35 protein-coding genes (1 of these 35 only partly in view) are annotated in these 57,671 nt (G+C 65.1%); 24 read left to right on the forward strand and 11 right to left on the reverse strand.

Translation table 11 applies throughout. From position 1 onward, the window contains the following. The 7 genes from KF886_01355 to KF886_01385 form a co-directional block, all read right to left on the reverse strand. Positions 1-211, reverse strand: the 5' portion of a protein-coding gene (locus tag KF886_01355; GenBank protein MBX3175983.1) for a hypothetical protein. 2,075 nt of this gene lie to the left of the window's left edge; 211 of the gene's 2,286 nt are visible here — the first part of the coding sequence; it begins with the start codon at positions 209-211; its stop codon lies beyond the left edge, outside the window. A 69-nt stretch (positions 212-280) separates the two neighbouring features. Continuing rightward, positions 281-2,737: a hypothetical protein gene (locus KF886_01360; GenBank protein ID MBX3175984.1), complete on the reverse strand. Its 2,457-nt coding sequence runs from the start codon at positions 2,735-2,737 to the stop codon at positions 281-283. A gap of 77 nt (positions 2,738-2,814) precedes the next feature. Next, positions 2,815-4,020 (reverse strand): exo-alpha-sialidase, encoded by a 1,206-nt coding sequence (locus KF886_01365; GenBank protein MBX3175985.1) that lies wholly within the window; start codon positions 4,018-4,020, stop codon positions 2,815-2,817. A gap of 245 nt (positions 4,021-4,265) precedes the next feature. After that, positions 4,266-5,615 carry a cyclic nucleotide-binding domain-containing protein gene (locus KF886_01370; protein ID MBX3175986.1) on the reverse strand — a complete coding sequence of 450 codons (1,350 nt, stop codon included), beginning with the start codon at positions 5,613-5,615 and terminating at the stop codon, positions 4,266-4,268. A gap of 110 nt (positions 5,616-5,725) precedes the next feature. Then, entirely contained in the window at positions 5,726-6,163 is a 438-nt protein-coding gene (locus KF886_01375; GenBank protein ID MBX3175987.1) for a hypothetical protein, read from the reverse strand. Positions 6,164-6,285: 122 nt separating this feature from the next. Beyond that, the gene (locus KF886_01380; protein ID MBX3175988.1) at positions 6,286-8,307 is read right to left on the reverse strand and encodes an SUMF1/EgtB/PvdO family nonheme iron enzyme; all 2,022 of its coding nucleotides are present in this window, start codon (positions 8,305-8,307) and stop codon (positions 6,286-6,288) included. A 245-nt stretch (positions 8,308-8,552) separates the two neighbouring features. Beyond that, complete coding sequence (locus KF886_01385) at positions 8,553-10,124, reverse strand: undecaprenyl/decaprenyl-phosphate alpha-N-acetylglucosaminyl 1-phosphate transferase (protein ID MBX3175989.1); 1,572 nt, start codon at positions 10,122-10,124, stop codon at positions 8,553-8,555. Between the two features lie 536 nt (positions 10,125-10,660). Between KF886_01385 and KF886_01390 the strand changes: the two genes are divergently transcribed. The 18 genes from KF886_01390 to acs all read left to right on the forward strand — a co-directional run bounded on the left by KF886_01390 (position 10,661) and on the right by acs (position 37,592). Further along, entirely contained in the window at positions 10,661-12,520 is a 1,860-nt protein-coding gene (locus KF886_01390) for a hypothetical protein (protein ID MBX3175990.1), read from the forward strand. Positions 12,521-12,525: 5 nt separating this feature from the next. Next, a complete protein-coding gene (locus KF886_01395; GenBank protein ID MBX3175991.1) occupies positions 12,526-13,848 on the forward strand; it encodes a nucleotide sugar dehydrogenase in 1,323 nt (440 codons plus the stop codon). A gap of 573 nt (positions 13,849-14,421) precedes the next feature. Then, positions 14,422-15,429 (forward strand): NAD-dependent epimerase, encoded by a 1,008-nt coding sequence (locus tag KF886_01400; protein ID MBX3175992.1) that lies wholly within the window; start codon positions 14,422-14,424, stop codon positions 15,427-15,429. A gap of 573 nt (positions 15,430-16,002) precedes the next feature. Beyond that, positions 16,003-17,271, forward strand: a complete 1,269-nt coding sequence (locus tag KF886_01405; GenBank protein MBX3175993.1) for a hypothetical protein — start codon at positions 16,003-16,005, stop codon at positions 17,269-17,271. 49 nt (positions 17,272-17,320) lie between these two features. Continuing rightward, a complete protein-coding gene (locus KF886_01410; GenBank protein MBX3175994.1) occupies positions 17,321-18,583 on the forward strand; it encodes a UDP-N-acetylglucosamine 1-carboxyvinyltransferase in 1,263 nt (420 codons plus the stop codon). A gap of 23 nt (positions 18,584-18,606) precedes the next feature. Next, entirely contained in the window at positions 18,607-19,533 is a 927-nt protein-coding gene (gene murB / locus KF886_01415) for a UDP-N-acetylmuramate dehydrogenase (protein MBX3175995.1), read from the forward strand. A 121-nt stretch (positions 19,534-19,654) separates the two neighbouring features. Next, a complete protein-coding gene (locus KF886_01420) occupies positions 19,655-20,239 on the forward strand; it encodes a serine acetyltransferase (GenBank protein ID MBX3175996.1) in 585 nt (194 codons plus the stop codon). Between the two features lie 43 nt (positions 20,240-20,282). Continuing rightward, positions 20,283-21,605 carry an oligosaccharide flippase family protein gene (locus KF886_01425; GenBank protein ID MBX3175997.1) on the forward strand — a complete coding sequence of 441 codons (1,323 nt, stop codon included), beginning with the start codon at positions 20,283-20,285 and terminating at the stop codon, positions 21,603-21,605. Positions 21,606-21,636: 31 nt separating this feature from the next. After that, positions 21,637-22,869, forward strand: coding sequence for a hypothetical protein (locus KF886_01430; GenBank protein MBX3175998.1), 1,233 nt, complete (start codon positions 21,637-21,639; stop codon positions 22,867-22,869). 71 nt (positions 22,870-22,940) lie between these two features. Next, positions 22,941-24,329 (forward strand): O-antigen ligase family protein, encoded by a 1,389-nt coding sequence (locus tag KF886_01435; protein ID MBX3175999.1) that lies wholly within the window; start codon positions 22,941-22,943, stop codon positions 24,327-24,329. After that, a complete protein-coding gene (locus KF886_01440) occupies positions 24,326-25,504 on the forward strand; it encodes a glycosyltransferase (protein MBX3176000.1) in 1,179 nt (392 codons plus the stop codon). The genes KF886_01435 and KF886_01440 overlap by 4 nt, the downstream gene beginning before the upstream one ends. Positions 25,505-25,673: 169 nt before the next feature. Further along, positions 25,674-26,918 carry a hypothetical protein gene (locus KF886_01445; GenBank protein ID MBX3176001.1) on the forward strand — a complete coding sequence of 415 codons (1,245 nt, stop codon included), beginning with the start codon at positions 25,674-25,676 and terminating at the stop codon, positions 26,916-26,918. 297 nt (positions 26,919-27,215) lie between these two features. Continuing rightward, positions 27,216-28,082, forward strand: a complete 867-nt coding sequence (locus KF886_01450; protein MBX3176002.1) for an N-acetylneuraminate synthase family protein — start codon at positions 27,216-27,218, stop codon at positions 28,080-28,082. Further along, positions 28,067-29,257 (forward strand): acylneuraminate cytidylyltransferase, encoded by a 1,191-nt coding sequence (locus KF886_01455; protein MBX3176003.1) that lies wholly within the window; start codon positions 28,067-28,069, stop codon positions 29,255-29,257. Before KF886_01450 ends, KF886_01455 begins: the two co-directional genes overlap by 16 nt. Positions 29,258-29,317: 60 nt before the next feature. After that, the gene (locus KF886_01460; protein MBX3176004.1) at positions 29,318-30,367 is read left to right on the forward strand and encodes an NAD-dependent epimerase/dehydratase family protein; all 1,050 of its coding nucleotides are present in this window, start codon (positions 29,318-29,320) and stop codon (positions 30,365-30,367) included. A 6-nt stretch (positions 30,368-30,373) separates the two neighbouring features. Beyond that, positions 30,374-31,534 (forward strand): glycosyltransferase family 4 protein, encoded by a 1,161-nt coding sequence (locus tag KF886_01465; protein ID MBX3176005.1) that lies wholly within the window; start codon positions 30,374-30,376, stop codon positions 31,532-31,534. Between the two features lie 215 nt (positions 31,535-31,749). After that, positions 31,750-34,917, forward strand: coding sequence for an O-antigen ligase family protein (locus KF886_01470; protein MBX3176006.1), 3,168 nt, complete (start codon positions 31,750-31,752; stop codon positions 34,915-34,917). Between the two features lie 719 nt (positions 34,918-35,636). Continuing rightward, entirely contained in the window at positions 35,637-37,592 is a 1,956-nt protein-coding gene (gene acs, locus KF886_01475) for an acetate--CoA ligase (GenBank protein MBX3176007.1), read from the forward strand. 1,829 nt (positions 37,593-39,421) lie between these two features. Here the strand turns inward: acs and KF886_01480 are convergent. Continuing rightward, entirely contained in the window at positions 39,422-39,799 is a 378-nt protein-coding gene (locus tag KF886_01480) for a hypothetical protein (GenBank protein ID MBX3176008.1), read from the reverse strand. 115 nt (positions 39,800-39,914) lie between these two features. Here KF886_01480 and KF886_01485 point away from each other — a divergent pair, with 115 nt between their 5' ends. After that, complete coding sequence (locus KF886_01485; protein MBX3176009.1) at positions 39,915-41,327, forward strand: Nramp family divalent metal transporter; 1,413 nt, start codon at positions 39,915-39,917, stop codon at positions 41,325-41,327. A gap of 555 nt (positions 41,328-41,882) precedes the next feature. After that, positions 41,883-42,923, forward strand: coding sequence for a galactitol-1-phosphate 5-dehydrogenase (locus KF886_01490; GenBank protein ID MBX3176010.1), 1,041 nt, complete (start codon positions 41,883-41,885; stop codon positions 42,921-42,923). A gap of 1,290 nt (positions 42,924-44,213) precedes the next feature. On the opposite strand, the gene KF886_01495 is transcribed toward KF886_01490, so the two are convergent. Then, positions 44,214-45,644, reverse strand: coding sequence for a hypothetical protein (locus tag KF886_01495; GenBank protein MBX3176011.1), 1,431 nt, complete (start codon positions 45,642-45,644; stop codon positions 44,214-44,216). Positions 45,645-46,088: 444 nt separating this feature from the next. On the opposite strand from KF886_01495, the gene KF886_01500 reads away from it, so the two are divergent. Further along, complete coding sequence (locus KF886_01500) at positions 46,089-47,081, forward strand: hypothetical protein (protein MBX3176012.1); 993 nt, start codon at positions 46,089-46,091, stop codon at positions 47,079-47,081. 53 nt (positions 47,082-47,134) lie between these two features. On the opposite strand, the gene KF886_01505 is transcribed toward KF886_01500, so the two are convergent. Next, entirely contained in the window at positions 47,135-47,752 is a 618-nt protein-coding gene (locus tag KF886_01505; GenBank protein MBX3176013.1) for a lysophospholipid acyltransferase family protein, read from the reverse strand. Between the two features lie 288 nt (positions 47,753-48,040). On the opposite strand from KF886_01505, the gene kaiC reads away from it, so the two are divergent. From kaiC to KF886_01520, 3 genes are read left to right on the forward strand one after another with little or no spacing between them, the layout of a single operon-like run. Next, positions 48,041-49,765 carry a circadian clock protein KaiC gene (gene kaiC / locus KF886_01510; GenBank protein MBX3176014.1) on the forward strand — a complete coding sequence of 575 codons (1,725 nt, stop codon included), beginning with the start codon at positions 48,041-48,043 and terminating at the stop codon, positions 49,763-49,765. Next, positions 49,762-50,037: a circadian clock protein KaiB gene (locus tag KF886_01515; GenBank protein ID MBX3176015.1), complete on the forward strand. Its 276-nt coding sequence runs from the start codon at positions 49,762-49,764 to the stop codon at positions 50,035-50,037. Before kaiC ends, KF886_01515 begins: the two co-directional genes overlap by 4 nt. Beyond that, positions 50,037-54,485, forward strand: a complete 4,449-nt coding sequence (locus tag KF886_01520; protein MBX3176016.1) for a PAS domain S-box protein — start codon at positions 50,037-50,039, stop codon at positions 54,483-54,485. The genes KF886_01515 and KF886_01520 overlap by 1 nt, the downstream gene beginning before the upstream one ends. 823 nt (positions 54,486-55,308) lie before the next feature. On the opposite strand, the gene KF886_01525 is transcribed toward KF886_01520, so the two are convergent. After that, positions 55,309-57,090: a DUF4034 domain-containing protein gene (locus tag KF886_01525; GenBank protein ID MBX3176017.1), complete on the reverse strand. Its 1,782-nt coding sequence runs from the start codon at positions 57,088-57,090 to the stop codon at positions 55,309-55,311. Between the last annotated feature and the right edge of the window lie 581 nt (positions 57,091-57,671).

Genomic DNA, 57,671 nt, shown 5'->3' on the forward strand with positions numbered 1-57,671 from the left:
GCGTAATCGCGGCATCTCCGCCCTTGCGCGCCCAGTCGAGGCCGGTGCGCCGCTGCACTTCCTCCCGCAGGACGGTCGCCGCGAGGTCGAGCGCGGGCGCATCGCCGCGCACGGCGATGGCGGCGTCCGACAGGTCGATGGGTGCGCCGGCGGCGGGCAGGGTCGCAACCAGCAGCAGGCATAACGAAAGCGCACGGGGATACAACAGCATGTCGGCAAACTCCTCAACCGTAGGGTACAGGGCGGCCGCCACGCGCATACCGTGGCGTGGCGGCGCACATCAGTTTTTGATCAGCCAGACTTCGGAAACGACGAGGCCCGTGGCGCCTTCGGCCCGCTCGAAGGTCAGTTCAAGCGCGCCGTCCGCCGTGGCCGGCGCCGGGATATCGAACTCGAATTGCTCTGCGGTGTACTCCGGAACCTCGATGTCCCGCGCCACGTACGTCTCGTCCGCCAGCAGGTGCTGCCGGCGCAGCGGGGTCTCCGCGGCGCCCTGCGCATTCCGCATGCGCGGGGCGACCAGCGAGACGCGGACGCGGTAGCTTGCGGCGGGATCCAGATCGGTATAGCGGAACGCGACGCCGCGCGGGTCGTCGAGGCTGTATGCGATGGTGTTCTGGCTCGGGCGGTTGTTCGGGTCGAGGAAGCGCGTGGCGTCGAAGCCGCCGCCCTTCACCAGGCGCGGCTGGCGGCCGGGGTCGCCCGCGTCGTCGTAGAAGCCGCCCGGGCCGGGATCTTCGTAGGTGGCGATCCGTTGGAGGATGTTCGCGCGACCCTCGCCCGACGCGGCGGCGGCCTTCCGCAACTGGCCCTCGGTCCAGCCGAGCGCGGTCAGCGGCGTCCCGATGCTGAAGAGGCCGACATTGCGGAGGCCGATCAGGCGATCGGTCTCTTCGCCGAGCCGTCTCGCTTCGTCGCGGAGCGCGGCCATGTCCGGCGTTTCCAGGGGATCGGCCATCAGCGCTTCGGCGCGGGCGAGGGCGTCGTCCGACGAGGACCCCGCCAGCCGCTGGAGGGCCTCATCCCGCGCAAGTTCGCGTTGGAGTTGTAATTGAAAGTACTTGTCGAGCGCCGCTTTTTGCATGTGGAGCATCCAGCGGTGGTTGCCGCGCATGCGGTGCGGCGGCATTTTCCATCCCGCCTCCTTCACCAGCAGGTAGTAGCGATCGATGCCCTCGTTTTCGGCCAGTGGCGCTTCGAGGTTGATTTCGAGTTGCAGCAGCGCCTCCGCCATGGCGGGCGCGGCCTCGGGGCCGAAGTGGTAGACGCAGTACTCCGCGAGCACGTCGTCCAGGGTCCGGTTCGGGTCCCAGAGCAGCCGGTTCCACATGTACTGGTGGAATTCGTCGTGGTAGCCCTCGGAGTAGATGATATCGCCCTGGGAGAACGGCATGATGTGCTGGAAGATGGCGTAGAAGGCGCGCGGGCGCGTGTGGAAGGTGCGCCGGTTGTAGGCCTTCATCAGGTGGGGATCGGGATTCTCCAGGTTGTACTGCGCCCGGATCCAGTGGGTGATGTCCGAGTAGTGCGTGATCGTCTGTTCTTTCGGGATATTGTTCAGGATCTCCGCCAGATAGCGGTTGACTGGGCCCGATCCGGGGTATTCGAAGAGGTCCTCGCGCAGTTCATCGCGGAAATAGCTCGACAGCGCGTTGCTGCCCGGGCCGTAGGCGATGCCCTGCAGCCACGCGCGCGGCTTTTCGTTGAGGTACGCGAAAATGGCGCGGTCGCCTTCGTTGCTCAGGTCCTGGTTCGCGATTTCGATGACCGTGTCGGGGTGGTGTTTGAGCCAGATCGCCGCCACCTCCTCGCACAGTTCGATGAAATTCTTGCCCCAAGGCTCGCAACGGTCGCAGCGGCATCCGCCGGGGTCGCCCGCGTAGAAACGCAGGATTTCGTGGGGCTGGGTCCGCGCGAACTCCTCGTCCCACTGCTTCATGAGGGCTTCCCGGGCCTCCGGAATCGACGGGCACACCCAGTTCGTGCCTTCCCAGCCTTCCAGCCCGCCCGCGGCCCACGCCTCGGGGAATTCTCCGCGAAACTGGTTGGGCCGGCAGCCGCCGACGGTCATGAGATCGAGGCTATGGAGGAAATCGAACTGCGCGCCGCCCGCATAGCCGATGTTCGCGCCGGAAAAGGCGAAATCGAGGAAGTAATCCCGCCATTCCTCGCTCGTCCACCCCCGGGCGCCGGTGATCTCGCGCATGGTTCCGCCTTGGTTCGCGGAGGAGCCCCGGTAGCGGTAGGCGGGCGCGGCGCTCATATCCACCGGGCCCAGCGTCACGTGATCAGGGCCGTAGCCAAGCATGCGGAGCACTTCGCCGGCCGCGTAGAGTACGCCGCGCGCGTCGGCGCCCTCCGCGATGAGCAGCGGCTTGCCGTCCGCGGCGACGCGCTTGACGGCATAGCCCTCCGGGGCGGTGCGCGCGACGCCGGGCAGCGTGAGATGGTGGCGTGCGGCCAGATCGCGGAAGAGGCCGTTGCTCGCGTCGCGGCGGCCCAGGGCGATGTGGAGGTCCGCATCCGCCGACAGGCCGGACGTGATCTCGACCGTGACGTCGCTGCGATCCTGGATGCGGTCGCGCAGGATCGGCGCTATGCGTTCGGCGGCGGTGTCGACGCCGGACTCCACCACCAGGGCGATGCGTCCGGCGCGTGTGACATCCTCGGGCGCGGCCGGGACGGCGAGAAGAAGCCATGCGGGAACCAACAAGGGCGCTGCAATGCGGCGAAACATCAGGGGACCTTTCGACGGCCGTGACCCGCGATGGATCCGGCCCAGCGGTTTATCTCAGGCGCGCCCCCCGCGTGCGGTCAGTTGCTGTCTATGCCCGCGAGCACCCACTCCTCGTTGAACCACGCGTGCTTGATGGTCTTTCCTTTGAACTCAAGCCCGTTTTCGTAGGTATAGGTGATGTGAATCATGCCATCCGCAGTCTGGATGAGCGTCGGATAGGAGCCTGTCGCCTTGCCGCCTTCGGGCAGTTGCGACACGTCGATCTTCTCGAGATAGCGCTTGCGCTCCCACGTCTTGCCCTCGTCCGCCGACAGGTAGAGCGAGAGCTGGCTCCGCCCGCGCGGGATGTCGTTGACCGCGAGAATCCAGTTGCCGCTGGGCAGGCCCAGCACCGCCACGCTCGAACCGGAGTTCGGAATATCCAGCTCGACCTCGGTCCAGGTCATGCCGCGGTCGCTGGACTCCGCGCAGCGAACCACGGGCGAATCGCGCATGTAGGCGACGAGATCCCCGCTCTTGCGCTCCACGACGGAAGGCTGAATACCCCGCTGCGCCAGCGGGCGGCTGAATTCCCAGGTCTGCCCCGCGTCCTCCGTGAACGCGAACATGGAACAGCTGAAGGTGTCGGAGTAGAGCGGCAGCATCATGCGTTTTTCGGTGAGCATGATCGGAGGCTGGCGCGGCATCCACCCCAGGCGCTGGAAAAGCTTGTCGCTGTATTGTTCCTGGCGCTCGCCCATGCGTTCCAGGAACTGCTGGCGGCGCTCGTCATCAATTTCGGGCGAATTCCGGACCCACTCCTTGCGCTTTTCGATCATTTCGTCGAACACCGTGTCCGCATCCTTCGGCAGACAGAAGATCGCGTCCTGCCAGGTCCAGATCGGCGGGCCGTCCCCTTCGTAGTCCGTCGAATAGCGGTATTTCAGGAAATAGCTGCGGACCAGGTTGTCTATCGCCGAAATCCAGAACAGCCAGAGCCGGCCGTCGGGATCGATGAACATGGTGCAGTTCTGGTCGGGCAGGTTGTGGTTGTCGGCCATGAGGAAGGGGGCGGACCACACCGTGTCGCCTTTGTTCTTGCGCGCCCCGCTGATGACGAGGGTGTCGTCCGTACGCTCGCCCTTGCCGTGGAACCAGCACACGATCAGATCGCCCTCGGGCGTCTCCACGATGCTTGAGGAGTGGTTGTGGAAGTCCTCCGGCGGGAAGATCAACTGCGATTCGTATACCGGCGCGCCCATTGCGGCCGACAGGACAAGACACCAGGCGGGAATCCAGGTCATGAGGTAGCACCTCCATGCGTCGCTACGCGTTCTCTCCAACACGGGCGCACCGCCGCAAGAACGGCGGCAACAGGAGTCAGCATAACGCTTTTTCAGGCGGGACACAAGAGGGAATTGTGCGCAAAACTCGAAATCGGACGACTGGGGTGCGGGGTTTGGGTTGGCGCGTTCGGCGATGGAGTGGACTTTGCTGTCCGCCACGGCGCACCTTCGGCCTGTCCGCGGCAACGTGAGCCACCAATAAATCAGCCCGCGTTGGCTTCCTGCAACCGCCGGCTCAGCGTCATAATGATGTTCACCAGCAGTTGCACCGACACGTCGCGCGGCATGATGTTGTTGATGATGTCCATCTTCAGCGCCAGCAGGCTCACGTCGTTCACCGCGATCGCGTCCGCGCTGCGCTTGCCCTGGCTGATCAGCGCCATCTCGCCGAACATATCGCCCTGCTTGAGCAGCGCAATCTCCCGGCCATCGTCCGCGATTGCCACCCGCCCGTTCAGGATCAGGTAAAGCGATTCGCCCTCCTGCCCCTTCTTGAAGATGACCTCGCCGGTCTGGTACTCCACCGTCATCCCGCGCGCGAAGATCTTCGCGATATTCTCCGCGTCCAGACCGCTAAACAGATCCATCCGCCGCGCCAGAATCTCGTACGTGTCCCGCATGCTCTCGATCATCACCGAAGTGACATCCTGCATGATCTGATCGGGCTCGTCCCCTCCCGCCAGCGGAGCCACCGGCCCGCCGTGGAAAACGCCGTCAAACACCGATTCCGTATCCGGGCTTTCCTCTTCCACCGGCGACTCCCCCGCAAAGCGCACGCGGTGCGTCGTGCTGCCGCGCATCTTCCGCTCCGCGAAGTCCGTTTCGGATTCGACCGGCGCCGCATCGGGCAGGTGTTGCATGTCGGGGGCCGCCGCCGGGCTTTCCGCCGGGGGCGGGGCCTTGCGCTCGGCAATCGCCGCCTTCTCCGCCGGAGACAGCCGGATGCCAAACGCCGACGCCGACAAATCCACCGCGCCGCCGGTCCGCGTCTCCGTCCCGAACACCTTCTCCACCACGGACTCAAAGTGCTTGTGCGCGCACAGGATCGGCTTGATCCGCAATTCCGGGCAATGCTCCTGAACCACCTCGAGCGCCTTCGTGTTCAAGGGATTCACCATCGCAATCGTCAGGTTGCGGCCCAGCTTGTCGATCGGGATCAGCCGGTATTGCAGGCAGACCTCCTTCGGCACCAGCGCCGCCACCTCCGCGTCAATAAGGTAATCCAGAAGGCTCAGATGCGGGATCTTGCAGAACTTCGCCAAGAACGAAAGCAGCGATTTCTCGTCCAGAATCCCCTCTTCCACCAGGATCTCGCCAAGAAACGCCCCCGTCTCTTTCTGGATCGCGAGCGCGCGCTCCAGCTGCTCGCGCGACGCCTTCCCCTGCTGCAGCAGCAGCGCCGGGAGCGATTGCGCCTGAACCTGGGGAGAAGTCGCCGCGGGCCGGGAGGGGGGAGGCGTCACGCGGCCCGGGGGCGGCTCGGTGGGGCCGGGCGCGGGAACCGCCGCGCTTGCGGGCGGCTCGGGTTTCCTGGGTCTATTCCAGCCAAGCATAGCAGAAACCTTCCAGTTCGCATGGGCCGGGAACCCCCCGAGAAACCCCTTGCGAGCGCGCTATCCTACCATCCGCCCCGAAAACCCATCAAGCAGGCTTGCGCGCGGCTTCAGCGGCCAAAATGCCGCCGGAAATACGCGGAATCGTCCAGGCACTTCAGGTCGACCCGCGCAAACTTTTCCAGTTCCTTGTCCGAAATCGGGTCCATCGATTGCAGCCCCTCGGGAACGCCCTCCACGGATTCCGAACCAACCGAATCCTCCCCGTCATCGGTATCGTCGTCGCCCGAGGAATACCCCAGCGTCCCCTCCTGGAACGGCAGGATACCCGCCTCCAGAAATTCCGTGATCACCTGCGCCAGGTGCTGCGTCCGCTCCTCGCGCGTGCCCTCCTCAAGAATATGCCGGTTAATCGGGATTATCTTGTCCCGAAAGAGCACCGCAAGCTCGTGACAATTCGGACACGGCATCACCGCCACCACATCTTTCGGCACCCGTGAGGTAATGATACGATGGGACTTGCAGTGGGGGCAGACGACCATGTCCATAACGCACACTTTCTGTTGGGCTCGGTGTTTTCGCTGGTTTTATTCTAAGGAATCGTCCGAGCCCCTGTCAAACGAGCGCCCAATACGGGCGAATTCTGAGAAAATCCACCAAAACCCCGGCTTCAGGCCCCCGGCTGAAGCAACGAAAGCGCCGCCCCGGGATCGTCCGGCACCGGAACCACGCAACGAAAGCCCAGATTGGGGTCTGATCGCATCAGCGGAAACGGAAAGCGCGTCGTCCACGGGCGCGGCGCTTCGTTCGCATTCCCCCCGCGCGTCACCAGATAGCTCTGGTAGTCCGGTTGCTCCCCGGAGGCCAGGGGGGGCTCGCAGGTGCGCGTCCACTCCGACGCGTTCCCCGCCATGTCGAAGCACCCGAAATACGAGCGGTCGGCCTCGCGCGATCGCACGGACCCCGGCGTGTACACGCCCGCCCCGCCGTCAAAGCGCGCCACCACGAGCTCCGGATCCGGCTCGCCCTCCCAGGGGTAGTCCGGCGGCTCCCGATCGCCGTAGGCCGCCCGCGCCCACTGGGCCTCCGTCGGGAGCTCGGCGCCGCGCCAGGCCGCATACGCCATGGCGTCGAAGCCGCTCACCAGCGTAATCGGGTGGTTCGCCCGCCCCGCCAGCTCCGCGGGCACGCTCCAGTTCGCCTCGGCCTCGGCGAACCGCGCATAGTTGGCCACCGTCACCTCCGTCTCGTCGATGAGGAAGCCCGGCAGCTCCGCCGTCGCCCCGCCAACGGAAACGGGGCCCGGCGGGACGAACACCATCCCGTCGCGGATCACCAGCGGAGCCAGGTAACACTGGAGCGCCCGGCGGGCCGATGCGATGGCGCGCGGCTCGTCCGTCGCCGCCTCGGCCGCCGCCCAGTGGCGATCCCCCTCCGCCACCGCGCCGTTGAGGCCGGGGCGGTCGGCGCGCTCGCGCGCCAGGGGCTGTAGCGTCTTCATGATGGCCCGGTAGTGCGCAAACGACGGCTCGGCGGTTGCCGCCGCCTCCGCGCCCCCCGCCGCCTCTCCGCCCTGGGCCGCGGCCTCCGCAAGCACCGCGCGCCGGTGCTGCTCCGCCTGGCCCAGGCCCCAGAGCCCGCCCATCAGGATCGCGGCGACCGCAATACCCGCAAGAATCTTCCGCGGAGAATACTCGCCCGCGCCGATGCGCCGCGTCAGCCGGGTCTTGGAAGTGTTAATGCCCGAGCGGATCTGCTGCGTGATCGGCTGGAGCGCCTGCCGCAGTTCGGCCGCGTTCTGGTACCGGTCCTTCGGGTCCGGCTCCACGCACCGCGCCACGATCTTGTCCAGCGCCGGCGGCACGTCCTTCGTAATCTGCGAGGCCGGCTTCGGCACGCCCGTCGGCACGCTGCCGGTAAGGATCTCGTACAGCATCACGCCCACGCTGTAAATATCCGCGCGCGCGTCCACATCGCGGCTGTTCCGGATCTGCTCCGGCGACATGTAAAACGGCGTGCCCATCACAATGGAGGCGTTCGTCAGCCGGGTATTCGCCATCAGTTTGGAAATGCCAAAGTCCATCAGCCGCACCCCGCCATCCTGCCCCAGCATCACGTTCTCCGGCTTGATGTCCCGGTGGACCGTAAACTGGTGCGCGTACTCCAGGGCGGCGCAAAGCTGATCGAATATGCGCATCGTCTGCGCGATCGGCAGCCGCTCGCCCGGCGGCAGGTTGTCCAGGATCTCGCGCAGCGACATGCCCTGGAGGTACTCCATCGAAATATAGAGGATCTTCCCGTCTTCCCCGATATCGTGCACCCGCACTATATTCGGGTGCGCAAGACGCCGCGCGATCTTCGCCTCGTTGTAGAAGCGCTCCAGCACCACCTTGTCCTGAAGAAACTGCGGCAGCAGCGTCTTCAGCGCCACATCTTCCCCCAGCGTGTTGTCGTGAACCTTGTAAATGCTCCCCATTCCGCCCTGACCGATCAGGTTCAGCACCGTGTAGCGCCCCGCGACCACCTGCCCCCGGTGAAACTGGAGCTGGCTCCGCCCCGGAACCTGCGCCGGGGCCCGCGCCGGCTCCGGAGCCTCAATGCTGATCCGCGGCAGGCGCGCGCCGCATTTCTCGCAGCTCTCCTGCCGGTCCGGGTTCACGTGGAAGCAATGGGGACACTTGACTCTGGCCATGGGACGGAACAATCTCCTGGGCGTGCGCTGGTGCGGCGGCCCGTGCCGCCGCGCTTATCCTACCGCCTGCCAGGCCCGACTGCAAGCAACCCGCCTATCCACCCCCCTTGTCGCGTTGTAGAATCGCGGACGGGCCGAAGGTGCGCCGTGGCGGAAATGCCCGTGTTCCTTCGCGCCGCTGTAGCGGTGGCGTTGCGTGCGGCCGCGCCGACTTGGACTGCCGGGACGGCAATCCTGCGATTTCCTCAGACGGGTATGTCGGAGTCCTTCATGACGGGCGGGACGGGGTCCGGGGTGGCGGCGGGGAGTGCGGGCGAGTTGGGCAGGCGATCGAGGCGGATCTGGTCGAAGATCGCGGCGAGGCAGGCGTTGGCGTCGTTTCGGCGGTGTTCGTCGGGGATTTCGATGAAGTCGAAGTGGATGAACAGATCCTGCCCGTCGGCGGATTTGACGCGGAGCCGCTCGGTGGGGGTTGCGGCGGGGGTGCCGTTGTCGTGGGTGGGGGATGCCAGCAACACGGCCCCGGAGGCCAGGCGCAGGTCGAGGTGGTGCAGGCCGAGTTCCTGCCGGCACAGGGCGAGCAGCAGGCCGGTGCGGGCGGTGCTCCCGTTTCCGTTGAGGCAGAGAGTGGCGTAGGCGCTGAATGCGTGCAGGAGGCGGTTGCGCCGCCGGCGATCGGCAATGCGGCGGAAAGTGGTGGGGCGGAGGTAGCCGGCGAGCCAGGCGATGTAGGCGAGGGAGCCGCAGAAGAGGGCGTAGGACAGGAACTGGGCCGGGGAGCCTTCCCGCGCGAGGGCGGCGAGCACCGCGGAGGCCGCCAGGCATACGGCGACGCCGCACAACGTAAGGACGACGCGGGGCTGCGAATAGCCCTTGCTGAGGAGGCGGTGGTGGGTGTGGTGGTTGTCGCCCATGAAGATGGGGACGCCGCGGAGGTAGCGGCGGATGATGGAGACGAGGGTCTCGAAGATGGGGAAGCTGAGGGCCAGCACGGGGGCCACGAGGATGATGGCGGCGGGCGACTTCTGCGCGCCGACGAGGGACATCGTGGCGAGGGCGTAGCCGAGGAACATGCTTCCGGTGTCGCCGAGAAACATGCGGGCGGGCGGGAAATTGAAAAGGAGGAAGGCCAACACGCCCCCGGCGAGCGCGGCGCCCGCGAGGGTGATGAAGGCGTTGCCCTGGATCAGGCTGAGCGCGACGAGGGACAGCGCGCCGACGAATGCGATGCCGGAGGCGAGGCCGTCGATGCCGTCGATGAGGTTGAAGGCGTTTATGAGGCCGACGATCCAGAAGGCGGTCAGGAGAATGCCGAGGGGCAGGCCGAGGTTGATCGTGCCGAGTAGCGGCAGGGAGACGGAGGAGACGGCGAAACCGAAGCACGTTACAAACAGGGCGACGGCGAGCTGGCCGGCGAGCTTGTAGCGCGCGCGCATCCCCCGGGTATCGTCCACGAGCCCGAGCGCGAGGATGCCCAGGGCGCCCGCGGCGAGCACAAAGCACTCGCGGCGGCTGTAGGTGGCCAGGCCATAGATCGCGTCGAAGTGCGCCGGGTAGTGCCGGAGCAGGTAGCCCCAGTTGAGGAAGACCAGGTAGCCGCCGATCGCGCAAAAGATACCGAGCGTAACCAGCGGGAGCGCGATCGCGAGGCCGCCCAGGAGGGGCATCGCGCCCTCGAAGACCTTGCGGTAGCCGCCCTGGTCAACGGCGCCGACCCGGCGGGCGAAGCGGCGGACGAGGGGGACGAGCAGCACCGTGGCGGCGAAGCACCCCCCGAAGAGCGATCCCGCGGCGATTAACAATGATTGTGTAGCCAAGCGACATGCCCTTCCCGCGTACGCGTCTCGGCCGGGCGAATGGCCTTCAGCTTTACAACGCTTTCGCAGGCCGTAGTATAGCCGCGAAATGCGCGGCCAATCAATCCGTTTCGTCGCGGGCCCATGTTTTTGGGCATGGCGCCGCCGCTTTCGCCGCGTGCGCCGGGCGCGCGGGGAGCCGGCGGGGAGGGGCCGCGCACCGGCGCGATCCCGGGCGCTATCGGGGCGTCTTGAACGGGTTCACCCGGGCGCGCCCAACGGGCGCGATCCCGCCGGATCGCGCCGAAAAACCGCGACATAGTGGCATTCATGGGTTGCAATATACTACGGCGAACGTGCTACCATCGCCCGGACGGTGGCCACGGGATTGCGCGGTACGCCGTACTCGCGCCTGTGCGCGGCCCGGCGCGCCCCCGAGAAACGCGCCACAAAAGCGGGAATCCGCCCGGTCCGCGCGGCGTGACGCCCATCCCCTGGCCCGGCGGATCAGCGTGCGGCCAGGCAGAACCCCGAGCCCACCCGAACAGGAGACACGCATGACGGAAGGACCCGAATCCGGCGATTACTCGGAATTGGACCTTGGGAAAATTCTCCGCCTGATCTACAACAAGAAATGGTTGATCTTCGGGGTGGCCGTTCTAACCGGTATCGCGGCGGCGGCCTACACCCTGACCAAGAGCAACGTGTACGAGTCCAGCGCGGCGCTGATAGTCCGCGAGCCCCAATCCGCGCTGGAGCAGAAGCCGGACGCAACCGGCGCCACCGAGCAGCCCCGATACCTCTCGGTGGAAACCCTCCAGTTGCTGGCGGAGTCGACGGCGACGGTCCGCGAGCTATTTGACAGGCTCTGGGAGGAAAAGGCGGTGGAGGCGTGGGGCGCTCCGGGCGCCGATCGCGAGGCGGCGTTCCGATCGCTGCAAAACGCGCTGTCCACCTCGCTCATGAAGCAACAGAACCGCCGCTCCTCCAGCGCGATGGAACTTCTCCCTGTGTTGACGCTTACCGCGCGGGCAGGCAGCCCCGAGGCGGCCCGCATCATCGCGGATCGGTGGGCTTCGATCGTCGAGAAGAAGAGCACCGCCGTGTACACGCAGGGGCTTACGGCCAGCAGCACGTTTATCGGCGGGATGTTCGAGAATGCGAGCAAGGAGCTGAAATTGCTGGAGAATTCGCTCAAGGCGTCCAAACTGGAAGCGCAACTTGCCCTGAAGAAATCCCGGGAGGAAACGGTCACCACCAAGATTATCATGCTGGAGGACCAAATCCTGGAGCTCGACGTGGAACTGGCCGTCAACCGCCGCGCGATCGAGGAGGGGACCCGCCGCGCCGCGGAGCAGCAGTACGAGCGGCAGTGGATTGGAACGGCGGCCGAAGACGCCTTGCTTCGCGGCGAACCGTATCCCTTCACGGAGGAAGAATTGACGGAGCAGGCGGCCAAGGTGGTCGATCTGATCGAGCAAAAGGTGGCGCAGCGGGAGGAGCTTCGGAGCTTCCGGCGCGAGCAGAACATGCTCTCGAAGAAGACGCAGTTTACGCACTATGAGGCCGATATTGCCCGCATTCTCGGGGAAAAGGCAAAGGTGGACGACGATATTCCCGGGCTCGAGCGTGGGATCGCGGCGTTGCAGCGCCAGCTTGAGGAAATGCCGGAGATGCTTGTGTTGAACAAGGCCATCACGGACGATGCGCTGTGGAAGACCTATCTGGAGGAAGGGAAGGCGGTCCCGGAGACGCAGACGCCGCTCCAGAGCGAAGCGCTGAACCCGGTGTACCATTCCACGGTCGAGTCGATTGTGGAAATGACCACCGAACTCGAAACGCTCCGCGCGCGCTCCGCGCAGTTGGAGGCCAGCGCGCAGGCGGCGGAGGCCCGGCTGATCGAGCTGGAACTGGATATTGACCAGATCCAGCAGGGCATCGATCGCCGCGAGCAGGCCCTGGAAGCGACGGACGGGCTCATCAAGCTGTTGCGCGACGATTACCTCACGGAGAGGAACCGCGTGGACGAGCTGATCGTTGCGAATATGCGCAAAGAGGAGGAGCGCCAAATTCGCCTCGAAAAACAGGCGGAGTTTGAAACGGTGATGGGTTCCCTGGAGTTGGAGGTCGCCGATTCCGAACTGGAGATCGAGCAGATCACCCGGGAAGTGGAGACCCGCAAAAGCATCCGCACGGCGCTTGCGGGCCGCGCCGAGACCGCCACGCTCCTGCAGGTCGCCTCGGAGAACGCGGCGCAGACCGGCACCGGGATCCTGTATCAGGCCGAGGCGAACCCGCAGAAGATAGCGCCCGCGCGCACGAAGATGGTGCTGGCGAGCACGGTTGTAGCCGTGGCCGGCGCCATTCTGCTACTATGCGCGCTCGAAATTGCGCGGCCCCGGGGTAAGGAAGAGTAAAGACCATGGCAAACGAGTTGTTAAACAGGATTTCGGACAAGTCGGTGACGGTCGGGATTATCGGTCTCGGCTACGTGGGCCTGCCCCTGATCCAGGCCTTGGTCACCAAGGGCTACCGCGCCCTCGGATTCGACATCGACCCGAAGAAGGTCGAGTCACTCCAGGCGGGCAAGAGCTATATCAAGCACATCCCGGACGCGTGGCTCCAGGACTGGATCGCCAGCGGCCTGTTCTCGGCCACGGCCGACATGGCTCGGCTCGGCGAAGCGGACGCGGTACTCATCTGCGTGCCCACGCCGCTGAAGAAGGACCGCGACCCGGATCTTTCGTACGTCGAATCGACCTGCGAATCGATCGCCAGGGCGCTTCGCCCCGGTCAGCTGGTGGTCCTGGAAAGCACGACCTACCCGGGCACGACGCGCGACATCATGCTGCCCATTCTGGAGACGAGCGGCCTGAAGGCGGGGACCGATTTCTACCTGGCCTACAGCCCCGAGCGCGAAGATCCCGGCAATCCGAACTTCCAGGCGAACAGCATCCCGAAGGTCGTCGGCGGCTACGACGCGCAGTCGCTCGAAGCCGCGGTGGCGCTCTACCGCCAGGTGATCGTGCAGGTGGTGCCGGTTTCCTCCTGCGAAGTGGCCGAGGCCGCAAAGATCCTCGAAAACACGTACCGCTCGGTCAATATCGCCATGGTCAACGAGCTCAAGGTGATCCTGACGCGGCTCGGGGTTGACGTGTGGGAAGTTATCGACGCGGCGAAGACGAAGCCCTTCGGCTTTCAGGCTTTTTACCCCGGGCCGGGCCTGGGCGGCCATTGCATCCCGATCGACCCGTTCTACCTGAGCTACGTGGCGCGGACAGCGGGCGTGAACACGCGCTTCATCGAGCTGGCCGGCGAGATCAACACGAGCATGCCGGAATATGTGGTCAACATCGTGGCCAACGCGCTCAATGAAAAGAGCAAGCCGATCCGGGGCAGCAAGATCTGCCTGCTCGGCGCCGCCTACAAGAAAGACGTGGACGATCCCCGGGAAAGCCCTTCCTTCGAGATCATGGAGCGCCTGATAGAAAAGGGCGCGGACCTTACCTACAGCGATCCGCACATCCCGGCCATCCCGAAGACGCGGAGCTGGCCGTCGCTGCCCGCGCTGGAGAGCCAGGAGCTGACACCCGCGTTCCTGAAGTCGCTGGACTGCGCCATCATCGTCACGGATCACAGCGCGTTTGACTACGCCGCGATCCTGGAGCACGCCCCGCTCATTGTGGACACGCGCAACGCGCTGGGCGGATTGCCCGATCCGGACGGGAAGGTCTGCAAGGCTTGATTGGGGCCGCGCGGACGGGTCACCGTTAGTGTTTGAAGTTTCGTAATACTTTTGGCGTCTGAAGTAAGGCGTTCGCCGATACGAGTCGCCTTATTTATGCTGGATGTATTCGTCATTCCCGCGAAAGCGGGAATCCAGTTGAATTCAGAGGTTTGTGCGATCACGTTGCTGGATCCCCGCGTTCGCGGGGATGACGGTGTTCGATCACCGAGAGCCGCCACCGTTGGGTACGACGAGGGTGACTACTTCAGACGGCTGAAGAATTACAAAGTCTCTGATTGCTTCGCAATCAGCACACATTGCCGGGACGGCTGCGCCCCGTTCCTCGCGCGTACGGAAAACGTACTTGCGGGCCGGGCGCGGGCGTCTCGCAGTTTTTTTTAACGTAGCGGCTTGTGTCGCGTTGCTACATCCATTACGGACTAACACGGGCGGCGGCTTCGCCGCCGGGCAGGCGGGGACGCCTGCGCTCCCAGCCTTTGACACTTCCTTGATTGCGTTTTCTGTACATTGGTTTGCATGGGGCCAATACGGGAATGCTGAGGTGTTTCTCTCGGGAGCAGGAGCTACAGCATGAAAATCATGGTAACAGGCGCGGCCGGTTTCATCGGCTTCCACACCAGCAAGCGGCTGCTCGAGCGTGGCGACACGGTCGTCGGCGTCGACAATATGAACGATTACTACGATGTTTCGCTGAAGGAGGCGCGGCTCGAACAGTTGCGGGCCTACCCGGCGTTCTCCTTTGAGCGAGTGGACCTGGCGGACCGGGACGGGATGGCGGCGCTCTTCAGCGGGCAGAAGCCGCAGCGCGTCATCAACCTGGCGGCCCAGGCCGGCGTCCGCTACTCCATCCAGAACCCGCACGCCTACGTGGATTCCAATCTGGTGGGCTTTATCAACGTGCTCGAAGGCTGCCGCCACAACGGCGTGGAGCACCTCGTGTACGCCTCGTCAAGCTCGGTCTACGGCAGCAACAAGAACCTGCCCTTTTCCGTCGCCGACAGCGTGGATCACCCGGTGAGCCTCTACGCGGCCACGAAGAAGGCCAACGAGCTGATGGCGCACAGCTACAGCCACCTCTACCGCATCCCGACGACGGGGCTGCGCTTCTTCACGGTCTACGGCCCCTGGGGACGCCCCGACATGGCCGCGTTTCTCTTCGCCAAAGCCATTATGGAGGACCGCCCGATTGACGTGTTCAACCACGGCAAGATGCGGCGGGATTTCACCTACATTGATGACATCGTGACCGGGATCGTCCGCACGCTGGACAGCGTCCCGGCGCCGGATCCGGACTACAACGCGCACGAGCCGACGCCCGAGCGCAGCGCGGCGCCCTACCGCATCTACAACATCGGCAACAACCAGTCGGTCGAGCTGAACTACTTCATCGAGCTCATCGAGAAGCGCCTGGGCAAAGAGGCGCAGAAGAACTATCTCGATATGCAGCCCGGCGACGTCGAGGAGACTTGCGCCGATGTGGACGCGCTCATGAACGATGTCGGCTTCAGCCCGGACACGCCAATCGAAACGGGTCTGAACAACTTCGTGGACTGGTACATGTCCTACTACGGCGGCTGATAGCGCCCGGCGGGCCCCCGGAACCAGGGCAATCGCATTTAAACTCGATCTCGGCATATGGGCGTAAACTTGAGTCGATTTGGAACCGTGAATCAACGATAGTGAGCGTTTTGGAGCGCCGGCATCTGTGCCGGCACGGTCGGGGATTCGCCGCAGGCGAAATGCCAGCGCTCCAACACGCGCCCTTCTTATCATTGAAGGTGGTTCATGTGGCGCTCGGCCCGAGTTGGAAGTTTAAGTGCGATTGCCCTGCCCCCGGAACTGGCGGCGTCGCGGGCGGTTCGGGTATGCTTTCCCATTACCGGTATCGTAGCGCTCCGTGCGCGCAAGCGCGGCGCGCGCAATCGCGCCAGGCTGCGCTGTCCGCCTTCGGCGCGGAAGAAATGGTATTCACGGCCGAAGGCTTGTTTTCACTCCAGCCAGGGCCGAAGGCTTGTTTCATTCCAGCCTGGCCCGACGGCCCAGGACAAGGGATTCGTCCGGGCTTGAGGGCTGAAAGCCCGCTCCATAGCGCCTGCAACGCATCGATACGAACTACACTATAAGCATTTGTAACAGGAATTGGGTCTTATCATGATTACTGCACGTCATTTTCGGCTGTCCACGACGATATTGCTGGCCATTTCGGCGGGCTTCGCTTCTTTGACCGGCTGCGGGAAAAAAGCCGACACCGCGCCCGCGCCGGAACCCCGATCGGAGGCGCCGGCCCCGGAAGCGCCGGAGACCGCCCGGGACGCGGCGGCCGAAGCGGACGAACCGCTTCCGGAAGGCGGGATATTCGCGGATATTGCCGCGGCGAACTTTGTGGCGCTGCATGCGCTGCAGCGGGAGTACGAGGCCGGCGGCGAAACCACCGCGGCGGTGGACGAGGCCTTCGCGGCGCGCTGGAAGTCGATCGCCGAGAAGGTCAAGCCGAAGACGCTCGTGCCGAATCTGGAGTTTCTCGATATCGCCACGCGGGTCAGCGGCAAGGAGGAATACACCTATTCGATCCTGTTCCGGCCCACGGCGGATCTGGACACGAACTACCACCTGGCGTTTGACGGGTCGGTCCTTCCGTCCAACGCGCGTTTTCTGGAAGGGAAGCACCAGGAACGCGCGATGGTGAAATTCCGCCGCCGCATGGACGACCACCCGACGTCCACCTGGAAAAAGGGGCGCTATTATGTAGTTGAAGCCAAGTCGGAGTTTCCGCTTATTCCGTATAACCTGCTGATGATGGCCTTCTCCCCCACGGAGGAGGAATTCTGGACACAGGTCGGGGAGCGCCTGAGCCTGGGCTGGCAGTGGGCCGCCGCCGATGAGGACGCGTTCCTCGCGAAGGTGGAGGCGTGCGCCAGCCCCCTGGCGCTCTACGAAATCGCGCCGCCCGGGCCGGTGCTGACGGAGCGGTTGCGGAAGGCGATCGACGCCCGGTGGGCCGCGCTGTCGGCGGGCATGACGTCGCAAAAGCTGCACGACGGGCTGGAGCTCCTCGCCCTGGAGACGAAGGCGACGGGCGCGAAGGAATACACGTTTTCCTTCCTGATCCGCTCGACCCGGGACATCAGCACGGAATACATCCTCACGGTGCTGGGCCGGGTGGACGCGGGCCACGTGCAGCACATCAAGCCGCAGGAACCGGGCGCCACGCACACCTCGTGGTATATCAATCTCAGGCACGATCCCACGTTCACGTGGAAGGCGGGGGAGTATCACGTCGCGCCGCTGACCATCGAAACGGAGATTATTCCGTACAACATCAGCGTCTGGGCGTCCCCGCGCGGCGAGGGCACCCGGTGGGATTGGGATCGCAAGGGCCCGATCATCGATCTGGGCTGGCAGGCGGACGTCCGCGAGTAAACCGGCCGGGGCCCGCGGGAACGCGGCGCCGCCAGGGTATTGCAATTTCATGTCGAACAACGTCTACATCCTCAGCAAGTCGCAACTCGGCGGCGCGGTCACGATCAGCGGCGCCAAGAACAGCGTCCTCAAGCTGCTGACCGCCTCCATCCTCACGGGCAAACCCGTCACCATCCAGAATTACCCGACGGCGATGCTCGATGTGGAAATTCATCAGGAGATGCTGGAAGTCCTGGGCAAGCGCTGCACCGTGAACGGCGATACGCTGCACATTGAGGAAATCACCAGCCCGCCCTCGGCCCTGGACTGGGAAAAGCGCTCCATCCGGAACACGCTCCTGATCCTCGGCGCGCTGACGGCCCGCACCGGCGCCGGGCGCGTGCCCCTTCCCGGGGGATGCCAGCTGGGCGATCGCAAGTTCGACCTCCACGTCGAGGTGCTGGAGGCGCTGGGCGCGCGCGTCACCGAGAACGAGGGCTGGCTCGAAGCCTCGGCGCCCGATGGGCTGACCGGCGCGGATATCCACCTGCGCCTGCGATCCACCGGCGCGACGGAAAACGCCATCCTCTGCGGCACGCTGGCCAAAGGCGTCACCCGCGTCTGGAATCCGCACATCCGCCCGGAGATCCTGGACCTGATCGCCATGCTTCGCGCCATGGGCGCGACGATCGAGGTCTTCGGGCAGGAGCACATCGCCATTACCGGGCGCGAGGTGCTTCAGGGCGCGCTGCACCGGGCCATCCCCGACAACATGGAGGCGATCACCTGGCTCATCGGAGCGGCGATCACCGGCGGCGAGGTGGAAATCCGGAATTTCCCCTGGGAGCACCTGGAAGTGCCCCTGATCTTCCTGCGGGACAGCGGCGCGCGCGTCTTCCGGAGCGATGATTGCGCGCTCGTGCGCGGCAGCCGGTGCTACCCGGTCGAAATCAGCACCGGGCCCTACCCCGGCATCAACTCCGACATGCAGCCGCTCTTCGCGGCCTTCGGCGCCTGCGCGCGGGGGGAAAGCCGCATTACGGACCTCCGTTTCGTCGGCCGCTACGGCTATGCGGAAGAATTTCGCAAGATGGGCGTCCAGACCGACGCATCCGACAACATTTTGAAGATCGCGGGCGGCGCGCCGCTGCACGGGGCGGAAGTCACCGCGCTGGATCTGCGCGCCGGCGCGGCCCTGAGCCTGCTCGGCATGGCGGCGTCCGGCCAGACGCGCATCCTCGACGCCTGGCAGATCGAGCGCGGCTACAACGACTTTGTCCGCAAGCTGAAGGCGTTGGGCGGGCAGATCGCCGTCGAGGAAGGCGATTCGTGACGCTGGAGGCGGCATTACGCGGCATCGGCTGCCCGTGCGAGCGGGATGTCTCGCTGCGCAAATACGCTTCGTGGCGCGTAGGCGGACCCGTGGACTGGCTCGTCCATCCGGAAAGCGTGGCCCAGTTGTCCGCCGTCCTCGCCGCGTGCCACGAACGCGGCGTCCCGATTCTGATTATCGGCCACGGCACCAACCTGCTCTTCGACGACGCGGGCTTTCGCGGCGTGATCATTCGCATCGCGGAGAATCTCTCGGCCTTCTCCATCGCGGGCAACCGCATCACAGCCGAGGCCGGGGTCTGGGTTCCGCAGATTGCGCGGGCGGCGGGCCGCGCCGGACTCGCGGGGCTGGAACACACTATCGGCATCCCCGGGACGCTTGGCGGGCTCGTGGTGATGAACGGCGGGAGCAAGCGCCAGTCCGTCGGCGATTGCGTCGCGTGGGTCCGCGTGCTGGGGCCGGACGGATCCGAGCGCACGTTGACGCAATCGGAGTGTCAATTCGCCTACCGCTCCTCCCTGTTGCAGCGGGGGGGCCAGGTCGTCGCCGAAGTGGGGCTGTGCTGCGGGCCGGGCGATCCCGCCGCAATGCGGCGCGAAATGCTGGCGATCCTGCGTGATCGCAACGGGAAATTCCCGCGAAAACAACCCAACTGCGGTTCGGTTTTTGTCGGCGGCGGCGAGATGTTTCAGCGCTTCGGCCCGCCCGGCAAGGTGATCGAAGATACCGGTCTGAAGGGCATGCGTATCGGCGACGCGAAGGTGAGCGAACAGCATGCCAATTTCATCGTAAACCTCGGCGAGGCCACATCGCGCGACACGCTGGCGCTGATCCACCTCATTCGCGACCGCGTGCACGAGCGCACGGGACTGTGGCTCCAGTGCGAGGTGCGCTACGTCAGCACGGCCGGGGCCGTGCTTCCCGCAAGCGAGTTGGCTACAATAGGCTGAGGCGGTGGAGCGTCCGGGGTCGGGTGCGGACATCGTGCGCGCCTGGCGCATGCCGCCGAGACAACACGGTCGTAGGCGAGCGCGCTCCGCGCTCTCGACCAACTGATGAGCAGGAAACCCTGTGAAATTCCTGGACTGTTTCACCATCGACTTGCGCGCCAGAGCGGGCGGCTCCGCCCCGGGCTGGGGCGCGCTGCTTCTGCGCCTGCTCCTCAACCCCGGATACCGCGCGGTGGTCTATTACCGGATCGCGGGCTACCTCCGGGCTGTGCGTTACCCGAGGCGTTTGACGAATCTGATGGCCGCACTCCTGACCGCCCGCCTGTCGCGTGTTCCGGGCGTCGAGATTCACGCGCGGGCCACCATCGCGCCCGGGCTGAGCCTTCCGCACCCGCATGACATCGTCATCGGGGCCGGCGCCCGTATCGGAGCATGCGCAACGCTCTACAATGGCGTGACGCTCGGCGCGCGCGATCTCAAGGCGCGGGACACGGTTCAGGACGAGAGTGAACGCTATCCGGCGCTGGGCGACAACGTCACCGTATTCACCGGCGCCAAGCTGCTCGGCCCGGTCCGCATCGGGGCGCACTCCACGATCGGAGCGAATTGCGTCGTCTTGAAATCGTTCCCGGAGAAGAGCGTGCTGGTCGGAATCCCCGCGCGAAATCTGGCGGATGTTGAAACCGGATCCGGGACCGAATCCTGATGCGCCGCCCATTGCCGTTTCGCCCCCGTGGAAGACGCGTCTGATGACGGGCGGATTCATGAGCGCCGCGCGATCACGTCTTGCGCGCATGCGCGCGAACGGCTTCTACAAGAGCGTCGCGTGGGTCGCGGGCGGCACGGCCGTGGCGCAGGCCGTCACCATCCTGAGCACCCCCGTCGTGACCCGGCTGTATACGCCGGCCGACTACGGCGTGTTTGCGGTGTTCACGGCCATCCTCGGCGTGCTGCAACCGCTGGCGACCCTGACCTACGCGATGGCCATTCCGCTCGCCGAAGACAGGCGGCAGGCCCAGAATGTCCTGAAACTCTGCCTGGCCATCGTGGCTGGAATCAGTCTGCTCCTGGGCGTGGCGGTGATCTTTTCCGGGGGCTTTCTCGCGGCCTGGTTTGAGATGCCGGCCGCCGAAGCCTACCTCTGGCTGCTGCCAATTTGCCTGCTGGGGGCCGGATGCTACGAATCGCTGTCGGGATGGGCGCTGCGGGAGAAACACTTTCGGATCATGTCGTCCACGCAGATTTCCCAGAGCGTTTCATCCGCAGGCGCGAAGATTGGACTGGGCTTCCTCGGGATTCAACCTCTCGGTCTGCTGCTGGGCCTGCTGGCGTCAAGCGTTGCGGGATCCTTCAGCCTGCTGCGGAAGCTGGTCCAGACTGAGCCCGAGGCCCTTCAATCCTTCTCCCGTCGTGAACTCTGGGCGGCCGCGGTGCGATTCAAGGCCTTTCCCCAATACCGGTCCTGGTCGCGGCTGCTGCTGGGACTCAACGTGCGCCTTCCCGTCTTCCTGATGGCCGCCCTGTTCGATCCGGTGTCGGTGGGCTATTTCGGGCTGGCGAGCACCATGGTCGACCTGCCGATGTCGCTGATCGGCAACTCGGTTTCCAAGGTCTTCTACGCGGAGATAGCGCGCTTCGGAAAGGAGCGCCCGGACAAAATCCTGCGGCTTTCTATGTCCATTATGAAGAAAATGTCCGCACTTGGTATACTGGCGGCATCCGCACTCGTCATTGCCGGGCCCTGGATGTTTTCGCTTGTCTTCGGGCCGGAGTGGAACGAGGCGGGGATATTCGCCCGGTGGCTTGCCATCGCCATCATGTTGCGGTTTGTGTCTTCGCCGGTCATGCATTGCCTTGACGTGCTCGAAATGCAGGGCCTGCAACTCCTGATAAACATCGTGCGCGTCGTTATCGTGTCGTGTGCGTTTGGTCTGGCCTGGATGTGGGGCCTCGCCCCCGTGGAGACGGCGGGCCTTTACGCATCCGGTCTGGCCCTGTTCTACGCCCTCGTCATCGGCGCCATCGTCTGGCTGCTTCGGTCGCGGGCCGCGCGAATGGCCGGGGATGGATGAGAAGCCGCGCGTCAAGCCTACGGAAAGTACCATGAAGCTTTGCTTCTTCATTGCCCAGGTGTATGCGCGCGCGGGGGGCGGGCACGCGCGGAGCCTGGAAACCACGGCGGCGGCCCTCTCCGGGAAGCATGACTGTTTCGTGGTGGTCGTGGGGCCGTATCCGTCGCCGATTTTTGCGGCGTCCGGCCTGCGTACCCACCATGTGCGTTTCACGGGGTGGAACCTGGCCGCCGCGCTGTACCGCGCGTACCGCATCGTGTCGGAGGAGCGCCCGGATGTGCTGCACCTCTTCGATGCGCGCATCGATATCTTTGCCCGCGCATTGAGCCTCTGGACGCGGATCCCGATGATCTTCACGAAGTGCGGTGGCCCCGCGCCGGGCCGATATTTCCCGTGGCACGGGGATCTGATCGTGTACAGCCGCGAGGATGTGGCGTGGTTCTCAGGAAACCCGAAGTACGCCGATACGCGTATCCACCACCTTCCCAACCGGCTGGCCCCCTTCGACTGCGATCCCGCGCAGGTGGACGCGCTGCGCGCCCAACTGGAGCCCGGCGTTCCGGTACTTCTCCGCATTGCCCGTTTTTGCGGGCACTACGAAAAGAGCATGTCCCAGGGCATCGCGCTGGTGAAACGCCTGAACGCGGAGGGCGTGGCGTGCCAGTTCGCCATCGTCGGGACGGTGCAGGATCAGGAGAGCTACACGCGCATCGCGGCGCTGGCGAACGAGCATGTGCACTTTTTCACCGAGCCCCGCTTCACGGCGGACGCCAAGGCCCTGCTGGACGCGGCCGACCTGGTGATCGGGACGGGCCGGGGCTTCATGGAGGCGGCGAGCCGGGGCCGGATCCTGCTGACGCCGCTGGCGGAGGGAGAGATTCCGCTGCTGGTGACGCGCGACGCGTTCGAGTCGGTGTTTGCGACCAACTTTTCGCCGCGCAACCGCGTGGACGGCTACGACGAGGAGGCGAACTACGCGCGGATCAAGCGGGCGCTCACGGATCCGGATTACCGGCGCGAGCTGGCGGATCTGGCGGCCCTATTGAACGCCGAAAACTTCGATATCTACGCCGCGCTCGGCCAGTACGATGCGCTGTACCGGGACCTGCGCTTCCGGCGGCGCCGCCCGCTGCTGGATCTTGCGCATGGCGCCTACAAGGCCGTGCAGAGCCTCCACAACGCCCGGAAACACGCGCGCATCGCGGAGCGCGCGAAAAAGGCCGGCGTTGCGGAAGTTGCCGGCGCGCGCGGGGAGGACGCCTGACGTGGCCCGGAGCAAACACAACGCCAAGCCGCCTGCGGGCGCGAACGCCGTATTCGGGAAGCCGGGGCGCCATGCTCGATAAGATCTTTTTCGTCTCGCTGATACTGCTCGGGAGCGGCGTGTTCCGCTTCGTGGCCCCGTATCTGGGCATCTCCATCGGGCTGGTTACGGCGGCGCTGATGGGGTTGAACTGCCTCTACCTGGCCGCGCGCGTTCAGTACCTGCGCGAAATCGTGCTTCGGGGCGCGATGGGCCGCTGGCTTCTGCTGCTGTTCGTGTGGCCGATCGCGACGATGGTGTATGCGCCGGTTCTGGACCTGCGCGCGGCGGGGCTCCACTTCTACTTCGCCACCCTCTTCGCCAGCACGGTCGTGTACATCCGGGTCAACGGCCTGAAGCCGATGTATTCGGCGCTCACGATCTGCCTTGTCATCACGGCCATCGGGATGCCGCTGAGCGTGAAGGCGCCCCATCTTTTCGAGGCCGCCGCGTCGCTGGCCGATGCGCGGACGGAGCAGCTGGGCCGCCCGATCGGCTTCTTCCTGCAACCCAACCGCCTGGCGTTCTGCCTCTGCTGGCTATTTATCGCCTGGTACGCCCTGCACCCGCGCAAGACCGCGGTAAAAGAGGTGGCGGCCGTGCTGGGATTCATGGGCCTTGTGCTCGCCACGGGGTCGCGCGGCGGCGTGCTGGTGGCGGCGGGCGTGGTGGCGATTCTGCTGGCGTACAACTGGCGCGAGCGCCTGCTGCGGGGCCGGCTGGTCATGACGGGCGCGCTGCTGCTGCTGGGCCTGCTGGCGGGGGTGCAGGGGTTGCGCATGTACCTGGACTCGCTCTCGACCGCGCCCCAGCGGAAGCACGGCGACTTGATCCAGCGCATGGAGAGCATCATCTCGCTGCAATTCAGCCCGGAGGGCAGCTTGGAGGAGGACACGAGCCTGGAGCATCGCGTATCCATTCAGGCGGATTACCTGGCGTTTATCTTCGAGACGCCCTTCCTCGGCCGCGGGCTGGGGGCCAACACCTACTACCTCGAAACCGGGCGCCTCTGGCTCTCGGCGCACAGCGAATCGCTGACCCGCGCCCTGGAATTCGGGATCTTCTACCCCATCGTGTTCTGGCTGGCCGCGGCGAGCCTCTACATGAAGCGGGGGCGGCGTCGGGTGGAGCGGGCGCTCGGAACCAACGCCGTGACCCAGTTTGCAGCCGCCTTCGCGGTGATATTCGCGTATGCGTCCGTGCTCGAAGAGGGCCGGGTTTTCTGCATCGTGCTGGCCATTTTCTACGCGCTGGTGCAGTATCCGGAGCACCTCTTCGCCCGCGACGAGGACACCGGCCAGCTCGGGCGGCTCCTCTCGCGCCGGGAGATCCGAGCCCAACTCACACGGCGCCGGCCCGCGCGGGCCCCGGAACCGCCGGCCCGCGAGGACGATGCGGCGGCGGACGGATCGCCCGCATGAAGGTGCTGCAGGTCATCGACGGGCTCCGGTCGGGCGGGGCGGAAGGCTTTGTCACCAACCTCGCCATCAGTCTGCGTGATCTGGATGTCGAGGTTCGCTTCTACCTCACGGCGGGCGTGCGGGGCGAGCGGGGGGAGCTGCTGCACGCGCGGCTGCGCGATGCGGGCGTGGACGTGATCGGGACCGAAGCGCGGCGGGCGGCCTCGCTCGCGAACCTAAGGGATCTCTCCCGGCTCATCCGGTCGTGGCGTCCGGACGTGGTCCAGGCCAACCTGTACTCCGCCGAGATGCTGTGCGCGGGGGCCTCCCTCCTGACGCCCGCCCGCGGCGCGCATTACACGCACCGCCTCGTGGGCACCAACATCGCCAACTACCGCTCCCCCTGGGTGATCCGGCGGCTCGACCGCTTCTTTGCCGCGACCATCGCCTGTTCGCCCGCCGTGGCGTCCGCCTACGCGTCGTTCATGGGGGGCAGCCTGCGCAGCCGCGTGGTGACGATCCCGAACGGCGGGAACCTGCTCCAGGAGACGCCGGGGGCGGACGAACGCGCCCGGGCGCGCGCGGCGCTTGGCATACCCGAGGGCGCCTTTGCGGTCGCCCACGTGGGCCGGATGAGCGGCGTGACGGACAAGAAGAATGGCGGCATGGAGGCCGACGCCAAGGCGCACGACGTGCTGATACGCGGCTTTGCGCGGGCGTTTGGGGACGATGCGGACACGATCCTGTTGTGCGTGGGTGATGGCCCGCTGCGGCCGGCCCTGGAGGCCCTGGCCGGCGCCGAGGGGGTCGCGGATCGCGTTCGGTTCCTGGGCGTACTGCCGGAGCCCTGGCCCGCCATGACCGCCGCGGACGCCTTCTGCTTTCCATCCCGCAATGAAGGCATGCCCAATGTGCTCCCCGAGGCGGCGTCGTGCGGCCTGCCCGTGATTGCGTCGGACATACCGGAAAACCGCTTCCTCGATCCGGGCGCCCCATGGATCTTCGCGCCTGTGGACGATGTGGCGGCCTTCGCTGAGGCCCTGCGGCGGATGCGCGACGAACGCGACGAGTTCCGGGCGCGCGCGCATGCGGCCGCGGCCGGATTCCGCGAACAGTTTTCGATGCGCGCCTGCGCCGAGCGCTACCTGGCGTGCTACCGCGAGATGGTGGCGGGGCGGGAGAAGCGCCATGGCTGACCTGCGGGGGGCAATCGCATCTATACTGGATCGAGGTGGAGCAATGGCGGCTTCTGATGAATCGGGGCATCGAATTAAAGAGCGTGAGCGTATTGGAGCGCCGGCATCTTTGCCGGCAGGGATGCCGGCGCTCCAACACGCGCCTCTTCACGGGTTCACGGTGGTTCGTATGGCGATTGGCTCGTTTGCAAGGTTTGGACGCGATTGCCCCGCTGACGCGCGGACGCGGCTGGCCCGGGTGCTCTTTCCCGCGTTCTGGAACGAGTTTCTCTTCCGGCTCAATTCCTGCCGCCGCAAGAGCCTCGATCCGGCGGCGGCGGGGTACTTCGTGGTCGCGGCGGGCGCGCGGGCCGGCCGCTCTCCCCTGCTGATCGCGCGGTACTACGCCGCGTCGCTGATCAACCTGCTGCTGCTGATTTGCCGGACGCAGAAGCGCCCCGAGGGAGACGGCCCGCTGTTTCTCTTCACCAACCTGCGGCACGGGCGCTTCTTCCGGGACGGCGTGGCGCCCGTGCGCGCGGGCCTGTATAACCTGCGCTACCTGCGCTACCCCCACCTGCTCGCCTTCCTGAGCGCCCGCGAGATCGTCGGGGGGTTATGGCTCGCGCTGCGGACCTATCCCGCCGCACGGGACGAGGGCCGCGCGCGGTGCGCGGCGGAGGGCGTGGACTGGACCGTCTTCCGGCGCCTGACGCTTTTCGGGCGCCTGCGCTACGCCGACGCCGTGCTCCACGCCCTCGCGCTGGACAAGCACGGCGGGGAGGTGTGGTGCCCGGGCCACTTCGATCTGTACGTGTCGGTCCTTTCCATTGCGCGCGAGCAGGGGGCCGTGCGCCGCTTTGTCGGCATGCAACACGGCCTCTTCGAGTATCCCCCGGCTCCACACGCCTTTGAGCGGCTCTTCACGGACGCCTACCACGTGCTCATTCCCGAGTCCCGCCCGTGGATCGAGGCCCATTTTCTTAAGAACCCCGATTGCGAGGTCGTAATTGAGGCGCGCGAGGGCCATATCGCATTCCAGACGCTGGAGCGCGATCCCGGCGGGCGGGTGATCGCCTTTGCCGCGCAGGAGATCGCCCCCGCGGACGAGGCGCTGGTGGAGCGGCTGCTCGCGATCAAGGCGCGCGCGCCCATGCCGGTCGAGGTGCTGCTGTATTCGCACCCGCTTTACCCCTGCGAAAACACGGGCTGGGCCGAGCGCGGGCTCGTGAGCCACAGCCGGGAACGGCACGCCAACATCGATGTGTTGATCACCCGGTTTTCCACGCTGGGGCTGGATTACCACCGGATCGGCGTCCCGGTGCTGTTTGTGCCGTTCGGGGACGGGGTCTGCATTTTTGATCACCAGGATTTCACGGTGTGCGGCGATCTGGACGCGATGGAGGCGGAACTGGCGCGGGTGCTGGGGTTGTAGGGGTGGACAGAGTGGACAGAGTGGACAGGGTGGATTCGCCGCGGCGAATGGACGGGGTGGACCCGCCTTCGGCGGGCAGGCGTGCGGGCGGTGGGGGGCGGGGTATTTGCTGAAGTTTCATCGCCGCATTGATAATGCGGGCCGTTTTTAGGCAAGATCACGGTAATTTTTCTGACGCGGCCGGGCCACCCTTGCGTGTTCCGGATCCGGCCGGCCGCGATTCCAGCACTTTCTCATCGCGTACGGGCCTGTTGTGTGCATTGGGCGCGGATGGAATACCCACGGAGGAATACCGCTATGCTTCATCCCGTTGTTGTCGCCGAGGCAGGCTGCAATCACTGCGGTAAGATGGAGATTGCCGAGGAACTGATCAAGATGGCGGCGGTTTTCTGCCAGGCCGACTACATCAAGTTCCAGAAGCGTTGCCCATCGGAACTGCTCGATCCCGCGGCGTACAACGCGCCGCACCCGAACCCCATGCACAGCTACGGCGAAACCTACGGCGCGCACCGCGAGTTTCTCGAACTCGATCTCGACCAGCACAAGCAGCTGGTGGCGTGGTGCGAGCAGTACGGGATCAAGTACTCCTGCTCGGTGTGGGACATTACGTCCGCCCGGGAGATCATCTCGTTGAACCCCGATTTCATCAAGATCCCCTCGGCGTCGAACACGCACCTGGAGATGATCCGGCTGCTGACCGATGAGTACGGCGGCCAGATCCACGTTTCCACGGGCATGACGACGCGCGCGGAACTGGACACGCTCGTCGGGCTGCTCGACCAGGCTGGTCGCCTGAAGGACACGGTGATCTACAAGTGCACCTCGGGCTACCCGGTATCCTTTGACGAGTGCTATCTCCTGGAAATCCTGGACTACGTGAAGGAATTCGGCGGGCGCGCCGGCGCGATTGGCTTCAGCGGCCACCACCTGGGCATCGCCATCGACAATGCGGCGCTGGCGCTGGGCGCCACCTGGTTCGAGCGGCACTTCACGCTGGACCGCACCTGGAAGGGCACCGATCACTCGGCCAGCCTCGAACCCGACGGCCTGCGCCGCCTCTGCCGCGATCTCAAGGCGAGCGCGCGCGCGTTGCAAGCCAAGCCCTCGGAAATTGTGGAGGTGGAGATCGCGCAGCGGGAGAAGCTGAAGTGGCAGAGCAGGTAGCCGCGATCATACCGGCGCGCGGCGGCTCCAAGGGCATCCCGGGCAAGAACCTGCGCCCCCTGCGCGGCAAGCCGATGGTGGCCTACGCCATCGAGGCCGCGCTTGCGTCGCGCCACGTGGACCGGGTGTTTGTCTCGACCGACGACCCCGCGATCGCCGCCGCGAGCGTGCGGTACGGCGCGGAGGTGATCCACCGCCCCGCGGAACTCAGCGGCGATACGGCGAGTTCGGAAAGCGCGCTCATCCATGCGCTCGAACACCTCCGGGATACGGAAGCGTACACGCCGGACATCCTGGTGTTCCTCCAGTGCACGTCGCCCCTGACCCTGCCCGAAGACATCGACGGGACGGTCGGCGCCTTGCTGGACGAGAACGCCGACAGCGCGCTTTCGGCCTACGCGTCGCACCTGTTTCTCTGGCGCCGGGACGCGGATGGCCAGGCGGCGGGCGTCAACCACGAGAAAACGCGCCGCCCGCGGCGCCAGGAGCGCGAGCCGGAATTCGCCGAAAACGGCGCGGTCTACGCCATGCGCGTCCCCGGATTCCTCGAAGCGCGCCACCGCTTTTTCGGGAGGACCGCGATCTACGCCATGCCGCGCGAGCGGAGCGTGGAGGTGGACGATCCGGCCGATCTCGAGCTGGTCGCGGCGCTCATTGCCGCGCGCGGGCCGGAATCCGCCGGGATCGCCGAACGCACGGCGCGGGTAAAGCTGCTGGTCTCGGATGTGGATGGCGTATTGACCGACGCGGGCATGTACTACTCCGAAGCGGGGGACGAACTGAAGAAGTTTTCCACGCGGGACGGGATGGGGCTGGAGAAGCTGCGGGGGGCCGGTATACAGACCGCGATCATGACCCGCGAGAACACGGAACTGGTCGCGCGCCGCGCGCAGAAGCTGAAAGTCGACCACCTCTTTCAGGGCGTGACCGACAAGGGCGCGTGTATGGACGAGCTGGCGGCGAAAACCGGCCTGTCCCCCGACGAGATCTGCTTTGTCGGCGATGATTTTCACGACATTCCGGCGCTTCGCAAGGCCGGGCTGGCCTGCTGCCCCGCCGACGCGGCGGCGGACGTGCGGGAATACTGCCATTACATACTTGCCACCGGCGGCGGCCAGGGGTGCGTTCGCGAACTGGCGGAGTATATCCTCCGGGCGCGCGCGGGCCAGGAATAGGGCCACCGGGCCGCCGCGGCGCCCCCGCGCCGGGGCCATCCATTACGAAGGAGAATTTGAATGAAGAAGATGCTGGTAACGGGTTCAAGCGGCCTGATCGGATCGCAGGTGGCGGAGTACTTCGCGGAGCAGGGGTGGGCGATCCACGGCCTGGACAACAACCAGCGCGCGGTGTTTTTCGGCCAGGAAGGCGACACGCGCTGGCGCCAGCAGCAGCTCGAATCGATGCTGAAGAACTTCACGCACCACGAGATCGACCTTCGCGACCGCCAGGGCATTCTCGATTGCGTGGAACAGATCCGCCCGGACGCCATCGTGCATACGGCGGCGCAACCGAGCCACGACCGCGCCGCCTCGATTCCCTTCGATGACTTCGACACGAACGCCGCCGGCACGTTGAACTTGCTGGAGGCCGCGCGCCGTTTCGCGCCGGAGGCGCCCTTCGCCCACATGTCCACGAACAAGGTGTATGGCGACGCGCCGAACCATATCAAGCTGAAGGAGCTGGACACGCGCTGGGACTACGACGACCCCGCGTATGAAAACGGCATTCCCGAGACCTTCACCATCGACCAGTCGATGCACTCGATTTTCGGCGCGGGCAAGGTCGCGGCGGACGTGATGGTGCAGGAGTATGGCCGCTATTTCGACATGAAGACCTGCTGCCTGCGCGGCGGCTGCCTCACCGGCCCCTCCCACTCGGGCGTGGAGTTGCACGGCTTCCTGAGCTACCTGGTGAAGTGCAACCTGGAGGGCCGCCTCTACAAGATTTTCGGGTACCAGGGCAAGCAGGTGCGCGACAACATCCACAGCCTGGACGTCGCGCGCTTCATCGAGGCGTTCATCGCGGCGCCCCGGTGCGGCGAGGTGTACAACATCGGCGGCGGCAAGGACAACAGCTGCTCGATCCTGGAGACGTTTGAGATGGTGGCGTCCTACAGCGGCAGGAAGATGGAATACGAGTACGTGGACCAGAACCGCATGGGCGATCACATTTGTTACTACAGCGACCTGCGCAAGATGCGCGCGCACTACCCGAACTGGGATATCCGCGTTCCGCTCGACCAGATCGTTGAGGAAATTGTCGCCGGCTGGAAAACGCGGGGCTAGCGGCGGGTGCGCGTTCTCATCGTCAACCGCCACTTCGGCAACGACCACGTGCCCACGGGCCGCATGCTGCGCGATCTGACGGAAGCGCTGGCCGCGGCGGGCCACGAGGTTGTCGTGCTGGCCGCGCGGAGTTCCTACGTGGCGACGGTGCGGAACGATTTGGCGGCGGGCGGCGCGGAGGTGCGCTATGTGCCCACCTTCGGGGAGAAGTACCGCGTCCTGAGCTGGGCGCTCTTTCTGGTCCAAGCCTGGATCCGGGTTCCCTTCATGCGGTGGGACCGCTGCATCGCCCTGACCGATCCGCCGTTCCTCGGGGGCGTCGCGCTGCTGCTGCGCCCCTTCGGCGGTCGCTGCAAACGCCTGTTCTGGTGGACCATGGACCTCTACCCGGAGATTCTCGCGAGCAGCGGGCGCATCGGCGAGACGGGGCTGGCGCACCGATTCTTCCGCGCGATTAACAACGCGATTATCCGGCGCATGGGCGGTTTCATCTTTCTCGGCGAGTGCCAGCTGGAGCGTTTTGAGACCTACCCGGCGTGGCGCCCCGAGAACTACATCATCGTGCCCCCGTGGGACCGGCGCCCGATTGATCGCGTGGCGCACGAGGACAACCGCTTCATCGAGAAGTACAACCTGCGCGACAAGAAGATCGCGCTTTACGCCGGCAACCTCGGCGAGGGGCATACGTTCGCGCCGCTCGTGCGCGCGGCCGAGGCACTGCGCGACGCCGGGCGGGACGACTGGGCGCTGGTGTTCGTCATTCGCGGATCGAAAAAGGCGCAGCTGGAGGCGGCGGCGAAAGACCTGCCCGCCATTCTCATTACCGACTATCAGCCCGTAGAGTGGACCTCGGATCTACTCTGGTCCGCGCATGTGCACCTGATCACCATCAACGCCGCCTCCAAGGGGCTCGTGGTGCCCAGCAAGCTCTACGGCGTGCTCCAGACCGACGCCCCCGTGCTCTTCATCGGGCCCGGGGACGCCGATACCGCGCGCGAGATTCGCCGCTACCACGCGGGTGAAGATTTGGAGGAAGGCGGTGAAGGCGCGGAGATGGTCGCGGCGCTGGACCGGCTTTATGCGCGCTTCCTGGACGGCGATCCAGACCGGCTTCCGCCCGATATGACAGGCCCGGAACAGATCGCGAAGTTTGTCACCGGCGGCTGATGGAAGCTATTGATAGTGGAGATTTCAGGACCCGAGCGAACTTCCATTATGGGTTACGCGCCGTCGGCGCGATGCAGGCGGGCCGTCCGCCACGGCGTATCTTCGACCTGCGCTCCCATTGGTCCGCGCTTCCATGGCGGCGCCGGATTGTGTTGATAAGGAAGTAGCTGAACGTCAAATGTCCGCATTTCACGTGTTTCGTTAGCGAGGCTCCGATGGCATTGACCGAGTTCGTCCAGATGGCGGGAATCACGCACCGGCGCGGCGCGGCGGTGGGCGCGGCGACCCTGGCCGCGGCGGGTCTCGCCGCCGTGCTGGCGATCGCCCTCGATCTGCCCTGGACACAGGCCGGCGGCCTTCCGCTGCTGGTGCTTGGCCTGTATCTCGTGGCCTTCCACACCCACGCGGCGCTTTGCTTCATCGCGTTCGCCATCACCCCGTTCTGCGTCGTGCAGGCGGAGGTGCTGGGCGTCACGCTGAACCTGCCGGAAGTGCTGATCCTCGCCCTGGCCGCAAAGGAGGGCGTCCGCCTGCTGCGCGACGGATTCACCCTGCCCGAGGCCCTGCCCCACCGCACGCTCGCGGCGTTCGTGGCCGCGTCGGTTATCGCAATCGCCACGGGGTTCCACCACCAGAACGGCGCGGTCCGCACCCTCCAGGATTTTCGCCAGTTCGTGGAGTTTCTGCTGCTGTTCGGCCTGGTGTTGCGCTGTGTTTCCGGGCGGGACGAGGCCATCCGCATCGCGTTCTGCTTCGCACTCGGCGGATCGCTGATCGCGCTGCACGGGATCATGCAGCAGGTAGCGCCGCTGGGGGTCTCCCCCACCCAAATGTCCAGCGATTTGCGGCTCTACGGCGCCGTGCGCAGCGCGTCCTTCTACGGGCCCACACCGCTCGGCGGGCTCATGGTGCTCGCCATCGGACCGGCGGCGGGGGTGCTGCTGGCCTCGAAGCGCCGCTCCATTCAATGGATCATGGCGGCCTGCATCCTCCTCTGCCTGGTCACCATTGTGCTGACCCGGACGCGCGGATCCTGGCTGGGGCTTGCGGTGGCCCTGGCGCTCATCGCGGTGTCCATCCGCCCCTCGGGCAAAACCCTGTTCGCCGCGGCGGGCGCGGGTATAGTGCTGGCCTTTCTGCTCGGGCCGGTGGTGCTCCAGCGGCTGTACACGCTGGCGGATCCCGTGCAGGACGTCTCGCTCATGGCGCGCGCCCAATATTACGCGGCGGCGGCGCACATCGGGCGCGCGCACCCCGTGCTCGGGCTGGGTTGGGGCTGTTTCTACGATATCGACACCATCCTGAACGCCGAGCGGTATGTGCCGGTAACCATGGAGGAGGTGGCCGCCCGGGAAGCCGAGGAGGCCGCCGAACGGCGCGCGTTCAGCGATCCCGGCGAAGACGCCCCGCCCGAACCGGCAGAGGTGGAGGAGGCGACGGTCCACAGCGCCTACCTTCAGCTGTTCGTAAAGACCGGGCTGCTCGGCGTGCTGACCTTTCTCGCGATCATTGTCGTCTGGGTGGAACGCATCTGGCGCGGCCGGAACACGCGCTTCCAGAGCGATTCGGGCCACGCCCTGTTCATCGGGATCACGGCCAGCGTCGCGGGCTATCTCTTTCACAGCACTTTCGAGAACTTTTTCCAGTGGCCCGTGATGGCGCAATCCTTCTGGCTGCTTTTCGGGCTGTCGTTCATGCTGGCCCCACGCCCGGAAGGCGTGCGCCCGGGTTATGGCGTCCCCCTGGCCTTCGTGTGCAGCGCCTCCGCCGTCTTTCTCCTGTTCATGGCGGCCTGCCTGCGCATGGAGACCCTGCACCCCGGGCACTACGAGCGCAACGTGACCAATGCCCTCGATGAAGGCGACTTGGAGAAGGCGATCCGCATTGCGCGCCGCGCGACGGAAGTGGGGCCCCGCGAGCCGATGCCCTACACGGTGCACGCGCGCCTGCTGTTCCTGCGCGGTGATGACGAGGCGGCGCTTGCGGAGCTGGACAAGGCCTTCGGCCCGAAGATCTACCCCAACAAGCCCCGCTTCGAGTACACCACGGCCCGATATTACTTCGCGCCGGCCCGGCTCCTCCTGGGGCGCCACCACGCCGAGCGGGACGATTGGGACGAGGCGAGGCAACAGTTTGAACTGGCCCGGGCCTATGCGGACCTGCGCGCGGACGAATTCGCCGAGTTTCACCCGCTTCTATACCAGGCCTATGCATCCGCCGGGAACTGGTTCCGCGCGCTCGACTTCGGCGCGCCGGACGCGGACGAACTTGCGGGCCTGGACGGGGCCAGTCTCGTGAACCTCGCGCGGGCCGCGGAAACGCGGGGCGCGTGGGCGCTTCTCGAGCGCGTGGCGTCCGCGATCCAGACGCGCGACGGGCTCGCCGAGCAGGCCGGGTACTTCCTCGGCCGCGCGCGCCTGGCCCAGGGCAAGCCGGCGGAGGCGGTCGAACCCCTGAAGGAAGCCGCAGACGCCGGTCTTCCGGACGCGCACTACCACCTGGGACGGGCGCTCGCCGAAACCGGCCAGACCGAAGCCGCCGTGGCCGCATTCCGCGCCACGCCGCCGCACGATATCCACCACGCGGTGGCCCTGGCCGAAGCGTGGGGCCTGCTCCCGGAAAACGACGCGGCGGCGGCGGAACTGCGCGCCGGGCTGATGGAAGCCGTGCGGCGGATGCGGCAACTCCCGCCTGCCCCCGGCGAGGATGCAGCCACCCCGGCCTTGCTCGCGTACGTGCTGCCCGGCGGCGGCATGCTGCCGGAGCGCTTCCCGATGTTGCTGCTCTGGGGCGATTCTTCCGGCGCGCTCGACCGCCTGACCGGTGTGTCCGTGGCGCGCGATGCGGACGGGTGTACCGTGCAACTCGAAGGGACCGGATTGCTGCTGGAAGTCCGGACGGTGGAGAACCTCGCCGTCTGGGCCGCCATCGAGCACGCCGGGGAAACGGACGAAATCCCCGCCGGCTGGATCGACACCGCCCGGGAATGGTTCGCGCTCACCGACCGTCCCGCCGGAGCGGTCACACGCGAGCCCGATGGCAACCTGGCCATGGACGTGAACGGGACGGCGTGGATCTACAGCGCGCCCGCCCGGATTCCCGAAGGCGCGCTGTGCCTCGTGTCCGCGCGCCTCCGCGATCCCGCCGGCGCGGCCCGCTACGGTCTCCAGCAGATCGACGCTGCCAGCCGGGTCATCGGCGGCGCGGCGCTTGCCGCGTGGGAGCCGATCCCGGCATGGTCTGAACGATCGGTCGCGGCCCCGGCCAGCCCCGCATGCGAGGCGGTCCGCTTCGCCATCGAGACCAATCATCCGGACGCGCGCGCCGCCCTGGACGATCCCGTGATCATCGCCATCCCTCCTCCGCCCGGCGGCGCGGATTAGTTTTGGGGTAATTCTTTGGCCGTACGAAGTAGCGTCAAGTCTTAGAAGTAGCGCCAAGTCTTAATTGCCATCCCGCGATACTACGACGAGCGTTTACAAGGCTGGGAGCGCAAGCGCGTGCACCGGAGGTGCATGGAGCGTTCGTAATATCAGCACATTTGATCGGGAGGAAGACTGGACCCGGAGCACCGCCGTTGATCAGATTCGCGCCTCCGGCGCGATGCGGGCGGGCCGCCCGCGCTCCCATTCGTCCGCACTTCCGTTGCGGCGCGGGATTGTATCGTCGAGGAATCGAGCCAGCTTCATTCGGCTATAGAATTACCAAACTTCCAGCCCGAGCCGAGCGCCATCCGAGCCACAGGGAATATTGAAAAGGGCGCGTGTTGGATCGCTGGCGTTTCGCCCGCGGGCGAATCCCGGATCTTGGCGGCAGAGATGCCGGCGCTCCATCACGATCACGCACATTGATTCAAGGCTCCAAATCAACTCAAGTTTACGCCCCAATGCCGGGATCGGGTTTAAATGCGAAGAGGCCCTGGTCCCCCGCGCTCCCGACATTGAATCCGCCCGCAAATTGTGTACAATAAACGGCTTAGTATCAGGCAAACACCCCGGCGCACCGTTTCCACATCATCCCGATTGATGCATCATGCGCCGGGCCGGAACGAGACCGCCCGCGCACCGCCCTTCCGGCGCCGCGCGGCGCACGGAGGAGAAGTATGAGCCAGCAGATCGACCACGTCCTGGAAGAAACCCGCCTTTTCGAGCCCCCCGCGGGCTTTTCATCCGCGGCCCTCGTCAAGAACCGCGCGGAATACGATGCGCTCTACAAGCAGTCCATCGAAGACCCGGAAACCTTCTGGGCCAACGCCGCCGGCGACCTGCACTGGTTCAAGAAGTGGGATCGCGTCTGCAACAGGGAAAACATGCCCTTCGTCAAGTGGTTTGAAGGCGGAAAAACCAACATTTCCTACAACTGCATTGACCGCCACCTGACCACCGCACGCAAGAACAAGGCCGCCATCATCTGGGAGGGCGAACCCGGCGACCAGGTCATCCTGACGTACCAGGAGCTCCACCGGCGCGTGTGCGAGGCCGCCAATGGCCTCAAGAAGCTCGGCGTTAAGAAAGGCGATCGCGTGGCCATCTACATGCCGATGGTCCCCGAACTCGCCATCGCCATGCTCGCCTGCGCCCGCATCGGCGCGATCCACTCCATCATCTTCGGCGGCTTCTCCGCCACCGCCATCAGCGACCGCGTCCACGACGCCGACTGCTCCTGCATCATCACCGCCGACGGCGGCTGGCGCCGCGGCGGCATCGTCGCCCTCAAGGACGCCGTCGACGAGGCCCTCGCGAACTGCCCGACCGTCAAGAGTGTGCTCGTCGTCAAGCGCACCAACAACGACGTGCAGATGCAGGCCGGGCGCGACCACTGGTGGCACGAGGTCATGGCCGAGGTCTCCAGCGACTGCCCCGCGGAGGAAATGGACGCCGAAGACCCGCTCTACATCCTCTACACCTCCGGCTCCACGGGTAAGCCCAAGGGCATCCTGCACTCCACCGGCGGCTACATGGTCGGAACCTATCTCACCTCCAAGTACGTCTTCGACCTGAAGGAAGAAGACACGTACTGGTGCACCGCCGACATCGGCTGGGTCACGGGCCACAGCTACATCGTCTACGGCATTCTGGCCAACGGCGCCACCTCCGTCATGTATGAAGGCGCGCCGAACCACCCCGGCCCGGATCGTTTCTGGCAGATCGTCGACAAATACCGCGTCAACATCTTCTACACGGCGCCCACCGCCATCCGCGCCTTCGCCAAGTGGGGCGACGAACACCCCGCGAAGTACGATCTCAGCAGCCTCCGCCTCCTCGGCACCGTCGGCGAGCCCATCAACCCCGAGGCCTGGATCTGGTACCACAAGAACATCGGCCGCGAGCGCTGCCCCATTGTCGACACCTGGTGGCAGACCGAGACCGGCGGCATCATGATCACCACCCTCCCCGGCGCCATGCCCGCCAAGCCCGGATCCGCCGGCGTGCCCTTCTTCGGCATCCAGCCCGCCATCGTCTCCGAGGAAGGCGAAGAGGTCGACGCCGGGCACAGCGGACTCCTCGTCGTCAAGGAGCCCTGGCCCTCCATGCTCCGCACCCTCTACGGCGACGACACCCGCTTCAAGCAGGTTTACTTCGAGAAGTTCGAGAAGCAGGGCTGGTACCTCACCGGCGATGGGGCCTTCTGCGCCAAGGACGGCTACTTCATGATCATCGGCCGCCTCGACGACGTGATCAACGTCTCCGGCCACCGTCTCGGCACCATGGAAATCGAGTCCGCGCTCGTCTCCAGCGACCTCGTCGCCGAGGCCGCCGTCGTCGGGTTCCCCCACGACGTCAAGGGCCAGGGCATCTGCGCCTTCGTCTCCCTCCGTCCCGGCGCCGAGCCCAGCCCCGAAGCGAAGAACAAGCTGCGCGAGCACGTCGCCCACGAGATCGGGGCCATCGCCAAGCCCGACCAGATCCGTTTCACCGACTCCCTCCCGAAGACCCGGTCCGGAAAGATCATGCGCCGTCTCCTGCGCGACGTCGCCGCCGGCAACGAAACCACCCAGGACACCACCACCCTCGAGGACTTCAACGTGCTGGCGAAGCTCCGCCAGTCGGACGAATAGTACCGTACGAAAACAAAATCGGCGTGGCCGCCCCGATGTCCTCGGGGCGGCCACGCCGTCTTTTTATTGTCAGGATCCACTGGCCTTTCGCGGCCTGTGGGTTTCGGAATACCGCGACCCTGTTCCGTGAATTTCACGACCCGGTATTTCCAAATCTGCCTTATCCAAACCAAGTTGCCACCAGTCCAGGTAAGGAAGCGTCAAAGGCTGGGAGCGCAGGTCGAAGACGCGCCGTGGTGGGCGTCCCCGCCTGCCAGGCGGCGAAGCCGCCGTCCGTTATCATCCGTAATGGGTCGGGGGTACAGACGTCTGCGATTTTGGGGTGGTTGGTTGCCTGGCGCGCGACGGGACAGCCGCGCCGGTTGGCGGTGTTGTGGGTTGGTTGGGCTCGCTTTCGGTCGCGTGCGGGCTGTTGCTACCTGAGGTGATGGGGCGCCGCAGTCCCTGGGGCGGGTGCGTGTTGCGCGGGGGGCGTTTTTCTGCGGGTACAGGCACCCGCGATTCTGGGGTGGTTTGGGGCGCTTTCGCGGCTGGGGTGGTTTTTGTCGCGGGCTCCAGTCCCCCTGGGGCACCCGCGATTCTGGGGTGGTTTGGGGCACTTTCGCGGCGTGGGTGGTTTTTGTCGCGGGCTCCAGTCCCCCTGGGGCACCCGCGATTTGGGGGGGGTGGGGCGCTTTCGCGGCTGGGGTGGTTGGCGTCGCGGGAGCCAGTCCCCATGGTTGCAGTTGTGGTTTTAGAAAGTTGTCCGGCGCCGGACTTGTGCGGGTGATTGGCGGTTTTAACCTTGGGTCAGACAATCGACGCGCGGGGGTGTCTGGCAGTATCGTGGTGCGGAATAGCCGGCATACGCCCAGTGGTAATCCGCCAGTACAGAGCCCGCGTCTGAACGTTGAAAGGGGACGAGGTGGCAAACGCGATCGAAGTTTCCCCGTCAATCACCTACTTATAGGGATGGGGCGTTGCACTTTTTTAGGCTTTAGGCTTTAGGCTTTAGGCTGGAGGCTGGAGGCTTTAGGCTTTAGGCTGGAGGCTTTAGGCTTTAGGCTGGAGGCTTTAGGCTTTAGGCTGGAGGCTTTAGGGCACGGTCAAGCTACCGCGCGGCTGGGGCCGCGCCGCTTGGCCGTGGCACACCTGGAGGGGGCGGGGGCAGTTGACAGTTGACAGTTGACAGTTGACAGTTGACAGTTGACGGTTGACGGTTGACGAGTCACGGTTGACGGTTGACGGTTGACGGCTGGGACGGCTGGGACGGCTGGTAGGGCTGGGACGGCTGGTAGGGGAAGGACCTGTGGGACGGACCAAAAGGACGGCGGGGAGGGCGGGAGGGCGGGGAGGGCGGGAGGGCGGGGAGGGCGGGACGGCAGGGAGGTGGATGAGGAGGCGATCGTGTTTCAGATCCGCTGGCAGCGGGAGCGCTGATGTCTCCAGGAAGTGAATTGGCGGCGCCGGCGTTCATGACGCGTAGCGTCACCCGTTAGGGATGAAAAGCCGGCGGCTTCGCGACCGGTGCACAGCCGGGACGGCTGTGCAACGTTCTTTGCACGCTTCACCTTGGTTTTTAAGAGTACCTTTAAAGGAATGTGGCGCAGGGGTCCCGCCTGTGTGTTTTCGGAGCAGCCACCCCACATAACCCGCCTCCCTCTCTCCCACCACCGCCTCAGAAAAAATCCTTCAGATTCGTCGCATTCTCGATCGTCTCCCGTTTCGTGCGCAGAAACGCCAGAATAACCGCGCTCGCCGTCTGCGGCGTCTTGCTGACCGGGGAAATATGTTTCATGGATTGGCCTTTCCAGGGGCGCTGCCCCGCTGTCTCCTGTGGTTCCCGGGTATTATGGGTCGTCACGCCGGACCGTTGCAATCGGCGCGCGCGCTTCGATCTCGTTCACCTTGGGCCTGCTGGCTTCCCGTATGGCGTCCAGCCGCGCCGACTTCCTTTCCCGGAGCTTGCGGCGGCGGCGGGGAAGCGCGAAAGCCGTAACCGCGCTCGCGGACAGTACAGTCAACCAGTAGGGCGATCCGGGAAAGGGGCTTAGAACAGTCACCAGGTAAGGGGGAGCAACCTGTTCCGCGGATGTCAACATTTGCGGCTCTCCCGTGAGGAACGCGATAGCCAGCAGCGTCAGCACGGGCAGCGTGACCGCCGCCGCCACGAAACAGATCAGGCGCACGGCCACCGCCGATACCACGGTCTCCCAGAATTTCGTCATGTTGCCGCCTCCCGCCGGAATTTGGATACCTGCCAGAGCTTCCGATAAGCTTAGCACGTTTTTCGCGCGGCGCGCCCGCGCATGGGTCCAACCCGGGCAGGGAGAGAGCGCCAGTATGGAAAACGAACAACACAAGACGCCCGCCGTCGCGGCGGCGCCGAAGGGGTGGATGCTCCTGCTGGCGCTGGGGCCGGGGCTGATGTGGTGTGGCGAGTATATCGGTTCGGGCGAGGTTATCCTCTCGACCCGCTCCGGGGCGATCTTTGGCGTGGCGGTGCTCTGGGTGCCGGTCATGGCCATCTTCGCGAAGTTTTGGATCGGCCTGGCGGGGGCGCACTACACCGTGACCACGGGCGAGGGCATGATCGACATGCTCGGGCGCATGCCCGGCCCGCGCAACTGGGTGCTCTGGCCGGTGTTCGCCGGGCAGGTCTGCGCCAGTATGATTTCCACCGCCGCGCTGGCCAGCGCATCGGGCGCCTTCGCGGCGTACTTCGTGCCCTGGGTCCGCCAGGAGATCTTCGCCTGGCTCTCGGTGCTTCTCGTTATCGCGGTGGTCTGGCGCGGGGGCTTCGAGCCGCTCAAACGCTTCATGTCGGTATTGGTGCTCATGATTGTGGCTGGAACGGTTGCCGTGGCGCTGGCCACGTGGCCGGGCTTCAGCGCGATCGTCCACGGGCTCTTCGGTTTCGAGCTGCCCGAGACGCCGGCCTGGGCCAGCGGCGATGGCGGGTCCCCCTCGCCCTGGCTCGAAGTGCTCCCGCTGCTCGGCTGGGCGGCCGGTGGATTCGCCAGCCAGGTCTGGTACACCTACTGGGTCCTCGGCGCGGGCTATGGCATGGCGCACGGGCGCGGCTACGGCAAGCCGCTGGACCCGGTACAGCTCCAGACCCTGGGCGCGGACGATGTGCGCCGAATCCGCGCCTGGCGCCGCGTGGTGACGCTCGATGCTTCCACGGCGCTGGTGGTGGGCACGTTGGTGACCATGGCCTTCATGATCGCGGGGGCGGGGGTACTCGGGCCGAAGCAACTCGCGCCCGATGGCGCCGAGGTCGCCCTCCAGCTCTCGCACCTCTTCAGCGAGCAGTGGGGGCGGGCCGGGGCGCATCTGTTTGTCCTGGCGGGCCTGGCGGGGATGCTGAGCACGATGATGGGCCAATTCGCCGGCTGGCCGCGGCTCCTGGCCGATTGCGCGCGGATCCTCTTCCCGGCGGTGAACCGTTGGGAGTGGAAGGTCCAGTTCCGATTCGCGCTTTTGTTCATCGCCGCATCCAACATGGTGATCGTCTACCAGTTGGGCCTCAAGCCGGTCTTCCTCGTAAAGATCGGCGCGGTTCTGGACGGCCTCCTGCTGACGCCGATCCAGGCCCTCGCCGTCGGCTGGGTGCTCTACAAGGTAATGCCGAAGTTCTTCGCGGAGGATCTCCGGCCGCTGGTCAAGCCCAGCCCCGTGCTGGCCGCAGGCCTTGCGCTGGCCTTCGTCTTGTTCAGTTTCGTGTGCGTATTTAAGTTGCGGGAATATTTTTAGGATCATCCGGTTTGAAGGTGCATCAGTAACGATGACCTCAAATTTGAGTTGATTGCTCGGTTCTCATTTCCGGGCGGCGACGCTATGACCGGATACGTGATTCCCTGGACCTTGTCTGTAGTGCAGACGGTATATTCGGCGGCAGAACCGGGTGCCAATGCACTCTTTCGGCCCGAAGGGCCAACGCAGTTTTCAGCCCTGGGCAACGCCCAGGGATTGAGCGGTGGGTTTCTTGTGCGCCCTGAAAGGGCAGCGCAGTTTAACTTCGGAAACGCTGGACTGGCATAGCACTGCGCTGCCCTTTCAGGGCGGGGAAGGTGGCGTCCCCGTATTCCCCGGGCGTTGCCCGGGGCTGGGAGCTGCACTGGCCCTTCGGGCCGAAAGAGCAGTCGATACGATTTCACCAACAGAGGCCTAAACCGGCATACATTGGCGGTTCCGGATAATTGGGACACGGAGAAACGGCTATGAAAAATCCCGTACGCTCCAACCGGATGAGCCTATTTTTAGGCTGGTGGCTTGAGGCAGGTGGCTGCCGTCCCTGAGAGAAAAACCATGAAAGCCCTGATCCTCGAAGACTACCGCCGTTTTGCCTACGCCACCGCGCCCGATCCCGCGCCCGGTCCGGGCGAAGTCCTCATCGCCGTGCAGGCCTGTGGCATCTGCGGCAGCGACGTCCACGGCATGGACGGCAGCACCGGACGCCGCCGCCCGCCCATCATCATGGGCCACGAAGCCGCGGGAACCATCGCCGCCGTTGGGTCGGGCGTCGCCGCCTGGAAACCCGGCGACCGCGTCACCTTCGACTCCACGATCTACTGCGGGACTTGCGCCTATTGCCGCCGCGGCCAGATCAACCTCTGCGACAACCGCCGCGTGTTGGGGGTCTCCTGTGAAGACTACCGGCAGCACGGCGCCTTCGCCGAATACGTCGCGGTCCCGCAGCACATTCTCTACCGGCTCCCCGGCGACCTGTCCTTCGATCAGGCCGCCCTGGTCGAGCCGGTGTCCATCGCCTTCCACGCGATCAACCGCACGTCGATTTCGCTGAACGATTCGGCGATCGTCTTCGGCGCCGGCATGATCGGACTCCTTGTTATCCAGGCGCTCCGGCTGGCCGGATGCGGCGTCATCATCGCCGTGGATCTGGAGGACAGCAAGCTGGCCCTCGCGAAACAGCTCGGCGCGGACCACGCTTTCAACGCCGCCGACCCGCAGTTGTCCGCGCGCGTGCTCGATCTCACCGGCGGCCAGGGCGCGGACCACGCTCTCGAATGCGTCGGTATCGGCGCGACCGTGTCCGCCGCCTTTCAGTGCGTGCGCAAGGGCGGGTCGATAACGCTCGTCGGCAACCTGTCCCCCCGCATCGACTTCCCCCTGCAGGCCGCTGTTACGCGCGAAATCACCCTCAACGGCGTCTGCGCGTCCCAGGGCGAATACCCCGCCTGCCTCGACATGATCGCGCGCGGCGCCATCGACGTGAAACCCCTGATGAGCGCCGTCGCGCCGCTGTCCGAAGGCGCCGCCTGGTTCGAACGCCTCTACAACAAGGAGCCGGGTTTGATGAAGGTGGTGCTGGCGCCGGATGGCGCTTGACGAGGATTTGAATCGCGAATGGACGCGAATGGACACAGGGCAGCCTCTGGCCGCAACCAAAGAAATGATCACCACGAAGGGCACGAAGGGCACGAAGAAAAACAGAGAATAGCTTTAACCGCAGAGAACGCAGAGAGCGCATAGGGTGATTTCTGTTACGCAGATGGATTGGGTCGATGATCGAGAGCGCATTCTTAACCACGAATGAACACCAATGCACACGAATGCATCGGGAGCAGCCGCGGGCGGTGATCAAGAATTGTGCCCACGGATTGCACTGATGACACGGATTGAAAATAGAAGATGATTTCGGTTGTTGGGGTGTGCAGGCGACTGCGTGCTCTTTCCAAGGCAGCCTGATCGGATTGTTCAGCATCGGAATTGTAGCGGGGTTGATCGGGTGGCGGGCTACTTCTTCTCGTCTGGTTCGGGTGTCGCTTCAATCCGTGTCATCGGTGTAATCCGTGGGCAAGAAAAGAATTTCGACCACGACACTGAACGGCCCGGAGATTCTCCCTGGGTTTTTCGCTTCGTAAATGCTTTTACAACAAACGTTTATATGGATTTTGAGCGAAAGAACTTGCAGAAAAAACAAGAAGTTGACGGATAGTAGTACGAAGGCCACGAAGAAAAGAAGTTGGAGAAGGAGTGCTATTAGCGCATAGGCGCAATTACGCAGATGAATTGGCGCACGCTTCAAAACTGCTTGAAGAGAGTGAACCACGAATTCACACGAATGGACACGAATGAAGATCTGAATTGAACGACGGCAATCCGGGCCGTCAATGACGTATGGCAGGCATCTTCGGTCCGAAGGGCCAGCGCGGCATAACCCTACTCATCACCATGGGAGAAATGGCTGTTGACACGGATGGGGAGGGGCGCCTGGGGGCTTTTCGAGGTATCGCAGAGAACGCAAAGAGATTGCTGGCGGGCACGGTGACGGTGACGGCGCCCGAGGCACTCTTTGAATTCTCGAAGCAGGCACACGAACGCGCTGTTGCGCGATCGCGTGGCACGGGATCTGGGAGCTCGATGAATGCGGTGTGTGTTGATTAGCGGCAATTCTTTGGCCGTCAGAAGTAGTCACCCCCGTCGCACCCAACCGTGGCGGCTTTCGGTGATCGAAAACCGTCATCCCCACGAAAGTGGGGATCCAGAGATCATGCAACGTTAACCTCGCAAACCCTCTGGATTCCCGCCTTCGCGGGAATGACGAATACATCCAGTGCAAGTAAGGGGCATCTCGTATCGGCGAACGCCTTACTTCAGACGGCTAAAGTATTACGATCAGCGGAATTGCAGGGCGTAGAGGTGGGCGTCTTTCATGATGAAGCGCAGGCGCACGGGCTTTCCGGAGAGCGCGCTGATGTCCTTGCTCTCGTTCCAGGTTACGGCGCGGGAGACTTCGTTGCCGATGATCTCGAAGCAGGCGTCCGCCTCGTAGCCGGGAATTACCACGCCGTCTCCGTCGAGGAGCTCGACCTTGATGCTGCCGGCGGCGGAGGTGGCGTAGTTCAGGTAGAGCGAGGTCCCTGAGAAGGTCAGGGTTTTTGTGATGAGCTCCCCGCCTTCATAGGGCGCCTCTACGGCCGCGAAGCCGTCGGGCCGGAGGGAATAGCGCTGGAGTCCGGCGGTGGGCTGTCCGTAGTTTTTCTGGACGTAGAGCGAGATTTCGCGTTCGCCGGTGGGGACGATGCCCCAGGCGGGGTAGTTGGTGCGGGAGGTCCAGTTTTCGTAGCCGATGCCGGGCTTCAGGAAGCCGCCCATGAACTGGCGGTCGTAGGCGTAGCCGCCCCGGCTGGTCAGCAGGACGCTGTCGGAGCAGTCGCCGGAGTAGCGCGCTTCCACGCCGAACTCGGCGGCTTCCTGTTCGCTGACCACGCGGCGTCCGGGCATGAAGCGGGCAGCGACGGCCAGGTAGATGTGCGGGGCGCGGAAATAGGGGAGGGTCTGGTTGGTGTAGAGGTGTTCGCGGGGGGTGTGGCCGAAATCCATTTCTTTCGGCTCCGACCAGGTGACGAAATCGGGGGAGGTGGCGCGGCTCACGCTGCGGAAGCCCTTGAAGCCGCCCTGGTGCCAGGTGCGGAAATAGCAGACGTACTGCTGCTCGGTTTCCGACCAGAAGGCGACGTTCTGCGAGTCGAAGGCGCCGGCGGTGATCATGGGCTGATCCTGCAGCGTCCAGTGAATTCCGTCGGCGCTGTAGAACGCGTGCAGCCCGGTTTCGCTCGTGCCCGCGACCGCCTTGTATTGCTGATCCGCCGGGACGCCGGGGCGCGTATCGCGAAACGGCGCGAAATTGTGGGAGAAGGGGGCCTGATTGGCGATGATGATGTTGTTTTCCGAGGAGCCTTCGTATTCGTGCAGGCCGAGGGCGGGCTTCGTGAAGGACAGGCCGTCCGCGCTCTCCGCGTAGCAGGTCACTTCCCAGTCCGAGCCGTCCTTTCCGGCGAGCGGATTGCCCCGGTAGTACATCCGATATTTTCCGGCGTCCTCGAAGACGGTCACGTAGCCGCAGTAGCGTCCTTCCCAGGCGTCGTCGTAAGCGATGACGATCTCGCGGGGCTGCGGGGGCTGGAGTGCGAGGCGTGTATTGGCGAGGGTCTCGACGAGGTAGCCGTCCACGAAGAGTTCGAGGCGGTTTTCGAGGGGCAGGGGCTCGGCCGCGTGGGTGTGGAAGGCGGTCAGGAGGACGGCGAGTGCCAGGCAGTTGCGCATGGGAGGGCTCCAGAAGTTTTGCGGTTGTTATAACCAATTATACGGTCTGGGGCGGGGCGATACAAGGCAGGGGTGGCGTAGCCCTGGACAGCCGGGACGGCAGAGACAACAGGGACAACAGGGACAACAGGGACAACAGGGACAACAGGGACAACAGGGACCCGCCTGCGGCGGGCAGGCCTCGGGACGGCAGGGACGACTCCGCCGCCCTGGACAGCCGGGACGGCTATCCTACATTTTCGCGAATTGTTGCTTCCGCAGGCTGCCGTGTTGTGAATTCTGGTAGTGCGGAAAAGGTGCCATTGGGCAGGGGGCTGGGGTATGATCGGTGGCCTGGGGGATGTGGGCGGGATCGCCCCTCGGCGGGCGGCAGGCCCCGATCCGTACGTTTTTCTGGTTCTTGACGTGTGTCTATTTGCCGTAGCAGTACATTCAGGAGGTTTCATGAAAAAGATTACTACCATCGCGGTGTCCGGACTTGGTTTTTGCCTGTTGTTTCCCGCCGCGGCGTCGGATTCGTTGCCGGCGCCGGCGAACCAGGTCATCGACTACCACACGGACATCGCGCCGCTGCTTCAGGAGCACTGCATCGATTGCCACGGTGCGGAGAAGCAGAAGTCGGACTACCGTCTGGACAACCGGGCGGACGCGATTGGCAGCGGTTCGGAGGGGGGCGCGATTGCGGTGGGGGACAGCGCGGGCAGCCTGCTGGTGCGGCTGATCACGGGGACGGACGACAACTTTGACATCATGCCGCCGAAGGGCGACCCGTTGACGGCGGAGCAGGTGGGGCTGATTCGCGCGTGGATCGATCAGGGCGCGGTTTGGGAGGGTTCGGGCGACTCGGCGGCGGCTCCGATGGAGGAGCGCAACGACCGGGCGGCCTTTTCGGTGGCTGGTGGCGCTTGGGTTATCGAGGCGACGGCGCAGAAGGGGCCTCTGGCGGTGTGGGAAGCGGTTTCGGAGCAGGGGCCGGCGGGAGAGGCGTGCGTTGCGCTGACGAATCCGAACCACACGAGCGACGGGACGTTTAATCTGCTGTGGAACCCGGAGGCGGGGTTCAGGAACGGCCGTATTGAGACGAGCCTGAAGGCCGTGTCCGGGGAGACGGATCAGGGCGGCGGGCTTATCTGGCGGGCGCGCGACAAGAACAACCACTACATCGCGCGGTATAACCCGGCCGAGAAGAACCTGCGGTTGTACGAATTGGTGGACGGGAAGCGGACGCAGCTGGCGAGCGCGGAAGTGGAGAAGCCGGAAGGTTCGTGGGCGGCGCTGGCGGTGGAGCACCAGGACAACCACATCACGGTGAGCCTGGATGGCAAGGTGCTGCTGGAGCACGATTCCAACACCTTCGGAGAAGCCGGGGGCGTCGGGCTGTGGACCAAGGCCGACGCGGCGACGGTGTTTACGCAGCCGGTTGTGCGGGCGGACTGATCGCGCACAAAGAAGCGGAAATCGCGGGCGTCCCGGTGCGGGGCGCCCGCGCGTTATTTACCGGCGCGGGCGAGCGGATTTCGGGTTGCCTGGCGGGCGTCGTAATCGGGGTAGATCCCGGTCATTTCGTGGTAGAACGCGCGGATTCGGCCGAAGTCCGCCTCCACATCGCCACTGAGGTGGATGGGGTCGCCGAGTCCGATGCGGCGGCGGTCGTGGTTGATGTATCCGGGGACGACAGGGACGCCGGCCCCGAGGGCCATCCAGTAGAATCCGAGCTTCCAGTGCGCCACGGCCTTGCGCGTGCCCTCCGGGGCGATCAGCAGGGCGAGGTCGTCGTTGCGGTTGAATACGTCGACCATCTGGCGGACGACACTGGCGGCGGCGCGGCGGTTAACAGGAATGCCGCCGAGTTTGCGCCAGACGGCGCCGAGGGGCCAGAAGAATGCGGTGTCCTTCATCATCCAGGTGACGGGAATGCGCATCGCCATGGAGGCGAAGAGCATGTAGAAGAGGTCCATGTTGGTGGTGTGTGGGGCGGCGATGAGGACGTATTTTCGGATAGGGGGGGCCAGGCTGGCTTCGCGCCATCCCATCAGGCGGAGGCAGGCCTGGCCGATGAAGCGGCTTAACGGGCCGGTTCGGCCGCGCCGCAGGGGCGACTTATTCACAGTGGAGTTATCCATCCATTGGACCTGTTCAGGGTGGTAAGAACGGTGTGAACGTAAAGGTGGGAATGATAGCGCCCGGGGGCCCGTTGAGACAAGCGCGCTTTGCAATTTTTCACTTTGCGCGATATACTTCGAGATGGGTTGGGCGACAAAGATCTTCCCCGGTTTGCTGCGGGTAGTATTCGTGTTGTCCGGTGTTTGCAAGGCGAGGTGGTGCCTTCGGGCGCCGCGTTGTATTGGGTTTGGGGTGGCGCGCCGCGGGGGCGCGCCCTCGAAAGGCCAAGGCAGATGGACGCAGTACGGCATGAGGCGGCCCTCGCTAAGGTCCTGACCGGCGTGGCCGGTCTCGACGATGTGCTTCGCGGCGGATTTCCGGCTGGCCGCACGACGGTAATTGCGGGCGGTCCGGGGTCCGGGAAGACGGTGCTTTCGTTGCAGTCGCTGGCGTATGCCGCGCGGGAATTGGGGGAGCCGGGCATTTTCGTGACGTATGAGGAGTCCGCGCCGCACATTCTTGCGAACGCGGCGGGGTTCGACTGGGATCTGGCCTCCATCGCGGGCCGGGGTCTTGAGATACTGGATGCGGGGATTGGCGTTGACACGATTCAGAGTGGCGCCTTTGATCTTGGGGGACTGCTTGCGATGCTGGACGCGAAGGCGCGCTCGACGGGTGCGCGGCGAATCGTGTTTGACGCGCTGGACGTGCTTCTTTCGGCGTTTCGGTCCGGCGCGGACGCTCGGCGCGAGGCGCACCGTCTTGCGCAGTGGCTTTCTGGCCGGGGCATGACGGCGGCGATAACGTGCAAGCTTGGCGGCCCGTCCACCGCCGCGCCATCGGGGAACCTCGATTTTCTTCAATACCTGTGCGACTGCGTAGTCGTTCTGGAGCACGCGCTCGACGAGGGGATTTCACAGCGCAGCCTGTATGTTTTGAAATACCGGGGATCCGCGTTCGACGAGAACCGGATCCCGTTTTTGATCGGGGAATCGGGGATCGAGACCGCGCTCGCGCGGGCCGGGGAGGAGGCGCTGGCGCCGGTGACGGACGAGCGGGTGTCGAGCGGCGTAGCGCGTCTGGACACGATGCTCGGGGGCGGCTATCACCGTGGCGCGAGTGTGTTGATTACCGGTGCGCCGGGAACGGCGAAGACGACGCTCAGCGGGGCGTTTGCGCGCGCGGCGTGTTCGCGCGGGGAGCGGACGCTGTTTGTAAGCTTTGATTCCCACGGGGCTGAGATCGTCCGGAATTTGAAATCCGTCGGGATTGACCTGGCTCCCCATGTTGAATCGGGCATGCTCCGGCTGGTTTCGGCGCGATCGATCCGGGGGAGCGCGGAGACGCACTTAATCGGCCTGATACGCCGCGCGCGGGAGCACGGGGCGCGCTGCCTGGTGGTGGATCCGATCTCGGCGATCGCGCAACCGGGCAACGCGGAGTGGGCGCACAGCACGGTGGCGCGGCTGATCGACTGGACGAAGGAGGCGGGCCTCACGCTGGTGTGCACGAGCCTTCTCGACAGTTCCGAGCCAACACTGGAGGGGACGCCGCTCCAGATATCGACCATAGCGGACACCTGGATGCATCTGACGTATCAGGTTCGCGCCGGGGAGCGGAACCGGGGGATCAGCATTGTGAAATCGCGCGGCACGGCGCACTCGAACCAGGTCCGGGAGCTGGTGCTGCGGCGCGAGGGCGTGGATCTGGCGGACGTCTACCTGGCGGGCGGAGAGGTTCTGATGGGATCGCTCCGGCTGGAGAAGGAGCAGGAGGCGGAGCGCGCGCGGCTCCGGGCGGAGGAGGAATCGGCGCGGGCGCTGGTCCGGCTGGACGAGGAGGCGGCGGATCTTGAATCTCGGATAGCGCAGCTTTCGCGGGAACTGGCGCGGGCACGTACGGCGCGCGCGACGCTTGCGGCGGGCGAGGCGGGTGCGGCGCGCGCGCGGGCCTCGCATCGGGAGGTACTGCGGGAGACTCGCGGGGCGGATCGCGCTGGCGAGGGGAACTTCACATGAACGCATCCAGTCATCGCGTTTGTCTCTATGTGGCCGGAGATAGCCCGAATTCGCGGCTTGCGCGGGCGAATCTGGCGGCGATCGCGGGCGAATCGTTTCCGGCGGGCTGGGAAGTGGAGGTGGTGGATGTGTTCGAGCACCCGGACCGCGCATTGGCGGACGGGGTGCTGCTGACGCCGATGCTGGTGGCCGACCCCGGAAGCCGGGTCATTGGCACGCTGGCGGAAACCGCGGCGGTGCTTGCGGCGCTCGGGCTTGAGGGCTCCCGGTGATGGGCGGCGGCCCCGCGGGAGAAGATCGCGCCCTGGGCGAGGAACTCGCGCGGCTGGTTCAAACGCTGAGCGAGGCGCAGGCCCGCATTGTGGAGCTTGCGGGCGGCGAGCTGGACGGTGTGCTGGACGCGGCGGGCGCGCTGCACCTGCTTCCGGGTGCGCAGCGGCAGTTGCGGGAGAGCGAGCGCGCGGAGCGCGAATTCGCCGAGCAGCGGGCGGCGATCTTGAACGCGCTTCCCGCGCACATCGCGCTGCTGGACGCCGAGGGGCGCATTATTGCGGTAAACCAATCCTGGAACCGATTTGCCGTGGCCAACGTACTGGCGGACGAGAATTTCTGCGTTGGGAAGAATTACCTTGAGGTATGCGAAGCGGCGCGGGGCGACTGCGCGGAGGAGGCGGCGGAGGCGGCGGCGGGGATCCGGGCGGTGCTTGCGGGGGACCTGGCGGAGTTTGCGCTGGAGTACCCGTGCCATTCGCCGGATCAGAAGCGCTGGTTCCGCCTTATGGTGACGCCGATCCATCCGGGGGATCGGGCGGGCGTGGTGGTGATGCATGTGGACATCACGACGCGCAAGATGGCCGAGGAGGAATTGCGCGAGAGCGAGCGGCACTACCGGGAGTTGTTTGAGAGCAACCCGCAGCCGATGTGGGTTTTTGATCTCGACTCGCTTTGCTTCCTGGCCGTCAACGACGCCGCGATCGGGCATTACGGATATGCGCGGGACGAATTCCTGGCCATGACAATCGCGGATATTCGACCGGAGGAGGATGTGCCCGCATTGCGGGAAGTAGTTGAGACCGTCGGAAACGGTTTGAGCCGTGTCGGGATCTGGCGGCACCGCCTTCGGGACGGTCGGACGATCCTGGCGGAGGTTTCGGCGCACTCGCTCGTATTCGATGGGCGGCGGGCGGCGATGGTGCTGGCGATCGATATGACCGAGCGGATCCGGACGGAGGAGGCGCTTCGGGAACGCGAGGCGTTGTTACGCCAGAGCGAGTCCATGCTGCGCATGGCCTCGTCGCTCAGCCGCCTGGGGGCCTGGGCGGTTGATCTGCCGGAATATAAACTAACCTGGTCCGACGAGGTATGTGACATCCACGAAGTCCCCCGTGGCTACCAGGCACGGCTCGAGGAAGCGATCGACTTCTACGCGCCCGAGTACCACGAGGCAATCAGCCGTGCCTTCGTCCGCTGCGCGGAAACCGGGGCGCCCTTCGACCTCGAACTGGAGATCATCACCGCACGGGGCAACCGCGTATGGATCCGCACCATCGGGGAGGCCGTGCGCGACGAGAACGGCCGCATTCAGCGCGTCCAGGGCGCGTTTCAGGACATTTCCGCCCGCAAGGCCGAAGAGCAGCGCAAGCGAAGCCTGGAAGAGCGCCTCGCGCGGACGCTGGAGAGCATCTCGGACGCATTTTTCGCGCTGGACCGGGAATGGCGCTTTACCTACTTGAACCAGGAGGCCGAGCGCGTATTGGAGCGTCCGCGGGAGGACTTGCTTGGCCGGGTCGTCTGGGACGAATTTCCCGAGGCCGTGGGAATGCGTTTTGAGCGGGAATACCGGCGCGCCGTGGATGAGCGGGTCTCCGTCTCTTTTGAAGAGTACTACCCGCCCCTCGAATGCTGGTTCAATGTTCGGGCGCACCCCTATGACGGCGGCCTTGCGGTGTACTTTGGCGACATTACGGAGGTGAAGGTCGCTCGGGAGCGGATCGAATTGGCGGAGCGGCGTTTCCGGGAGCTCGTGGCGCATGTTCACGATATTTTTTATGTTTACGAGCCGGACAGCGATGCGCTGCTTTACGTGAGCCCGGCGTTTGAGGACGTTTGGGGGGTTCCGTGCGCGCGGGCCTACGAGGCGCCCCGGGAGACGTATCTTGCGGCGATTCACGAGGATGATCGCGCTTTTGTGGAGGAAGTTTTTCCTAAGCAGATGCGGGGCGAGGCGCCCGAGGTGGAGTTTCGGATCCGCCGGCCCGATGGCGATGTGCGCTGGATCCAGGAGTTTACGTACCCGGTGTATGGCGAGGGGGGCGCCATTGAGCGGGTAGTGGGGACGATGCGCGACATCACGGAGCGCAAGCGCGCGGAACTTGATTTGCAGACGAGCGAGGAGCGGTTTCGGTTGCTTTCGCGGGCGACGAACGACGCCATCTGGGATTGGAACCTGCTGACCAACGCGTTGTGGTGGAACGAAGGTTTCGAGGTGCTATTCGGGTTCAGCCGCGACGAAGTGGAGTCGACGATTGAATCGTGGACGAGCCGGATCCACCCGGACGACCGGGACGCGATTGTAGGGCAGGTGGATAACGTGATTGCGGGCGCGGACGACTATTGGGACGGCGAGTACCGGTTTCTCCGAAAGGATGGCAGTTACGCGCATGTGCTGGACCGGGGGTATATCATCCGGGATGATTCCGGACAGGGCGTTCGGATGATCGGCGGCATCACGGATCTTACGGAGCGGAAGGAGGCGGAACTGCGGCTTGCCGAACAGGCGGCGCTGCTGGACGAGGCGAGCGACGCGATTCTGGTGCGGGATTTGCACAACCGGGTGCTGTTCTGGAACCGGCGTGCGGAGGAAATGTACGGCTGGTTCGAAGAAGAGGTGCTCGGGCGGAATGTCGGGGAGATTCTCGACAGCGATCCCGCGCTGCTTGAAGCGGCTACGGAGGCGGTGTTGCGGGATGGGGAATGGAGCGGGGAAGTTGAGCATAGGACAAAGGGGGGCAAAACGATCACCGTGCTTGCGCGGTGGACGCTGCTGCGGAATCCGGACGGGTCGCCGCGGTCGATCCTGGCGCTGAACGCGGACATCACGGAGCGGAAGCGGATGGAGGCACAGTTTCTGCGTAGCCAGCGGATGGAGAGCATCGGCACGCTGGCGGGCGGGATCGCGCACGATCTGAACAATATTCTGGCTCCCATTCTCATGTCGATCGAGATGTTGAAGGAGCAGGCGAGCGACCCGGAGGCGCTGGGCGTGATCGAGACGCTTCAGGGCAGCGCGCAGCGGGGGGCGGATCTGGTGCGCCAGATTCTGGGCGTCGCGCGGGGTCTGGAGGGGCGGCGCATCCCGATCACCCCCGCGGCGATTGCGGAGGATGTCCGCCGTATTGCGCGGGATACGTTTCCGAGGAATATTGACTTCCGGCTGAACGTTCAGCCGGATCTCTGGCTGGTGCACGCGGATCCGACGCAGCTCCACCAGGTGATGATGAATTTGTGTGTGAACGCGCGGGATGCGATGCCGGAGGGGGGGCGGCTGAACCTGATTCTGAAGAACGCGATCGTGGACGAGGTGTTCGCGGGTATGAACAAGGAGTCGAAGCCGGGCCCGTACGTGATCGTGCGGGTCGAGGACAGCGGGTCCGGGATGACGCCGGAGGTGCAGGAGAAGATCTTTGAGCCCTTTTTCACGACGAAGGACATCGGGCGCGGTACGGGGCTCGGGCTTTCGACGACGTTTACGATCGTGAAGAATCACGGCGGTTTTATCCATCTGTACAGCGAGGTGGGGAAGGGTTCCCGGTTCAAGGTTTACCTGCCGGCGGTCACCACGGCGGAGACGCTCACGGAGGAAATTGTTGCGGCCAAGCCGGACCTCCCGCGGGGCAACGGAGAGCTTATTCTGCTGGTGGACGACGAGGAGAACATCCGTGATATCACGCGGCGGGCGCTGGAGCGCTTCGGCTACCGGGTGATACTGGCGGAGAACGGGGCGGAGGGCGTATCGCTTTACGCGCAGCACCGGGGCGAGATCGCGGTGGTGCTTACGGACATGAGCATGCCGGTGATGGATGGTCCGGCGATGATCGTGGCCTTGAAGTCGATCGATCCGGCGGTCCGTATTATCGGGTCGAGCGGGCTCAACGCGAACGGGCACGTGGCGAAGGCGGCGGGCGCGGGGTTGGAGTATTTTGTGCCGAAGCCGTACACGGCGGAGGTTTTGCTTTCCACACTTCGGGCGGTGCTCCGGGGCGAAGGCGCGCCATCGCCGCCGACATTGCGGCCGGCCACGCCCGCGGCGCCGGTGGTGGCGGTCCGGCCCCGGGACGCGGCGGAGGATCCGGCGGTATCCGCACGGATCCTGGTGGTTGAGGACGAGGGTCCGCTCGGGCTACTTGCGGTGCGGATATTGATGAAGGCGGGCCACGAGGCGGTGCATGTGGAGTCGGGTGAATCGGCGCTGGATCTGCTTGCGGCGCGCGGGGGGGGCTTTGACATTGCGCTTACGGATATTCACATGCCGGGCATGGGCGGGGAAGCGTTTTACCGCGCGGCGGCGGAGCGTTACCCGGACTTGCGGTTCATCTTTGTGACGGGGGAAGGGCGGCTTCCCGAGGGGCTTGCGGGCGAGGGCGACGACGCGCGGCTGCTGTCGAAGCCGTATACCGCGCAGCGGCTGAAGGACGCGATCCATGCGGCGATCCGGGGGTAGGGCGCGGGGCAGCCTGGGGCGCAACCAGGGAATTGATCACCACGAAGGGCACGAAGCCCACGAAGAAAAGCCGAGAGGAATTTTAACCGCAGAGAACGCAGAGAGCGCATACGTGGTGGGTGGGGGTACGCGGACGGATTGGGGTAATTGAATGGGGGCGCTTTTTAACCGCGAATGAACACGAATCAACGCGAATGCGCTGGGGGCAGCCTCTGGCCGGGGTCAGGAATTTTGACCACGGATTACACTGATGACACGGATAAAGGATCGAGCGGGTGGTTGTGGATTGCCGGGCGGCAGCGTGCGATTTTCGGGGCGGCCTGTTTGGGTTTTTCATCATCAGCATTGTAGCGGGGTTGATCGGTCGGCGGGCGGGAGCGGGACGCGGGGTTGCTGTGCGCGGGGGATTGAATTGGGAGCCACAGAGAGCACAGAGAACACAAAGAAAATGGAGCAGCAGCCGTTGGCCGCAATCGAAGAGGGTTCACCACGAAGGGGGCGAAGGGGGCGAAGGGAAACAGGGAAGAGTCGTTAACCGCAAAGAACGTAGAGAGCGCATAGGTGGTGGGTGGGGGTACGCGGACGGATTGGGGTGGTTGAATGGTGACGTTTTTTAACCGCGAATGAACACGAATCAATGCGAATGCGCTTGGAGCAGCCTCTGGCTGCGGTCGGGAATTTTGACCACGGATTACACTGATGACACGGATAAGAGAGGAATCGGGTCGTTGCGGGCGCCGGCGGCAGCGCGCGATTTTTTGAGTGATCTACTTGTTTTTTCACCATCAGCATTGTAGCGGGGTTAATCGGTCGGCGAGCGGCATCAGGAGGCGTTTTGTTGTTCCGCGGCCCGTTTCTTTTCGCAGAGGGCGATGATCTCCTCGGCGTGGATTGTGTTCTCCAGGACATAGGGCGCGGGCGCGCGGGCGAGAAAGGCGTTTGCCGCCGCAATGCCGTCGTCCCAGCGTTTCTGGTGGTAGTTCAGCCAGCCCTCGGTCATCAGGGCGGGGAGGTAATCGGGATCGACGGATCGCGCGTGCTCCAGGTGGGTGCGGGCCTGTTCGTAGTCCTTTGACGCCATGAGACGCGCCGCCTCGGCGAGGCGGACGAGGGCGTTGTCCGGCGCGAGGTCCAGGGCCTCGGCGAGCAGGCGTTCTACATCCGGCTTGCCCTGTAAGCCAGGGTTGTGCGAGCGCGCGGCGAGCGCCATTGCGCGCAGGAGATCGTAGTCGTAGGGTTCTTCGAGGTCGGCGGTCACGAAGAAGGCGCCGGGATCGCGCTCGAAGAAGACGCGGGTCTGCGCGTCGTCCCGTGCGCGGGCAAGGTAGGCCAGGTACATGCCATTGATGAAGGGGTTGTCGGCCTGGATGGCGCGGGCCAGGTCGAGGAGTTCCTTTTCGCGGGGCGTTCCGATGATGCCGGGGTCGTCCGAATGCTCGACAAAGGCGTAGACGCGCCACCAGTGGTAGGTGTAGACGTTGATAAATCCCCGCACGCTTGGATGGCGCATACCGAGGCGCTCGAAACAGTCGACCGCCATGGCCAGGTCGTCCACGTCCAGGGCGAAGCGCGCGGCGCGACCGAGGAGATAGGGCTCGTCCGGGTTCAGCATCAACTGCGCTCTCAAGCCCTCGACCAGCCGTTGCCGTATTGGGTCGCTATCGGGGCCTTCCTCATAATCGGGGCCCCGGTCGCGCATCCAGCGCGCCGCGTCTCGGAGGAGCGTCAACAGATAGGGAAAGTCCCCGGCGGCCTGCTCAAATTCGGCCACGAGCGCATCGACCTTCTTCCAGTCGCCGAACCACTGGGGCAGGGAGTAGTTCAAGAGTGTGTTGCGCACGTGGAGGTGGTGCGGGTTCAGCGCCAGGGTCTCGTCGTGGTATTTCTGAATCGCGGCGAGTTTCTTGCCGACGCCGGCGGCGGCCCGGGCCATGGACGCTGGAATCTCCGGGTCTTCCTGGTTCAGTTTGCGCGCGGCGTTGAGGTCGGCCCAGGCGAGTTTGTGGTACTTTCGGTACCCTTCCCACCCCTCCTCGGTAACTTTGTGGGCGAAGTCCGTTCCACGGTATTTCCAGGCGATGGAAACGTAAACGCGACCCCGCACCAGCAGCGGAAGGTAGGATCCCGACGATGCCGCTATCCATTCATCGAGCACGGAGAGCAGCTGCGGGTATTCTTCGTCCTTGAGAACGCGACCCAGGCTGTTGATCAGGCTACTGTAGCGGTAGCGGTCGAAGGGGGTGTCCTGTTTCGCGCGGAGGGCTGCGATGTCTTCCTCGACGGCGGCGAAGTCTTTTTCGTAGTACAGGCGGTTGCGCGTGTCCGGCAGCAGATATACGGTCTCGTAGTGGTCATGCAGGCCGAGTTTTGCGGTCAGGGCTTCTTGCTCGCGCCGGCCCTCCTCGCGTTTCCTTTCGCGGCGTTCGGCCTCGGCGGCGTCTTCTTCCGCGTCCTCGGGGGAGTCTTCGGCGCCCCAGCTCGGGTGATCGTTTATTTCACTCAGGAGCGTGGTGAATGCGAAGTAGCTGGCGGCGCCCATGAGCACCAGGGAAAAAAGAGCCCCCGCGAGGCCCGCGATCAACCATTTGATGCTTATTGGATTCATGAGAAGGGCTCCCTCGTTTTGCCTTGTCTGCTGCTCCGGCGCGTAGCCGACCGCCCGGATACAGGATAGCCCATTTCGGGGGATCCCGCAAGGGGGGGGGCTGGCCAGGGCAATCGCATTTAGACTTCCTACTCCAGCCGAGCGCCCTATGAAGCGCCTTGAATGTTAAAAAAGGGCGCGTGTTGGATCGCTGGAATTTCGCCCGCGGCGAATCCCGGACCTTGCCGGCAGAGATGCCGGCGCTCCAAAACGCTCACTTTCGTTGCATCAAGGTTCCAAATCGATTCGAGATTGCGCCCATATTCCCAGATCGAGTTTCAATCCGATTGCCCTGGTGGGGCTGACGCAAAACGGGCAGGGGGAACCCAAAACGGGCAGGCGCGGCGTCATTGAGGCGTCTTCAGGCCGCGTGCTACACTCGGGATTTCCCGAGAAAACGGCATCATTGCGGCGCGCGGCTGTGCGGCGCGGGGGTGGTATGGATTTTGCTTGTCGTTGCAGTGACTGCCAAGTTGGGGGCAGTCCATCGGGGAAAGCGCCCGGCGCGCCGAGCGACGCGGGCCGAACCACGCGGAGTTAAG

The sequence above is a fragment of the Candidatus Hydrogenedentota bacterium genome, from assembly GCA_019637335.1.
Taxonomy (GTDB): domain Bacteria; phylum Hydrogenedentota; class Hydrogenedentia; order Hydrogenedentales; family JAEUWI01; genus JAEUWI01.

What these genes read in the sequence shown, in the direction of transcription:
- KF886_01470 (MBX3176006.1), top strand. Translation starts at nt 31,750, where the DNA reads ATGGCATTGACCGAGTTCGTCCAGATGGCGGGAATCACGCACCGGCGC.
- acs (MBX3176007.1), top strand. Translation starts at nt 35,637, where the DNA reads ATGAGCCAGCAGATCGACCACGTCCTGGAAGAAACCCGCCTTTTCGAG.
- KF886_01360 (MBX3175984.1), bottom strand. Translation starts at nt 2,737, where the DNA reads ATGTTTCGCCGCATTGCAGCGCCCTTGTTGGTTCCCGCATGGCTTCTT.
- kaiC (MBX3176014.1), top strand. Translation starts at nt 48,041, where the DNA reads ATGGACGCAGTACGGCATGAGGCGGCCCTCGCTAAGGTCCTGACCGGC.
- KF886_01430 (MBX3175998.1), top strand. Translation starts at nt 21,637, where the DNA reads ATGAAGCTTTGCTTCTTCATTGCCCAGGTGTATGCGCGCGCGGGGGGC.
- KF886_01440 (MBX3176000.1), top strand. Translation starts at nt 24,326, where the DNA reads ATGAAGGTGCTGCAGGTCATCGACGGGCTCCGGTCGGGCGGGGCGGAA.
- KF886_01390 (MBX3175990.1), top strand. Translation starts at nt 10,661, where the DNA reads ATGACGGAAGGACCCGAATCCGGCGATTACTCGGAATTGGACCTTGGG.
- KF886_01515 (MBX3176015.1), top strand. Translation starts at nt 49,762, where the DNA reads ATGAACGCATCCAGTCATCGCGTTTGTCTCTATGTGGCCGGAGATAGC.
- KF886_01445 (MBX3176001.1), top strand. Translation starts at nt 25,674, where the DNA reads ATGGCGATTGGCTCGTTTGCAAGGTTTGGACGCGATTGCCCCGCTGAC.
- KF886_01425 (MBX3175997.1), top strand. Translation starts at nt 20,283, where the DNA reads ATGACGGGCGGATTCATGAGCGCCGCGCGATCACGTCTTGCGCGCATG.
- KF886_01370 (MBX3175986.1), bottom strand. Translation starts at nt 5,615, where the DNA reads ATGCTTGGCTGGAATAGACCCAGGAAACCCGAGCCGCCCGCAAGCGCG.
- KF886_01375 (MBX3175987.1), bottom strand. Translation starts at nt 6,163, where the DNA reads ATGGACATGGTCGTCTGCCCCCACTGCAAGTCCCATCGTATCATTACC.
- KF886_01395 (MBX3175991.1), top strand. Translation starts at nt 12,526, where the DNA reads ATGGCAAACGAGTTGTTAAACAGGATTTCGGACAAGTCGGTGACGGTC.
- KF886_01525 (MBX3176017.1), bottom strand. Translation starts at nt 57,090, where the DNA reads ATGAATCCAATAAGCATCAAATGGTTGATCGCGGGCCTCGCGGGGGCT.
- KF886_01460 (MBX3176004.1), top strand. Translation starts at nt 29,318, where the DNA reads ATGAAGAAGATGCTGGTAACGGGTTCAAGCGGCCTGATCGGATCGCAG.
- KF886_01405 (MBX3175993.1), top strand. Translation starts at nt 16,003, where the DNA reads ATGATTACTGCACGTCATTTTCGGCTGTCCACGACGATATTGCTGGCC.
- KF886_01485 (MBX3176009.1), top strand. Translation starts at nt 39,915, where the DNA reads ATGGAAAACGAACAACACAAGACGCCCGCCGTCGCGGCGGCGCCGAAG.
- KF886_01450 (MBX3176002.1), top strand. Translation starts at nt 27,216, where the DNA reads ATGCTTCATCCCGTTGTTGTCGCCGAGGCAGGCTGCAATCACTGCGGT.
- KF886_01365 (MBX3175985.1), bottom strand. Translation starts at nt 4,020, where the DNA reads ATGACCTGGATTCCCGCCTGGTGTCTTGTCCTGTCGGCCGCAATGGGC.
- KF886_01400 (MBX3175992.1), top strand. Translation starts at nt 14,422, where the DNA reads ATGAAAATCATGGTAACAGGCGCGGCCGGTTTCATCGGCTTCCACACC.
- KF886_01490 (MBX3176010.1), top strand. Translation starts at nt 41,883, where the DNA reads ATGAAAGCCCTGATCCTCGAAGACTACCGCCGTTTTGCCTACGCCACC.
- KF886_01435 (MBX3175999.1), top strand. Translation starts at nt 22,941, where the DNA reads ATGCTCGATAAGATCTTTTTCGTCTCGCTGATACTGCTCGGGAGCGGC.
- KF886_01500 (MBX3176012.1), top strand. Translation starts at nt 46,089, where the DNA reads ATGAAAAAGATTACTACCATCGCGGTGTCCGGACTTGGTTTTTGCCTG.
- KF886_01410 (MBX3175994.1), top strand. Translation starts at nt 17,321, where the DNA reads ATGTCGAACAACGTCTACATCCTCAGCAAGTCGCAACTCGGCGGCGCG.
- KF886_01480 (MBX3176008.1), bottom strand. Translation starts at nt 39,799, where the DNA reads ATGACGAAATTCTGGGAGACCGTGGTATCGGCGGTGGCCGTGCGCCTG.
- KF886_01380 (MBX3175988.1), bottom strand. Translation starts at nt 8,307, where the DNA reads ATGGCCAGAGTCAAGTGTCCCCATTGCTTCCACGTGAACCCGGACCGG.
- KF886_01520 (MBX3176016.1), top strand. Translation starts at nt 50,037, where the DNA reads ATGGGCGGCGGCCCCGCGGGAGAAGATCGCGCCCTGGGCGAGGAACTC.
- KF886_01495 (MBX3176011.1), bottom strand. Translation starts at nt 45,644, where the DNA reads ATGCGCAACTGCCTGGCACTCGCCGTCCTCCTGACCGCCTTCCACACC.